At 70.4% G+C, this 56,470-nt stretch carries 52 protein-coding genes, 4 tRNA genes, 1 other RNA gene and 1 pseudogene (1 of these 58 cut by a window edge); 31 read left to right on the top strand and 27 right to left on the bottom strand.

The features are described 5' to 3' along the window. On the top strand, positions 1 to 875 hold the 3' portion of the coding sequence (locus HZF19_RS08130; protein ID WP_208028264.1) for an ArsA family ATPase. It extends 259 nt beyond the left edge of the window; only the last 875 of its 1,134 coding nucleotides appear in the window; its start codon lies off the left edge, out of view; its stop codon occupies positions 873 to 875. Positions 876 to 899: 24 nt separating this feature from the next. On the opposite strand, the gene HZF19_RS08125 is transcribed toward HZF19_RS08130, so the two are convergent. Continuing rightward, entirely contained in the window at positions 900 to 1,253 is a 354-nt protein-coding gene (locus tag HZF19_RS08125; RefSeq protein WP_208028263.1) for an STAS domain-containing protein, read from the bottom strand. A 67-nt stretch (positions 1,254 to 1,320) separates the two neighbouring features. Between HZF19_RS08125 and HZF19_RS08120 the strand changes: the two genes are divergently transcribed. The 3 genes from HZF19_RS08120 (at position 1,321) to HZF19_RS08110 (ending at position 2,243) form a co-directional block, all read left to right on the top strand. Beyond that, entirely contained in the window at positions 1,321 to 1,755 is a 435-nt protein-coding gene (locus HZF19_RS08120; protein ID WP_208028262.1) for a response regulator, read from the top strand. Between the two features lie 54 nt (positions 1,756 to 1,809). Next, positions 1,810 to 1,883 (top strand) — tRNA-Pro (locus HZF19_RS08115). A gap of 96 nt (positions 1,884 to 1,979) precedes the next feature. Next, entirely contained in the window at positions 1,980 to 2,243 is a 264-nt protein-coding gene (locus HZF19_RS08110; protein WP_208028261.1) for a MazG nucleotide pyrophosphohydrolase domain-containing protein, read from the top strand. A 266-nt stretch (positions 2,244 to 2,509) separates the two neighbouring features. Here HZF19_RS08110 and HZF19_RS08105 read toward each other — a convergent pair whose 3' ends face one another. Beyond that, complete coding sequence (locus tag HZF19_RS08105) at positions 2,510 to 3,535, bottom strand: aspartate-semialdehyde dehydrogenase (RefSeq protein ID WP_208028260.1); 1,026 nt, start codon at positions 3,533 to 3,535, stop codon at positions 2,510 to 2,512. 51 nt (positions 3,536 to 3,586) lie between these two features. Next, positions 3,587 to 4,819, bottom strand: coding sequence for an aspartate kinase (locus HZF19_RS08100; protein WP_208028259.1), 1,233 nt, complete (start codon positions 4,817 to 4,819; stop codon positions 3,587 to 3,589). Between the two features lie 119 nt (positions 4,820 to 4,938). On the opposite strand from HZF19_RS08100, the gene HZF19_RS08095 reads away from it, so the two are divergent. Next, positions 4,939 to 5,802 carry a peptidylprolyl isomerase gene (locus HZF19_RS08095; RefSeq protein ID WP_208028258.1) on the top strand — a complete coding sequence of 288 codons (864 nt, stop codon included), beginning with the start codon at positions 4,939 to 4,941 and terminating at the stop codon, positions 5,800 to 5,802. An 81-nt stretch (positions 5,803 to 5,883) separates the two neighbouring features. Further along, a complete protein-coding gene (locus HZF19_RS08090) occupies positions 5,884 to 6,558 on the top strand; it encodes an FKBP-type peptidyl-prolyl cis-trans isomerase (protein WP_208028257.1) in 675 nt (224 codons plus the stop codon). A 16-nt stretch (positions 6,559 to 6,574) separates the two neighbouring features. On the opposite strand, the gene HZF19_RS08085 is transcribed toward HZF19_RS08090, so the two are convergent. Further along, entirely contained in the window at positions 6,575 to 7,243 is a 669-nt protein-coding gene (locus HZF19_RS08085) for a Type 1 glutamine amidotransferase-like domain-containing protein (protein WP_208028256.1), read from the bottom strand. Next, positions 7,240 to 7,794 (bottom strand): hypothetical protein, encoded by a 555-nt coding sequence (locus HZF19_RS08080; RefSeq protein ID WP_208028255.1) that lies wholly within the window; start codon positions 7,792 to 7,794, stop codon positions 7,240 to 7,242. Before HZF19_RS08080 ends, HZF19_RS08085 begins: the two co-directional genes overlap by 4 nt. A 73-nt stretch (positions 7,795 to 7,867) precedes the next feature. Between HZF19_RS08080 and HZF19_RS08075 the strand changes: the two genes are divergently transcribed. From HZF19_RS08075 to HZF19_RS17110, 4 genes are all read left to right on the top strand, one after another. Then, the gene (locus tag HZF19_RS08075) at positions 7,868 to 8,719 is read left to right on the top strand and encodes a 3-hydroxyacyl-CoA dehydrogenase family protein (protein ID WP_208028254.1); all 852 of its coding nucleotides are present in this window, start codon (positions 7,868 to 7,870) and stop codon (positions 8,717 to 8,719) included. Further along, positions 8,676 to 9,371: a leucyl/phenylalanyl-tRNA--protein transferase gene (aat, locus tag HZF19_RS08070; RefSeq protein WP_208028362.1), complete on the top strand. Its 696-nt coding sequence runs from the start codon at positions 8,676 to 8,678 to the stop codon at positions 9,369 to 9,371. The genes HZF19_RS08075 and aat overlap by 44 nt, the downstream gene beginning before the upstream one ends. A gap of 82 nt (positions 9,372 to 9,453) precedes the next feature. Next, entirely contained in the window at positions 9,454 to 11,445 is a 1,992-nt protein-coding gene (locus tag HZF19_RS08065) for an ethylmalonyl-CoA mutase (RefSeq protein ID WP_208028253.1), read from the top strand. Between the two features lie 76 nt (positions 11,446 to 11,521). Then, positions 11,522 to 12,295: a GGDEF domain-containing protein gene (locus HZF19_RS17110; RefSeq protein WP_208028252.1), complete on the top strand. Its 774-nt coding sequence runs from the start codon at positions 11,522 to 11,524 to the stop codon at positions 12,293 to 12,295. Positions 12,296 to 12,311: 16 nt separating this feature from the next. On the opposite strand, the gene HZF19_RS08055 is transcribed toward HZF19_RS17110, so the two are convergent. From HZF19_RS08055 to HZF19_RS08045, 3 genes are read right to left on the bottom strand one after another with little or no spacing between them, the layout of a single operon-like run. Further along, complete coding sequence (locus tag HZF19_RS08055; RefSeq protein WP_208028251.1) at positions 12,312 to 13,310, bottom strand: metallophosphoesterase family protein; 999 nt, start codon at positions 13,308 to 13,310, stop codon at positions 12,312 to 12,314. A 31-nt stretch (positions 13,311 to 13,341) separates the two neighbouring features. Then, entirely contained in the window at positions 13,342 to 13,554 is a 213-nt protein-coding gene (locus HZF19_RS08050) for a hypothetical protein (protein WP_208028250.1), read from the bottom strand. Further along, complete coding sequence (locus HZF19_RS08045; protein ID WP_208028249.1) at positions 13,551 to 15,092, bottom strand: acyl-CoA carboxylase subunit beta; 1,542 nt, start codon at positions 15,090 to 15,092, stop codon at positions 13,551 to 13,553. The genes HZF19_RS08050 and HZF19_RS08045 overlap by 4 nt, the downstream gene beginning before the upstream one ends. 108 nt (positions 15,093 to 15,200) lie before the next feature. On the opposite strand from HZF19_RS08045, the gene HZF19_RS08040 reads away from it, so the two are divergent. Together HZF19_RS08040 and HZF19_RS08035 are read left to right on the top strand one after the other, a co-directional pair. After that, positions 15,201 to 15,797, top strand: coding sequence for an LOG family protein (locus tag HZF19_RS08040; protein WP_208028248.1), 597 nt, complete (start codon positions 15,201 to 15,203; stop codon positions 15,795 to 15,797). A gap of 12 nt (positions 15,798 to 15,809) precedes the next feature. After that, positions 15,810 to 16,898: an ATP-dependent DNA ligase gene (locus tag HZF19_RS08035; protein WP_208028247.1), complete on the top strand. Its 1,089-nt coding sequence runs from the start codon at positions 15,810 to 15,812 to the stop codon at positions 16,896 to 16,898. Positions 16,899 to 16,932: 34 nt separating this feature from the next. On the opposite strand, the gene HZF19_RS08030 is transcribed toward HZF19_RS08035, so the two are convergent. The 3 genes from HZF19_RS08030 to ccrA are packed head-to-tail and all read right to left on the bottom strand — an operon-like array spanning position 16,933 to position 19,685. Next, positions 16,933 to 17,814 (bottom strand): 5'-3' exonuclease, encoded by an 882-nt coding sequence (locus HZF19_RS08030; protein WP_208028246.1) that lies wholly within the window; start codon positions 17,812 to 17,814, stop codon positions 16,933 to 16,935. Between the two features lie 44 nt (positions 17,815 to 17,858). Next, positions 17,859 to 18,335 (bottom strand): methylmalonyl-CoA epimerase, encoded by a 477-nt coding sequence (gene mce / locus HZF19_RS08025; protein WP_208028245.1) that lies wholly within the window; start codon positions 18,333 to 18,335, stop codon positions 17,859 to 17,861. A gap of 9 nt (positions 18,336 to 18,344) precedes the next feature. Beyond that, positions 18,345 to 19,685 carry a crotonyl-CoA carboxylase/reductase gene (gene ccrA / locus HZF19_RS08020; RefSeq protein WP_208028244.1) on the bottom strand — a complete coding sequence of 447 codons (1,341 nt, stop codon included), beginning with the start codon at positions 19,683 to 19,685 and terminating at the stop codon, positions 18,345 to 18,347. Between the two features lie 218 nt (positions 19,686 to 19,903). Here ccrA and HZF19_RS08015 point away from each other — a divergent pair, with 218 nt between their 5' ends. Together HZF19_RS08015 and HZF19_RS08010 are read left to right on the top strand one after the other, a co-directional pair. Beyond that, on the top strand, positions 19,904 to 20,908 hold the full coding sequence (locus HZF19_RS08015) for a DivIVA domain-containing protein (RefSeq protein WP_208028243.1): 1,005 nt from the start codon (positions 19,904 to 19,906) through the stop codon (positions 20,906 to 20,908). A gap of 96 nt (positions 20,909 to 21,004) precedes the next feature. Beyond that, a complete protein-coding gene (locus HZF19_RS08010) occupies positions 21,005 to 22,186 on the top strand; it encodes an acetyl-CoA C-acetyltransferase (protein WP_208028242.1) in 1,182 nt (393 codons plus the stop codon). A gap of 118 nt (positions 22,187 to 22,304) precedes the next feature. Here HZF19_RS08010 and recR read toward each other — a convergent pair whose 3' ends face one another. The 4 genes from recR to ffs all read right to left on the bottom strand — a co-directional run bounded on the left by recR (position 22,305) and on the right by ffs (position 25,367). Next, the gene (recR, locus tag HZF19_RS08005; RefSeq protein ID WP_208028361.1) at positions 22,305 to 22,907 is read right to left on the bottom strand and encodes a recombination mediator RecR; all 603 of its coding nucleotides are present in this window, start codon (positions 22,905 to 22,907) and stop codon (positions 22,305 to 22,307) included. A gap of 14 nt (positions 22,908 to 22,921) precedes the next feature. Next, positions 22,922 to 23,350, bottom strand: coding sequence for a YbaB/EbfC family nucleoid-associated protein (locus tag HZF19_RS08000; RefSeq protein WP_208028241.1), 429 nt, complete (start codon positions 23,348 to 23,350; stop codon positions 22,922 to 22,924). Positions 23,351 to 23,373: 23 nt separating this feature from the next. After that, positions 23,374 to 25,215, bottom strand: coding sequence for a DNA polymerase III subunit gamma/tau (gene dnaX, locus HZF19_RS07995; protein ID WP_208028240.1), 1,842 nt, complete (start codon positions 25,213 to 25,215; stop codon positions 23,374 to 23,376). A 53-nt stretch (positions 25,216 to 25,268) separates the two neighbouring features. Then, an RNA gene (gene ffs / locus HZF19_RS07990) (signal recognition particle sRNA small type) lies at positions 25,269 to 25,367 on the bottom strand. Between the two features lie 71 nt (positions 25,368 to 25,438). Here ffs and HZF19_RS07985 point away from each other — a divergent pair. Then, positions 25,439 to 25,523: transfer RNA gene (locus HZF19_RS07985), tRNA-Ser, on the top strand. A gap of 29 nt (positions 25,524 to 25,552) precedes the next feature. On the opposite strand, the gene HZF19_RS07980 is transcribed toward HZF19_RS07985, so the two are convergent. Then, positions 25,553 to 27,916: a fused MFS/spermidine synthase gene (locus HZF19_RS07980; protein ID WP_208028239.1), complete on the bottom strand. Its 2,364-nt coding sequence runs from the start codon at positions 27,914 to 27,916 to the stop codon at positions 25,553 to 25,555. A 152-nt stretch (positions 27,917 to 28,068) separates the two neighbouring features. Here HZF19_RS07980 and tadA point away from each other — a divergent pair, with 152 nt between their 5' ends. From tadA to HZF19_RS07960, 4 genes are all read left to right on the top strand, one after another. Continuing rightward, the gene (tadA, locus tag HZF19_RS07975) at positions 28,069 to 28,497 is read left to right on the top strand and encodes a tRNA adenosine(34) deaminase TadA (protein ID WP_208028360.1); all 429 of its coding nucleotides are present in this window, start codon (positions 28,069 to 28,071) and stop codon (positions 28,495 to 28,497) included. A gap of 56 nt (positions 28,498 to 28,553) precedes the next feature. Beyond that, positions 28,554 to 28,643: transfer RNA gene (locus tag HZF19_RS07970), tRNA-Ser, on the top strand. A 59-nt stretch (positions 28,644 to 28,702) separates the two neighbouring features. Further along, positions 28,703 to 29,500: an META domain-containing protein gene (locus tag HZF19_RS07965; RefSeq protein ID WP_208028238.1), complete on the top strand. Its 798-nt coding sequence runs from the start codon at positions 28,703 to 28,705 to the stop codon at positions 29,498 to 29,500. A gap of 42 nt (positions 29,501 to 29,542) precedes the next feature. Then, positions 29,543 to 31,450: an ABC transporter ATP-binding protein gene (locus tag HZF19_RS07960; RefSeq protein WP_443706297.1), complete on the top strand. Its 1,908-nt coding sequence runs from the start codon at positions 29,543 to 29,545 to the stop codon at positions 31,448 to 31,450. A gap of 6 nt (positions 31,451 to 31,456) precedes the next feature. On the opposite strand, the gene HZF19_RS07955 is transcribed toward HZF19_RS07960, so the two are convergent. The 3 genes from HZF19_RS07955 to HZF19_RS07945 are packed head-to-tail and all read right to left on the bottom strand — an operon-like array spanning position 31,457 to position 34,818. Further along, on the bottom strand, positions 31,457 to 32,227 hold the full coding sequence (locus HZF19_RS07955; RefSeq protein ID WP_208028237.1) for an SDR family NAD(P)-dependent oxidoreductase: 771 nt from the start codon (positions 32,225 to 32,227) through the stop codon (positions 31,457 to 31,459). Between the two features lie 9 nt (positions 32,228 to 32,236). Continuing rightward, positions 32,237 to 33,007 carry a deoxyribonuclease IV gene (locus HZF19_RS07950; RefSeq protein ID WP_208028236.1) on the bottom strand — a complete coding sequence of 257 codons (771 nt, stop codon included), beginning with the start codon at positions 33,005 to 33,007 and terminating at the stop codon, positions 32,237 to 32,239. A gap of 47 nt (positions 33,008 to 33,054) precedes the next feature. Further along, positions 33,055 to 34,818 carry a glycoside hydrolase family 36 protein gene (locus HZF19_RS07945; protein WP_208028235.1) on the bottom strand — a complete coding sequence of 588 codons (1,764 nt, stop codon included), beginning with the start codon at positions 34,816 to 34,818 and terminating at the stop codon, positions 33,055 to 33,057. 100 nt (positions 34,819 to 34,918) lie between these two features. On the opposite strand from HZF19_RS07945, the gene xseA reads away from it, so the two are divergent. The 5 genes from xseA to HZF19_RS07920 all read left to right on the top strand — a co-directional run bounded on the left by xseA (position 34,919) and on the right by HZF19_RS07920 (position 41,839). Beyond that, positions 34,919 to 36,199 carry an exodeoxyribonuclease VII large subunit gene (gene xseA, locus HZF19_RS07940; RefSeq protein ID WP_208028234.1) on the top strand — a complete coding sequence of 427 codons (1,281 nt, stop codon included), beginning with the start codon at positions 34,919 to 34,921 and terminating at the stop codon, positions 36,197 to 36,199. After that, complete coding sequence (gene xseB / locus HZF19_RS07935) at positions 36,192 to 36,395, top strand: exodeoxyribonuclease VII small subunit (protein WP_208028233.1); 204 nt, start codon at positions 36,192 to 36,194, stop codon at positions 36,393 to 36,395. Before xseA ends, xseB begins: the two co-directional genes overlap by 8 nt. Beyond that, positions 36,392 to 37,507, top strand: coding sequence for a polyprenyl synthetase family protein (locus HZF19_RS07930; RefSeq protein WP_208028232.1), 1,116 nt, complete (start codon positions 36,392 to 36,394; stop codon positions 37,505 to 37,507). The genes xseB and HZF19_RS07930 overlap by 4 nt, the downstream gene beginning before the upstream one ends. A gap of 122 nt (positions 37,508 to 37,629) precedes the next feature. After that, entirely contained in the window at positions 37,630 to 41,190 is a 3,561-nt protein-coding gene (locus tag HZF19_RS07925; protein WP_208028231.1) for a PAS domain S-box protein, read from the top strand. A 70-nt stretch (positions 41,191 to 41,260) separates the two neighbouring features. After that, entirely contained in the window at positions 41,261 to 41,839 is a 579-nt protein-coding gene (locus HZF19_RS07920; protein ID WP_208028230.1) for a TetR/AcrR family transcriptional regulator, read from the top strand. Positions 41,840 to 41,852: 13 nt separating this feature from the next. Here HZF19_RS07920 and HZF19_RS07915 read toward each other — a convergent pair whose 3' ends face one another. Continuing rightward, positions 41,853 to 42,566: an alpha/beta fold hydrolase gene (locus HZF19_RS07915; protein WP_208028229.1), complete on the bottom strand. Its 714-nt coding sequence runs from the start codon at positions 42,564 to 42,566 to the stop codon at positions 41,853 to 41,855. After that, on the bottom strand, positions 42,563 to 43,516 hold the full coding sequence (locus HZF19_RS07910; RefSeq protein ID WP_208028228.1) for an alpha/beta fold hydrolase: 954 nt from the start codon (positions 43,514 to 43,516) through the stop codon (positions 42,563 to 42,565). The genes HZF19_RS07915 and HZF19_RS07910 overlap by 4 nt, the downstream gene beginning before the upstream one ends. Before the next feature lie 105 nt (positions 43,517 to 43,621). Between HZF19_RS07910 and HZF19_RS07905 the strand changes: the two genes are divergently transcribed. From HZF19_RS07905 to HZF19_RS07890, 4 genes are all read left to right on the top strand, one after another. Then, positions 43,622 to 44,098 carry a Fur family transcriptional regulator gene (locus HZF19_RS07905; protein ID WP_208028227.1) on the top strand — a complete coding sequence of 159 codons (477 nt, stop codon included), beginning with the start codon at positions 43,622 to 43,624 and terminating at the stop codon, positions 44,096 to 44,098. A gap of 83 nt (positions 44,099 to 44,181) precedes the next feature. Continuing rightward, positions 44,182 to 45,369 carry a serine hydrolase domain-containing protein gene (locus HZF19_RS07900; RefSeq protein WP_208028226.1) on the top strand — a complete coding sequence of 396 codons (1,188 nt, stop codon included), beginning with the start codon at positions 44,182 to 44,184 and terminating at the stop codon, positions 45,367 to 45,369. Positions 45,370 to 45,428: 59 nt separating this feature from the next. After that, a complete protein-coding gene (locus HZF19_RS07895; RefSeq protein ID WP_208028225.1) occupies positions 45,429 to 47,018 on the top strand; it encodes a peptide chain release factor 3 in 1,590 nt (529 codons plus the stop codon). A 4-nt stretch (positions 47,019 to 47,022) separates the two neighbouring features. After that, the gene (locus HZF19_RS07890; protein WP_208028224.1) at positions 47,023 to 48,699 is read left to right on the top strand and encodes an outer membrane protein assembly factor BamB family protein; all 1,677 of its coding nucleotides are present in this window, start codon (positions 47,023 to 47,025) and stop codon (positions 48,697 to 48,699) included. Between the two features lie 10 nt (positions 48,700 to 48,709). Here HZF19_RS07890 and HZF19_RS07885 read toward each other — a convergent pair whose 3' ends face one another. Continuing rightward, the gene (locus HZF19_RS07885; RefSeq protein ID WP_208028223.1) at positions 48,710 to 49,654 is read right to left on the bottom strand and encodes a cation diffusion facilitator family transporter; all 945 of its coding nucleotides are present in this window, start codon (positions 49,652 to 49,654) and stop codon (positions 48,710 to 48,712) included. A gap of 86 nt (positions 49,655 to 49,740) precedes the next feature. On the opposite strand from HZF19_RS07885, the gene HZF19_RS07880 reads away from it, so the two are divergent. Beyond that, positions 49,741 to 51,756, top strand: coding sequence for a hypothetical protein (locus HZF19_RS07880; RefSeq protein WP_208028222.1), 2,016 nt, complete (start codon positions 49,741 to 49,743; stop codon positions 51,754 to 51,756). 6 nt (positions 51,757 to 51,762) lie between these two features. Here the strand turns inward: HZF19_RS07880 and HZF19_RS07875 are convergent, their stop codons facing one another. From HZF19_RS07875 to HZF19_RS07860, 4 genes are all read right to left on the bottom strand, one after another. Further along, positions 51,763 to 52,038, bottom strand: coding sequence for a hypothetical protein (locus tag HZF19_RS07875; RefSeq protein ID WP_208028221.1), 276 nt, complete (start codon positions 52,036 to 52,038; stop codon positions 51,763 to 51,765). 339 nt (positions 52,039 to 52,377) lie between these two features. Beyond that, positions 52,378 to 53,166 carry an ABC transporter ATP-binding protein gene (locus HZF19_RS07870; RefSeq protein WP_208028220.1) on the bottom strand — a complete coding sequence of 263 codons (789 nt, stop codon included), beginning with the start codon at positions 53,164 to 53,166 and terminating at the stop codon, positions 52,378 to 52,380. After that, the gene (locus HZF19_RS07865; RefSeq protein WP_208028219.1) at positions 53,163 to 54,068 is read right to left on the bottom strand and encodes an ABC transporter permease; all 906 of its coding nucleotides are present in this window, start codon (positions 54,066 to 54,068) and stop codon (positions 53,163 to 53,165) included. The genes HZF19_RS07870 and HZF19_RS07865 overlap by 4 nt, the downstream gene beginning before the upstream one ends. Beyond that, the gene (locus HZF19_RS07860; RefSeq protein ID WP_208028218.1) at positions 54,065 to 55,339 is read right to left on the bottom strand and encodes a CmpA/NrtA family ABC transporter substrate-binding protein; all 1,275 of its coding nucleotides are present in this window, start codon (positions 55,337 to 55,339) and stop codon (positions 54,065 to 54,067) included. The genes HZF19_RS07865 and HZF19_RS07860 overlap by 4 nt, the downstream gene beginning before the upstream one ends. 163 nt (positions 55,340 to 55,502) lie before the next feature. Between HZF19_RS07860 and HZF19_RS07855 the strand changes: the two genes are divergently transcribed. Then, a tRNA-Ala gene (locus HZF19_RS07855) sits at positions 55,503 to 55,576 on the top strand. A 264-nt stretch (positions 55,577 to 55,840) separates the two neighbouring features. Further along, a pseudogene (locus HZF19_RS07850) lies at positions 55,841 to 56,030 on the top strand (IS3 family transposase); the annotation flags it as partial. Positions 56,031 to 56,141: 111 nt separating this feature from the next. Here HZF19_RS07850 and HZF19_RS16300 read toward each other — a convergent pair. Beyond that, entirely contained in the window at positions 56,142 to 56,363 is a 222-nt protein-coding gene (locus HZF19_RS16300; protein WP_307781175.1) for an integrase core domain-containing protein, read from the bottom strand. Positions 56,364 to 56,470: the final 107 nt, after the last annotated feature.

The following is a 56,470-nucleotide window of genomic DNA, read 5'->3' as shown; positions in this document are numbered from 1 at the left end:
GCGAGCTGTGGGCGCTGATGCTCGACACCAAGAGCACCTTCGACGCCCTGGTGCTCAAGCACGCCGAGTCGCCCGAGCAGGCGGAGAACATCCTCAACAACCGCTTCTACCGCAACATCTCCGGGGCCCTGTCCGGCACGCAGGAGTACATGGCCATGGAGAAGCTCTACGAGCTGCACGAGGACGGCCGCTTCGAGCTGATCGTCGTCGACACCCCACCGACCCGCAACGCGCTCGACTTCCTCGAAGCGCCGAGGCGGCTGACGCGCTTCCTCGACCATCGGCTCTACCGGGTGCTCATGGCACCCACCCGCGGCATCGTGAAGGCGGTCAACGTGGCCGCGCAGGCGTTCCTGCGGACCGTCTCGAAGGTGGTGGGCGGCGAAGTGGTTCGCGACGCCATCACCTTCTTCCAAGCCTTCGACGGCATGGAGAAGGGGTTCCGGGACCGGGCGGCGAGGGTGTTGGAGCTGCTCACGCACGAGGAGACCGCCTTCGTGCTGGTCACCGCGCCCCGCGCCGACGTGGTCGTGGAGGCCACGTTCTTCGCCGAGAAGCTCGGGGAAGCGGGCATCCCGGTGCGGGCGCTGATCGTGAACCGGATGCACCCCCGGTTCAGCGACGCGTCCCCCGAGGCGCTGCGCGAGCGGGCACGCACCTGGGAGGGCACGGCGCTCGGCGGGCTCTACGACAACCTCGCGGACTTCACCACGGTCGCGGCCCGCGAGGAGGCGCACCTGGCCGGTCTGGCCGAACGGGTGGCGCCGGCACCGGTGGTGCGGGTGCCGTTCCTGCGCTCGGACGTGCACGACCTCGACGGTCTGGCCGAGGTGGCTCGCCACCTATTCCCCCGGGAGGGCCGCCTGCGGGCCTGACCGGGGCGCACCCGGACAGCCAGCTCAGGTGGCGTCGGCGTCGGGGTTCAGCAACGCGTCGACGGCCTCGTCGACGGTCTCGGTGACGGGGACGATGCGATCGAAGCCGGTGGTGTGCAGCAGCCGAGTGAGGGTGGGGCGGCTGCACGCGACGGTCACCTCGCCGTCGGCCTCGCGGGCCCGGCGGATGCCACCGATGAGCGCGCCAAGGCCGGCGGAATCCATGAAGGGCACCTCGGAGAGGTCGATGAGCAGCCGAGGCACCGCTGCCAGTTCGGCCAGGGCCTCGCGGAACTGGCCGACGGTGTAGGCGTCGAGCTCGCCGATGGGGCGACAGATCGTGTAGCTGTTCGCGTCCTCGACGTGGATCTGGAGCACGGGGCGACTCTAGCCAAGCCCCCTGACGGTTATCGGTGCTCGGGGGTGTTCCGGTAACCTCGCCGCCGTGCCGACCGTATTGCTCGCCACCGACGCAGATTGGGTGTTCGACGAGGTCGACGCGGCCCTCGCCGACGACCAGACGACGGTGTACCGGGTGCGCCGTGGGGTCGACGTGATCCCCGCCATCCGCGAGCTGCAACCCGATCTGGTGGTGCTCGACCTGCAGATCGGCAACATGGGGGGCATGGCCACGTGCATGGCCATCCGCAACGAGGAGGGCGCCGACCGGCTGCCGATCACCGCGGTGCTCATGTTGCTCGACCGGGCGGCCGACGTGTTCCTCGCGCACCGGGCCGACGCGGACGGGTGGCTCATCAAGCCCCTCGACGCCTTTCGGCTGCGCAAGGCGGCCGAGGTGCTCCTCGACGGCTACAGCTACTTCGAGGGGGTCGACGCAGACACTGACCTGCGGGCCGATGTCGCCACCGTGGAGGCATGAGGCGGCCGATCGGGTTCGGAGGGGCGTGCCGGCTCGGGTACGCTCGTCTCCTTCCGGGGTGTAGCGCAGTTTGGCAGCGCGCTTCGTTCGGGACGAAGAGGTCGTGGGTTCAAATCCCGCCACCCCGACTACGGACACCGGCCACCGACGGTGGCTCCTGATAGTCGCCATGCCGGCGCTCTCGGCCGCCCGGGACGCCGGCGCCCGTCGCCTACGCTCGCCCGGTGGAGATCGAGGCGTTCCAGGACCTGATGGCCGAACTCTACGGCGAGGCCGACCGGGAACGGGGCATCCCCGCCACCGTCGCCTGGTTGTGCGAGGAGCTGGGCGAGCTGGCGCAGGCCGTGCGCAAGGGGTCGCGCCACGAGCAGCTCCACGAGCTCGGTGACGTGCTCGCCTGGTTGGCGTCGCTCGCCAACCAGCTCGACCTCGCACTGGCCGAGGCTGCGCAGCGCTACGTCACCGACCCGCCTCGTCCCCCGAGCTGACCATCGCTCGGTGCAGATCGAGCAGTCATGACCCACTGGGGGATCGCAGGGCCGACCCAACCGCCGCACTACGCCGCGTAGCCCACGAAAACCAGGACCCAACGCCACACCCGCCAACGCCGACCCTGCACCACCCACCCGACTCCCTCACCATGTCCACCATGGCGAGGGAGTATCCCCCACGGCGATTGGTCAAGGACCAGTAAGCACCTAACTCACTAGCCCAGGTTGACCCACCGGCCACCAAGCCCGTGGGACGTCCTGGGTCAGCCGCGGCGGGCGAGCAACGTCTCGGCGATCTGCACCGCGTTCAGCGCGGCGCCCTTGCGCAGGTTGTCGCCCGAGAGGAACAGCGCCAGTCCGTGTTCGACCGTCTCGTCCACGCGGATACGTCCCACGTAGGTCGGATCCGCGCCCGCGGCCCGCAACGGGGTGGGGATGTCGATGAGCTCCACCCCCGGGGCCTTCACGAGCACCCGCCGGGCGTCCTCGGGGGTGATGGGCCGGGCGAAGCTGGCCGTGATCGACAGCGAGTGCCCCGTGTAGACCGGCACCCGCACGCAGGTGGCGGTGACCTTCAGGTCGGGGAGCTCGAGGATCTTGCGGCTCTCGTTGCGCAGCTTCTGCTCCTCGTCGGTCTCCTCCGAGCCGTCGTCGACCAGGCTGCCGGCGAAGGGGATGACGTTGTAGGCGATCGACTGGGGGAACTTGTTGGGCTCGGGAAGCTCCACCGCCTTGCCCGACATGGCGAGCGCCGGGCCGGCCTCGCCGACCTTGCGGATCTGCTCGTCGAGCTCGGCGGTGCCGGCGAGCCCCGCTCCCGAGACCGCCTGGTAGGTGCTGACCACCATCGACTGCAAACCGGCCTCGAGGTCGAGCGGCTTGAGCACCGGCATCGCCACCATGGTCGTGCAGTTGGGGTTGGCGACGATGTTCTTGGGGATCGACTCGAGGGCGTGGGCGTTGACCTCGGGCACCACCAGCGGCACCTCCGGGTCCATCCGCCACGCGGACGAGTTGTCGATGACGATCGCCCCCGCGCCGGCCACCCGGGGTGCCAGCTCCCGCGAGGTGGCACCACCGGCGGAGAACAACACGATGTCTAAGCCCCGGTAGTCGGCGGTGGCCGCGTCCTCGACCTCCACCTCGCCGTCGGCCCACGGCAGTCGCCGGCCGGCCGACCGGCTGGAGGCGAAGAGGCGGAGTTGCTCAACGGGGAACTGGCGCTCGGCGAGCACCGAGCGCATCACCCCGCCGACCTGGCCCGTGGCTCCCACGATTCCGATCCGCATAAGGCGTCCAGGCTACCGGTGCCGGCACAGGGCCGGCGATCGAGATCGGCCTCAGTCCACCAGGGCCGGACCGTGCGAGAGGTCGAACGCGTCGTGGAGGAGCTGCACCGCCTGCTCCACCTGGTCCTCGCTGATGATGCAGCTGATGCGGATCGCCGAGGTGGAGATCATCTCGATGTTGATGCCCTCCTTCGCCAGGGTCTCGAACACCGTGGCCGCCACCCCGGGGTGGGACTTCATGCCGGCGCCGATCACGCTGACCCGGGCGATGTCGGGGTCGCCTTTCACGTCCTGGGCGCCGAGTGCGGGGGCCTGCTCACGGGCGATGGCGACCGCCCGCTCGTACTCCGAGCGCGGGACCGTGAAGGAGATGTCGGTCACCCCGTGCTCGGAGACGTTCTGCACGATCACGTCGACGTTGATGCTGTGGTCGGCCAAGGCCCTGAAGAGCTGGCCGGCGATGCCCGGCCGGTCGGGCACGCCGATGAGGGTGATCTTCGACTCGTCCACGTCGTGGGTGACCGCCGAGATGATCGCCTGCTCCATGTCCTGCTCCTCCTTGGTGACCAGCGTGCCCGGCTCCCAGGTGAACGCCGAGCGCACGTGCAGGTCGACGCCATGGGTGCGCGCGTACTCGACCGACCGCATCGCCGGCTTCGGGCAGCCGTTGGCGGTCATCTCCAGCAGCTCGTCGAACGAGATGCGATCCATCTTCCGGGCGTCCGGCACGACACGGGGGTCGCTGGTGAACACCCCCGGCACGTCCGTGTACAGCTCGCAGAGGTCGGCGCCGAGCGCATGGGCGAGGGCCACCGCGGTGGTGTCGGAGCCGCCGCGGCCCAGGAAGGTCACGTCACCGCTGCCCGACACACCCTGCGCGCCGCCCACGACCGGGACCCGCCCGCCCTCCAGCGCCTGGCGGACCCGCTCCGGGCGGACCTCCACGATCTTGGCGTTGGTGTGCGTGTCGTCGGTGATGAACCCCGCCTGGCTGCCGGTGAACGAATCGGCGGGCACCCCGGCGTCGTGCAGCGCCATGCAGAGCAGGGCCATCGCCTTGCGCTCTCCGGCGGTGATCAGCATGTCCATCTCCCGGCCGGGGCGGGTGCTGGACACCTCCGAGGCCAGGCGCAGCAGCTCGTCGGTCTCCTTGCCCATGGCGGAGATGACCACCACCACCTGGTTGCCACGCCGGACCGTGCGCGCCACATGGTCGGCCACGGCGCGCATCCGGTCGGGGTCGGCGACGGAGGTGCCACCGAACTTCTGGACGAGGAGGGCCACGGCGGCAGGCTAACGCTCGCCTGCGCGCCGCCACCATCCGCTGGGCCACCATCCGCTCGGCCACCCGACGACCGGGTGCGCGGACCGACCGGCAGGTGAACCGGTAGCGTCGGGGGACCATGCCCAGGACCTCCACCCGTACCGAGCGCGAGCGCGCCCGACAGGCCCGGGCCCGTGCCGGGGAGCAGCGCGCCGCGCTCGCCCGCCGCCAGCGGCGGACCCTGGGCTTGGTGGCGCTCGTGCTCCTGCTGGCCCTGCTCGCCGGCACCGCCGGCGCGCTCTTCGGGGACCGGAGCTCCTCGCGCACCGCCGCCACGACCTCCACCTCCACCACGGCGAGCACCACCACCGTGCCCGCCACCGGCTCCGCGGAGCTGACGTTCCCCGCCCCCGGCACCACCATGAGCGGACCCACCCCGTGCCCCGCCGAGGACGGCTCGTCGCCCAAAGTGACCAGGTTCGAGGGACCGCCGCCCCGCTGCATCGACCCCACCCGCTTCTACGAGGCCGTCCTGCACACCACCGTCGGCGACCTCAAGCTGCTCCTCAACCCCGAGCAGGCACCCAACGCGGTCAACAACTTCGTGGTGCTGGCCCGCTACCACTACTACGACGGCCAACCCTTCACCACGATCCTGCCCCGCAAGGCGGCCCAGATCCGCCCGCGCTTCGAACCACCCGAGACCGACAGCCCCGGCTACACCCTGCCCGGCGAAGCCCCCGAACGGGGCCAGATCTTCGTGCCGGGCACCATCGCGTTCGTACCGGCCACCCCCGACACCGACGACTACGCCGCCTCCTTCGTGCTGGCCACCTTCGAGCTGGCCGCCGACCTCCCGCAGAACTTCACCTCCTTCGGCCTGATGCTCGACGGGCAGCAGACCCTGATCGCCATCGACCGCTCCGGCAGCGAAGCGGGCTCCCCGGCCCGCGCGGTGGTCATCGACTCGATCACCATCACCGCGTCGAGCCCCATCGACTGAGTATCCCCACCGACCCGGCACCGCCCCGGGTGGGTGCCGATCCCCGAGGGTCATGGCGGGTTGCTAGCGTCCCCGGCCGATATGGGAACGGCGAAGCGTGAACGACAGAAGGCTGGCCGGCAAGCACGCATCGAGGCTGCCCGCACCGCGCAGCGCAAGGCTGAGACCCGCCGACGGATCGTGCTCAGCATCGGCATCGTGGTGTTCGTCGCCGCGGTGGCCGGCGTGCTCGCGCTGGTCAACCGTGACGACAAGAGCGAGACAGCCGCCACCAGCACCACCCTCGACCCGATCACCGACAGCACGCCAGCGACGCTGCCCCCCCAGGTCGAGTCCGCCCTCGGCAAGCCCTGCGTCGCCCTCTCGGAACCGCTCCCCAGCGGTGCGCCCGACGTGCCGATCGAGCCGGGCCCGCCGCCCACCGAGCTGGTGGTCGAGGACCTCGTCGAAGGCCAGGGCGAGCCGGTGCCCGAGAACGCCACGGTCACCATCAACTACATCGGGGTGTCCTGCTCGACCGGGCAGATCTTCGACTCGTCATGGTCCCGGGGCGCCCCGGCCACCTTCCCGCTCAACGGGCTCATCCAGGGATGGCAGCAGGGGATCCCCGGTATGAAGGCGGGAGGCCGACGGCTGCTGGTGATCCCCCCCGACCTCGGCTACGGCTCGAGCGGCAGCCCGCCCAAGATCGCACCGGACGAGACCCTGTTCTTCGTGATCGACCTGATCAGCTTCCAGCCCCCCACCACCGGCTGAGGCGGGTGCAGCCGGCTCAGGCTCCCGGCAGCACCGACAGGTCGGCGATCGCGCCGTCGCGGTACACGACGCAGTCGCCCACGCCACCTACCCGCCAGCCACCGTCCGGATCGCGGATCAGCGCGGTGGCCTCCGGCACCCCGACCAGCGGAAGACCGCGGGGCGCCAGCTCCACCGTGCGGTGGACCTTCTCCGGCGACCAGGTGTTGAACCGGGGGATGACCGCCAGGCCGGGCACCAGCCCGAGACCGACGGTGAACGCCCCGCCTCTGGTGTCGACCATGGGATCGCACAGCACGTCGGCACCCGCGCCGGAGCCGGCGAGAACCGCGCCGTCACGCCACGCCTCCACGATCGCCTCGTACAACGGGCTGTCCTTGAGCACCGCCCGCAGGTGCATCGGCGACGTGCCGGGCAAGTAGACGAACCGGGCGTTGCGCACCCGAGCCACGTGCTCCTCGACCAGCCCGTCGGCCCGGGTGAGCACCGGTACCTCCACCGCGGTGGCGCCGAGGTGCGCGAACCACGCCCGTGCCCGCTCGACGACCGCGCCCGGGTTCTCGAAAGCCGACCCGGCAGGCACCACGACGACCTCGTCCGCACCGGCGAGGCTCAGCAGCTCACGGTCGAAGGTGCAGCCGTCGGTCCACTCCCCGCCGCCGACGAGGGCCAGCGTGCCGGTCACGCCACCGCCCCCGCGCGCTCGTGCCCCATGTTGGCCATGGACGGCACGATACGCGCCCGGACGTGCACCAGCTGGCGCAACGGCCACACCACGGTGGGCACGTCGACGCGCTCGAGGTCACCGAGCGTCAGGCCCACCGCTCGCATCGCCGCGGGCACGTCGCGCTCCACGTGCAACGCCGCCACCGCCCGGTGCCGGGACCACAGCGTGGCCAGCAGCGTGTGCCCCCGACACACGTGGTTCACCGGCTCGACGACCTCCACCTGGCCACCGGGGGCCAGCACGGCGACGGCCGCCCGGAGCGCCGCGACCAGGTCCGGGAAGCGGGTGAGGTCCCCACCGGACACCACCGTGTCGTAGCGCTCGGTCGGGTCGGCGCCGTTGATCACCGCGGCCAGGCGGGCCCGTCCCGCGGGAGAGCCCAGGTCCAGCACCCGGCCCCGGGCCCGGCCCATGGCGCGCAGCCGGCGCTGCTCGATCTCCCGTTGCACCGCGTCGGGGAACGGATGCCCGCCCTCGACCGGTCGGCAAGCCAGCGTGGGGGGTCGCACCGCCGCGGACACTAGAACGGGTCCGGCCGGCGCGGTGGAACCAGCAACCTACCGATCGGTAACGTGGCCGTCCATGACGATCAAGCGCGTGGGAATCGTGGGTTCGGGGATCATGGGGTCGGGCATCGCGGAGGTGGCGGCCAAAGCCGGCTTCGACGTGGTACTCCGCTCCCGCCAGCAGCACACCGCCGACGCGATGATCGCCGCGCTGGAGAAGTCGCTCGCCAAGCAGGTCGACAAGGGCAAGCTGGAGGCCGCCGACCGCGACGCCACCCTGGCCCGGGTGAGCGCCACTTCCAGCTTGGGTGACCTGGCGGACTGCGACCTGGTGATCGAGTCCATCGTCGAGGACCTGGCCACCAAGAAGGAGCTGTTCGTCGAGCTCAACCACATCGTCAAGGACGAGGCCATCCTGGCCACCAACACCTCGACGCTGCCGGTGATCGAGCTGGCCATGGAGACCCACCGCCCGTCGCAGGTGTGCGGGGTCCACTTCTTCAACCCGGCTCCGATGATGTCGCTGGTGGAGATCGTCCGGCCCCTCACCGCCTCGGACGAGACGATCGAACAGGTGCGGGAGTTCGCCACCGCCTGCGGCAAGACCCCGGTGGAGGTGAAGGACCGGGCCGGCTTCATCGTCAACGCGCTGCTGTTCCCGTACCTGAATAACGCGGTGCGGATGCTCGAGAACGGCACGGCGTCACGCGACGACATCGACGCGGCGATGAAGGGCGGGTGCAACTTCCCGATGGGCCCGCTGGCCCTGCTGGATCTCGTCGGCCTGGACACCTCCCTCGCCATCCTCGACGCCCTCTACGACGAGTTCCGCGACCCCAACTACGCCCCCCAGCCGCTGCTGCGCCGGATGGTCTCGGCCGGCCATCTCGGTCGCAAGTCGGGCAAGGGCTTCTACGACTACGGCTGAGGAACCCCCTCCGAGCCGCTGGGCGTTCCCACCGGCGTCCGACGCGGACGACAACGGCGTCGTCGGCATCGGCGCCGACCTCGAACCCGGCACCCTCCTCGCCGCCTACCGGGCGGGCATCTTCCCCATGCCGATCGGACGAGGCCCGCGGATCGCCTGGTGGTCGCCCGACCCGCGAGGCATCCTGCCCCTCGACAGCCTGCGCGTCTCCCGCTCGCTTCGGGCCTCGCTGCGCCGCTTCGAAATCCGGATCGACACCGCCTTCGCCGAGGTGATCGAGGCCTGCGCGTCACCCGAGCGTGAGGGAGGATGGATCACCCCCGACATCATCCGGGCCTACACCCGGCTCCACCGGCTCGGGTGGGCCCACAGCGTGGAAGCGTGGGCCGACGGCACGCTCGCCGGGGGGCTGTACGGGGTGTCGATCGGCGGGCTGTTCGCCGGTGAGTCGATGTTCCACCGCCGGCGTGACGCGTCGAAGGTGGCCCTGGTGGCGCTGGTCGATCTGCTGGCCGGCAACGGAGCCAGCCTGCTCGACGTGCAGTGGACCACCCCGCACCTGCGGTCCCTCGGCGCCATCGACGTCAGCCGCGACCGGTACCTCGAGCTGCTCGCCGAGGCAATCGACCGGCCACCCGTCCCGTGGCCGTGACCCGCGCTCTCCGACCGGCCCCGCCCGGGTCGACCCCGCCCTCACCGTGACATCGGGCGCTCGCGTCGGCGACCATTGAGCCATGACCGACCCCGGCCGCCACCACCCCCGCCAGCCTCCCGCCCGCGAGCGGGACAAACCCTGGCTCATGCGCACCTACTCGGGGCACTCCACCGCCAAGGCGTCCAACGAGCTGTACCGCACCAACCTGGCGAAAGGACAGACCGGCCTGTCGATCGCCTTCGACCTGCCCACCCAGACCGGCTACGACCCCGACGACCCCCAGGCGCGAGGCGAGGTCGGCAAGGTCGGGGTCCCGGTCGCCCACCTCGGACACATGCGCCAGCTCCTCGACGGCATCCCGCCGGGCGAGATGAACACGTCGATGACCATCAACGCCACCGCCGCGTGGCTGCTCGGCCTCTACGTGGCCAACGCCGAGACCCAAGGGGTCGAGTCCCGCCAGCTCCGGGGCACCACCCAGAACGACATCGTGAAGGAGTACCTCTCTCGGGGCACCTACATCTTCCCGCCCGAGCCGTCCAAGAGGCTGATCGTGGACATGATCGCCTTCTGCTCGGAGTGGATCCCCAAGTGGAACCCGATGAACGTCTGCAGCTACCACCTGCAGGAGGCGGGCGCCACCCCCGTACAGGAGATCGCCTACAGCCTGGCCACCGCGATCGACGTGCTCGACGCGGTGCGGGCCAGCGACCAGGTGCCCCCGGAGCGGTTCCCGGCGGTGGTGGGCTCGATCTCGTTCTTCGTCAACGCCGGCATCCGCTTCGTCGAGGAGACCTGCAAGATGCGGGCGTTCACGCACCTCTGGGACCGCATCACCGCCGAGCGCTACGGCGTGGAAGACCCGAAGCTGCGCCGGTTCCGCTACGGCGTGCAGGTCAACTCACTCGGTCTCACCGAGGCACAGCCCGAGAACAACGTGCAGCGCATCGTGCTCGAGATGCTGGGGGTCACGCTCTCCAAGCGGGCTCGGGCCCGATCGATCCAGCTCCCGGCGTGGAACGAGGCCCTCGGCCTTCCCCGGCCGTGGGACCAGCAGTGGTCGTTGCGCATGCAGCAGGTACTGGCCTTCGAGACCGACCTGCTCGAGTACGATGACCTCTTCGACGGGTCCCGGGTCATCGAGGCCAAGACCGCCGAGCTGATCGAGGCCGCGCAGGCCGAGCTCGACGAGGTCCTCGCCCTCGGCGGCGCCTTCGAAGCCATCGAGGAACTGAAGGGGCGGCTGGTGGCCTCGAACACCGAGCGCACCCGCCGCATCGAGACCGGCGAGCAGGTGGTGGTGGGGGTCAACGCCTTCACCGAGACCGAGGCGTCCCCACTCGGCGGGGAGGAGAACATCCTCAAGGTCGACCCCGCGGTGCAGGAAGAGATGATCGCCGACGTGCAGGCCTGGCGATCGAATCGCGACAACGACGCCGTGAAGCGCTCCCTCGACGAGCTGCGCCGGGCCGCCGAGACCGGCGCGAACATCATGCCGGCCACCATCGACCTCGCCCATGCCGGCGGCACCACCGGCGAGTGGGCCGGTGCGCTGCGGGAGGTGTTCGGCGAGTACCGAGCGCCGACGGGTGTGGCCGCCGCCGTGGGCGTGGGCGGGTTGAGCACGACGCTTCGCGAGGTGGCCGAGCGGGTGAAGGCCCTGCCGGGCGGGCCCCCCCGATTCCTGGTGGCCAAGCCCGGTCTCGACGGGCACTCGAACGGGGCCGAGCAGATCGCGGTGGCCGCCCGCGACGCCGGCATGGAGGTCGTCTACCAGGGCATCCGTTTGACGCCCGAGCAGATCGCGGCGGTGGCCCGGGACGAAGACGTCGACCTCGTGGGACTGTCGATCCTCTCGGGCAGCCACCTCGACCTGGTGCCGGAGGTACTCCGCCTGCTGCGAGCCGAGGGCATCGACAGCCCCGTGGTGGTGGGCGGGATCATCCCCGAGGACGACCGCCCCCGGCTGCTCGAATCAGGAGTGGCCGCGGTCTACACCCCGAAGGACTTCGAGCTCGGCCGGTTGATGGGCGACATCGTCGACCTGGTGGTGGCCCACCGGTCACGCTGAACCCCCCTCGCGGACTCGCCTGACCAAAATCGGGGGGCCACCTTGATTCGGGTCGCGGTGTTCCGATGGAGAGAACGTGAACCGTCGGCCCCTCGCCGTGCTCGCCGTCGGCGCCCTCGGTCTGGCGGTCGGCGTCGCCGCCGCTATCTGGGACGCGATCACCCTGGCGGTCGTCGCCGGCTCGCTGGCGCTGGTGGCCGGTGTCGCCGGCTACCGCCTCGTGGGCCTGCTCTACCGGGCCCGCACCGAGATCGACGAGCTCCAGGAGAAGGTCCAGCAGCTCGAGCAGACCGTGGACCACGAGGCTCGGGCCCGGGCCGAGGTGGAGAAGAAGCTCGCCTCGCGCATCGAGCTCACGGCGATGCGCAAGAGCACCCAGGGCGACGCCTTGACCGACGGGCCGAGCGGGCTGTTCAGCGAGGGGTACTTCACGGTGGCGCTCGATGCCCGCATCGCCGCCGCCCGCCGCAACCTGCGCCCGGTGGCCGTGGTGCTCATGGAGGTCATCGAAGGGTTGGACTCGGGGCTGCCCCGTCCCGCCGAGCCGGTGCTGGTGGCCGAGACGATCCGCGAAACGGTCCGCGAAGCCGACACCGCCTGCCGCTTGCTCGACGGCGGCTACGCGCTGGTGCTGGAGGACACGACCGAGAACGGAGCCATCTGGACCGTCGAGCGGATCCGCCGGCGGCTGGTGAGCCGCTCGAGCGGCCTGACGGTATGGGCCGGGGTCGCCTGCTACCCGGCTCACGGGTTGTCCACCGAGGAGGTCCTGGACCGGGCCGACCTGGCACTCGACATGGCCCGGGAATGGCGCCAGGACCGCATCGAGGTCGCCTCCGCCGACTCCTGAACCTGGATCAGCCGGGTCAGGTGGTGATGACGAAGCAGCGGTCGGTGAGCTCGCCGAGCGCGTACTCGGCGTAGGTGCCGTTGAACATGTGCCGGGTCTTCTCCGTCCACACCAGGGCCTCGGGGGTGGAGATGCGGTGGAAGACCTGCAGGATCCCTCCCTCGTACACCCGGTACTCGGCCCAGGCCCCCGGATAGTCCTTCACGCAGGCCACCTCCACCCAGGGCACGTCATGGGTGAGGCCGAAGCGGCGCACCCGGTTGCGGTGGGTGTGCCCTGCGAAGTAGCCGCGCAGGTTCCGGTGGGCGGCGAAGATCTCGACCAGGCGCTCGCTGTCGTCGGGGTTGATGCCGAAGTAGCTCTCGGGCCGCTGCGCGGACTCCGGGCTCCAGACGTGGTGGTGACCGAACACCAGCACCGGGCCATCCGTGCTGGCCGCCAGGTCACGCAGCCACACCAGCGACTCATCCGAAAGGTAGCCGTTGGCTCGCCGAACCCGTGAGGTGTCGAGCACGGCCAACGTGACCCCGGGCAGCTCGACGACGAGAGGGGCGTCGGAGGCGAACGTCTCACCGTGATAGGCGTCGTGGTTGCCCCGGACGTGCACCAGGCGGTCGCCGAACGCCTCGCCGTAGTACTCGAGGAACAGCTCGTACTCCTCGCGGGTGCCGAGTGAGGTGAGATCACCTTTCACCACCACCACGCTGGGGTCGATCTGCTCGATCTCGTGGATGGCCCCCCGGTTCATGGTCTCCGGGTAGGGCTCCTCGCCGTCATCCACGCTGAAGATGGGGCCCATCTCGAGGCCCTCGATGATGCCGCACTCCGTCTCGCCGAAGTGCACGTCGTTGACGGTGGCGAACCGGCACAGCAGCTCACCTCCCGGGCGCTCGAGGGTACGGAAGGCGAAGCCGTCGTACTCATAGAGGTGATCGGGTTCGAGGTCCTCGTACCGGCGGACATCGAGACCGTCGTGGACGACCGCGCTGTCGTCGGCCACCGAGGTGAGCTCCATGTGCGGAGCATAGGTTGGCCGGGAGGGACGATCAGGGGCGGTCGCGGCGAGCGGGCAGTGGCTTGGACCACCACCGCCCGGAGAACCGCCACCGGGGCATCTCCTGCGACGGCTCGGCCAGCACGCCACGCGGCCAGGCCGCCTCGATCGCGGCGACGATGGCCGCCACCTCCTCCTCCGAGGGCACCGGGCGGACGTCGCCGATCCCGGCCGCAGCCGCCGCCTGGTGGTCGGCGCCGGTCACAGCGGGATGTTCCCGTGCTTGCGCTTTGGGAGCTCCTCACGCTTCGTGCGGAGCAGCTCCAGGCCGGCGATCAGCTTGATCCTGGTGTCGGCCGGGTCGATCACGTCGTCCACGAAGCCTCGCTCGGCGGCCACGTACGGGTTGGCGAAGCGCTCCGTGTACTCCTCCACCAGCTCGTTGCGGCGGGCGATCGGATCGGCGGCTGCCTGCAGCTCGCGCCGGTAGAGGATCTCGACCGCGCCTTGCGGGCCCATGACCGCCAGCTCGGCCGACGGCCAGGCGAACGCGAGATCAGCGCCGATCGACTTGGAGTTCATCACCACGTAGGCCCCGCCGTAGGCCTTGCGGGTGATGACCTGGATGCGGGGCACGGTCGCCTCGCAGTAGGCGTAGAGCAGCTTGGCGCCGTGGCGGATGATGCCGCCGTATTCCTGGTCCACCCCGGGCAGGAAACCGGGCACGTCCACGAACGTGACGAGCGGGATGTTGAACGCGTCGCAGGTCCGCACGAACCGGGCCGCCTTCTCCGACGACTCGATGTCCAGCACCCCCGCCAGCTGCATCGGCTGGTTGCCGACCACCCCCACCGGGTGGCCGTCGAGGCGGGCGAAGCCGCACACGATGCTCCCAGCCCAGCTCGGGAAGTACTCGAAGAAGTCACCGTCGTCGACGACCGCGGCGATGACCTGCTTCATGTCGTAGGGCATGTTCGGGCTGGCCGGCATGAGGTCGATCAGCTCCGGACAGCGGCGCTCGGGATCGTCGGTGGGTTCGTAGTACGGCGGCGGCTCGAGGTTGTTCGATGGCAGGAACGACAACAGGTAACGGACGTCGTCCAGGCAGGTCTTCTCGTCGGGGGCCACGAAGGTGGCCACACCCGACTTCGTGGCGTGGCTCCGGGCGCCGCCGAGCTCCTCGAGCGTCACTTCTTCGCCGGTGACCGTCTTCACCACGTCCGGCCCGGTGATGAACATGTGCGATGTCGATTCGACCATGAAGATGAAGTCGGTCATCGCCGGGCTGTACACCGCGCCGCCCGCGCACGGACCGAGGATCACCGAGATCTGGGGCGTGACCCCCGACGCCAGGACGTTGCGGTAAAAGATCCCGCCGTAGGAGGCGAGCGAGACCACACCTTCCTGGATTCGGGCGCCGGCACCGTCGTTCAGCCCGATCACCGGGGCACCCACCGACAGGGCCAGGTCCATCACCTTGTGGATCTTCTCCGCGAAGACCTCCCCCAGCGCGCCGCCGAAGACCGTGAAGTCCTGGGAGAACACGAAGACCTTGCGGCCGTCGATGGTGCCCCAGCCGGTGATCACCCCGTCGGTGTAGGGCCGCTCCTCGATGCCGCTGTTGAAAGCCCGGTGCCGGGCGAGCATGTCGAGCTCGTGGAACGAACCGGGGTCGAGCAGGTACTCGATGCGCTCGCGGGCGAGCATCTTGCCCTTCTCGTGCTGACGCTGGACGGCGCGCTCGGACCCCGGGTGGAGAGCCTCCTCCTTGCGCTTGGCCAGCTCCTCGAGCCGCTCGGTCATCGGATGATCGGACATAGAGGCCCGAATCTACCGGCGCCTCTCCTCCCTGACCGAATCGCTCCACGGGTGCCGCCGGGGGCCGCCGGCGGGTGCGTTAGCGTGCCCCGGATGCGGCCGATCGAGCGCCTCTGCGTGTATTGCGGGTCGAGCCTCGGGACGGACCCGGTGTTCGCCGAGGCCGCGGTGGCCCTCGGGGAGCTGATCGTGGCGGAGGGCCTCACCCTCGTCTACGGCGGCGCGAGCGTGGGGCTCATGGGCGTGCTCGCCGACACCGTGCTGGCGGCGGGGGGCGAGGTGATCGGGGTCATCCCGTCGTGGCTGGTGGAATCCGAGATCGCGCACCCGGGCCTCTCCGAGCTGCACGTGGTCGAGACCATGCAGGAGCGCAAGCTGCTGATGGCAGAGCTGTCGGACGCCTTCGTGGCCCTACCTGGGGGCTTCGGCACCCTCGAGGAGCTCTTCGAGGCGGTGACCGCCTCCCAGGTCGGTCTCCACACCAAGCCCACCGGCCTGCTCGAGGTGGGCGACTTCTTCGACTCGCTCCTCGCCTTCTTGGACCACGCGGTGGCCGTGGGCGTCCTGCGAGCGGAGAACCGGCGCCTCCTGCTCACCGCCTCGTCCCCCCGAGCGCTGCTCGACCAGCTCCGGGCCTGGCCGGGGCGGGTCGACCAGCTGACCCCGGGGACACCGGGACGCCGGGGATAGCCTCCGGTGGACATGGACCTGCCCGTCGCGCCGCCGGTCGCCCCGATGCTGGCCCGAGCGATCCACAGCCTGGACGAGCTTCCCGACGGCGACTACCTGTTCGAGCCCAAGTGGGACGGCTTCCGCTGCATCGTGTTCCGCGACGGCGACCAGATCGTGCTGGGCAGCCGCAACGACCGGCCGCTGACCCGCTACTTCCCCGAGCTGGTCGATCCCCTGCGAGCCCAGCTCCCGGCGCGATGCGTGCTCGACGGCGAGCTGGTCGTCGTGACCGGCCACGGGCTCGACTTCGACGCGCTCCAGCAGCGCATCCATCCCGCGGTGTCCCGCATCGAACGCCTCGCCCGGGAGACGCCGGCATCGTTCGTGGCCTTCGACGTGCTGGCGATCGGTGACCGCTCCCTGACCGAGGCCCCGTTCCGCGAGCGCCGCCACGCACTGGCCGAGCTGCTCGCCGCCGCAGTGTCACCGCTGTACCTCACGCCCGCCACCACCGACCGATCGGTCGCGCACGACTGGTTCGTCCGCTTCGAGGGCGCGGGATTCGACGGCGTGATGGCCAAGCCGCTCGACGGGCACTACGAGCAGGACCGGCGAGTCCAGTTCAAGGTGAAGCACCTGCGCACCGCCGACTGCGTGGTCGCCGGGTTCCGCACCCACAAGCATGGCGACGGCGTGGGATCGCTGCTGCTCGGCCTGTACGACGAGCGGGGAACGCTGCACCACGTGGGCGTGGCCACGTCGTTCACCGCGAAGCGGCGGGCCGAACTCGTGGGGGAGATCGAGCCCTACCGGGACCGCGCCCTGGACAGCCATCCCTGGCGTGCGTGGTACCTGGCGGAGGCCCGCGCCGACGGCACCGCCGGTCGGATGCCCGGTGCCCCCAGCCGCTGGAGTGGAGGCAAGGACCTGTCGTGGACGCCGCTCCGCCCCGAGCGGGTGTGCGAGGTCGCCTACGACCACCTCCAGGGTGACCGCTTCCGGCACGCCACCCGGCTGGTCCGCTGGCGTGACGACAAGGCCCCCGAGCAGTGCACCTACGCGCAGCTCGAGGAGGTGGCCCCTGCCGAGCTGAGCGCGCTGTTCGACCTCCGGCGCTAGCCCGCCCGGGCGCGCGGCCGCTGGAGGGGTGCCGTCAACCCCCGCGGGCCGCCGCGATCCGCAAGGCGCGGGCCACCAGTGACTCGGCATCGATGCGCCGAGCGACGGATGCGAACTCATCACGCGGACCGCGCCAACGAAGCGCCTCCACGTCGTCGACCGTGATGGCGTCGCGTTCCAGGGTGGCGATCCGGCGGAACAGCAGCGCGTCGGCCCAGCGTTCACGCAGGGTCGCCGCCAGCTTCGTGGCCCCGCGGACGTTCGCGTCCCAGGCCGCCCCGTCCGCTGGGATGGCCTCGAGGTGCCCCCAGCGGGCCAGCAGCGCGGCGGCCGACTTGGCCCCGAAGCCGGGCAGGCCAGGGAAGCCGTCGGCGCTGTCACCCACCAGCGCCAGGTAGTCGGGGATCGACGCCGGGGGCACACCGAACTTGGCCACCACCGCGGCCTCGTCGAGCACGATGCCCCGGCGGCGATCGAGCTGCACGACCCGCTGGCCCGAGACGCACTGGGCGAGGTCCTTGTCGGGAGTGCAGATGAGCACCTGCTCCACCCGGGGGTCTGCGGCGAGATCGGCTGCCGCCGCGGCCAGCGCGTCATCGGCCTCGAGCTCCACCATCGGCCAAACCACGAAGCCCGCGGCCTGCAAGGCTTCCTCCAGGATCGGGAATTGCGACAGCAGGTCGGCGGGCACCCCGGCGCTCGACTTGTAGCCCGGCCAGAGGTCGTTGCGATACGACTCGATCACGTGGTCGGTGGCCACCCCGACGTGCGTCGCGCCCTCTTCGAGCAGGCCGAGCAGCGAGCCGACCACCCCCCGCACCGCGGCCACTTCCTGAGCGGAGGCCGTGACGTGCGACGGCAGCGCGAAGTAGTAGCGGAACAGCTCGTAGGTGCCGTCGACGAGGTGGACGCGCACGGGGCCCTCACGCGCGCGATCAGCGGCAGGCCCGGCGACCGGGCCTACTCCTGGACGAGCTCGATGAGGGTGCCGAACGCGGTCTTGGGGTGCACGAACGCCACGGTCGTCCCCCTCGACCCGGGGCGAGGCGCCTCGTCGATGACCCTCCCGCCCTGATCCTTCACCGCCTGCAAGGCCGCCGCGCAGTCCTTCACCCGGTACCCGATGTGGTGCAACCCCTCACCCTTGCGCTCCAGGAACTTGGCGACGGGTGAGTCGTCCCGGGTGGGCGTCAGAAGCTGGATGTAGCTCTCCGCCACCTTCAACAGCGCCTCCTCGACGCCGTCGCTGTCGACGATCTCCCGATGGTCGACGACCGCCCCGAAGGTGTCGCGGTAGTAATCGATCGCCGCACCGAGGTCGTTGACCGCGATGGCCACGTGGTCGATCTCGGTCAGCAACGGGGAGACGGCGGCCGACTCGGCGGCCTCGTTCTCGTCGCCGTCTTGACCTGGGATGCGGGCACTCACCGGGCTCATGTCGTCCTCCTAAGCGCCGTGGCGGCGGAAGAGGGTGATCTTGTCCTCGCCGACCTCCTCGCGGAAGGCCGGATCGTCGATGCCGAGCCCCTCCTTCGGGGCGAGGCACAGCACGCCGATCTTGCCTTCGTGGAGGTTCTTGTGGACCTGGTACGCGGCTTCGCCGGTCTGGTCGAGCGGGTAGACCGCCGAGAGGATCGGTTGCACCTTGCCCTCGCAGATCAGCTGGTTCGCGGCCCAGGCCTCGGCGTAGTTCGCGAAATGGGAGCTTACGATCCGCTTCAGCTTCATCCAGAGGTGGCGGTTGTCGTACTCGATCATGTACCCGCTCGTGGCGGCGCAGGTCACGACGGTGCCACCCCGAGCGGCGACGAACACCGACGCCCCGAAGGTCTGGCGCCCGGGGTGCTCGAAGACGATGTCGACGTCCCGACCGATGAGCGCCCGGATGTCCTTGCCCAGGCGGCGCCACTCGCTCTCGTCCTGGGTGTGCTCGTCTTTCCAGAACCGGTAGCCGGCCGCCTTACGGTCGATGACCGCCTCGCAGCCCATGGCCTTGAGGATCTCGCCCTTCTCGGGTGAGGAGACCACCCCAACGGGCGTGCCACCGCCGTTGAGCACGTACTGGACCGCGTACCCGCCGAGGCCGCCGGTGGCTCCCCAGATGAGCACCGCGTCGCCCTGCTTCATGCCCGCAGCGTGGGGCGACACCAGCATCCGGTAGCTCGTGGAGTTGCACAGGGCGTTGACCGCGGCCTCTTCCCAGGTGAGGTGCGCCGGCTTGGGCATGAGCTGGTTGGCCTTGACCACCGACAGCTCCGCGAGGCCCCCGTAGTTGGTCTCGAAGCCCCAGATGCGCTGGTTCGCGGCCAGCATCGAGTCGTTGTGGGCCGAAGGGTCCTGATCGTCCACGTAGTTGCAGTGGACGGTCACCCGGTCGCCCGGGCGCCAGTTGCGCACCGCGGAGCCAACCCGGAGCACGACGCCGGACGCATCCGATCCGACGATGTGGAACGGTTGGTCGTGGCGAGCCCCCCACACGCTCTCCTTGCCGAGACGCTTCAGGAAGCCGAAGGTGGGGAGCGGCTCGAAGATGGACGTCCAGACGGTGTTGAAGTTGATGGAGCTGGCCATCACCGCGATCACCGCTTCATCAGGTGCCAGCTCGGGGAGGGTGACGTCCTGGATGTGGAGGGACTTGCGCGGGTCCTTGTCACCGGACTCGACGCCCTCCCACATATCCTGCTCCGCCTCGAGCACGACCGCGGCCCGGTAAGACTCCGGGAGCGGAAGGTTGGCGAGCTCCTCGCCCGGCGCGCCCGACTGGATGGCTTCGACGATCTCCTGCATGACACGAACGTACCCGGCTCCGAAAACCGCGACCAAACTAGTGCGATTCACGAATAATCAATCATCCTTCACGCCACCCTCCGCGGTTGCGTAGACTCGTAGGTCATACGACCTATCTGAGCTTCGACCGCTCTGGGACACCAGATCTCGGTGGAGCAACAGCAGGCGGGCACCCGTGACCAGGTGGGCCCGACACAGACGGACGGGGGACGAGAGCGGTGGCGCTCACGCCGGAGGAGATCGAAGGTCGCCGGTTCCCGCTGGTGGCCAGGGGCTACGACCCGAAACAGGTCGATCGCTTCCTCACCGAGGTGGCCGCGTCCTATCGGTATGCGATGCACCATCTGCTCCCGGGTGTGCACCGCCATGCCGACACCTCTACCTCCGGCGATGGCGGCCACGAGCTGCATCAGCGGGTGAGCGCCGAGGTTGCCGACATCCTGCGGGCGGCCGAGCGGGTCGGCGAGTCCCTGCGCTCGGAGGCCGATCAGGAGGCCGCCGAGATCCGCTCCGCGGCCGCCGCCGACGCGGCCCGCATCCGGGCCGAGGCCGACCAGCAGCGTCAGCAGGCCAAGAAAGCGTTGCTGCGGGCACAGCAGCAGGCCGAGACCCTCGTGCGGGAAGCCGAGCGCCAGGCGGAGGAGCGCCTGGCGCTAGTGGAGGCCGAAGCCGAGCAGCGCGCCCACCGAGTCCTCGCCGGGGTACGCCGCCGGGCCGAGCAGATGGTGCGCGCCGAGCAGGCCGCCGTCGAACGGTTGCGGGCCGTGCGCGACGAGATCGACACCGCGATCGTCCGGGTGGCGGGCTCGGAGACCGAGCCCGTGGTCGATCTCACCTCAGGCGAGCCGGTGGTCCGGATCGGGGACTTCCCGCCGGGCGCCCCGAGCGGCCGGGAGCCCGAGGACTCCGGCTCGGCCGCCGACACCGACTCGACGCCGGAACACCGCCATCCCTCCGCCGGTCGGGAACACCCACACCTCACGGCTGGGACGCCCTCGGATCGGGACGTCGACGAGGAACGAGAGCGGGATTCCCTGCGTCGGATGGTTCGAGCAGCGGTCCTGCGGGCCGCCGAGCACGCCGCCGCGGACGCCGATCATCCCGGCCCGCCCGCCAGGCAGACCGTCCGGGATCAGGACGGGGTTGTTGGCCGACAAGCAGTGGGTACGCCAACCGGCCACCCGAGTGCCTCGGACCCAGGGGACTCGCCGGGCAGCCACTGATCCCCTCCACCATGGGCCCGCCCCGGATTGCTCAGCCCGGCTCCGTGGTCCCTACACTGCACCCAGCCGTTTCCGGACACACACCTGGGGGATTCCATGGCTGGTTCCGTCATCGTCGCCGGCGCTCGCACACCGATCGGCAAGCTCTCGGGGGGCTTGTCATCGTTCGCCGCCACCGAGCTCGGTGGCTTCGCCATCAAGGCCGCGCTCGAGCGGGCGAGCGTCGCCCCCGACCAGGTCGACTACGTGTTCATGGGCCAGGTGCTGCTCGCCGGGGCCGGCCAGATCACTGCCCGCCAGGCAGCGGTCAACGCGGGCATCCCGATGAGCGTGCCCGCCACCACCGTCAACAAGGTGTGCCTGTCCGGCCTCAACAGCATCTACCTCGCCGACCTGATGATCAGCCAGGGTGATGCGGACATCGTGGTGGCCGGGGGTATGGAGTCCATGACCAACGCCCCCTACCTGCTGCCCGGAGCCCGCGCGGGTTACCGGATGGGTGATCAGACGGTCGTCGACTCGATGATGCACGACGGGCTGTTCTGCGCCTTCGACCAGTGCGCCATGGGCGCGGGCACCGAGAAGTACGCGGCGTCCGCCGGGATCGATCGTGCCTCGCAGGACGAGCTGGCTGCCCAGTCCCACGAGCGGGCGGCCACCGCCCAGAAGGACGGGCTCTTCGACGATGAGATCGTGCCTGTCGAGGTGCCGCAGCGGAAGGGCGATCCCATCGTCGTGCGCGAGGACGAAGGCGTGCGTCCCGGCACCACCGTGGAGTCGCTGGCGGCGTTGCGCCCGGCATTCGACAAGGCCGGCAACATCACGGCCGGCAATGCCTCACAGATCTCCGACGGCGCGGCGGCGGTGATCGTGATGTCCAAGGCCAAGGCCGAGGAGCTCGGCGTCGCCCCACTGGGCGAGATCGTCGGCTACGGGCAGGTGGCCGGCCCGGACCCGTCACTGCTCACCCAGCCGTCCAGGGCGATCAAAGTGGCCGCGGAGTCAGCCGGGATCAAGGTGACCGACATCGACCTGTTCGAGCTGAACGAGGCCTTCGCCGCGGTCGGGGTGGCATCGATGGCCGATCTCGGCATCACGGCGGAGGTCACCAACGTCAACGGGGGGGCCATCGCCCTCGGCCACCCGATCGGCATGTCAGGAACCCGGCTGGCACTCCATCTGCTCCTCGAGCTCAAGCGCCGCGGCGGCGGTCTCGGTGCTGCCGCCCTCTGCGGTGGCGGCGGACAGGGCGACGGCATCATCGTCAGGGCGCTGTGATGCACGCCTGATCGCACCAGGCGATCCGGTCCCGCCTCCGGGCGGTCTGCTGCGTAGGGGCCTCGGCTTCGGCCGGGGCCTCTGCGCGCCGGGACGCGCGCGCCCGGTGACAGCAGGCTCAGCCCGCGTCGACCTCCCGGCGACCCTCGAGAGCCCGGCCGAGCGTGAGCTCGTCGGCGTACTCCAGGTCACCGCCGACTGGCAGCCCGGAGGCGATGCGGGTCACCTTGACGCCGAGCGGCTTGAGCAACCGCCCCAGGTACATCGCGGTGGCCTCGCCCTCGATGTTGGGGTTGGTGCACAAGATCACCTCCTGCACCCCCTCCGGCTCGAGGCGGGCCAGCAGCTCCTTCACCCGGAGCTGGTCGGGACCGATGCCCTCGATGGGGCTGATCGCTCCCTGGAGGACGTGATAGCGACCACGGAACTCGCCCGTCTTCTCCACGGCCACGATGTCACGGGACTCCTCGACGACACAGATCAGCGACGGGTCCCGGCGGTCGTCGGTACAGATCGAGCACTCCTGGCCTTCGGCGAGGTTGAAGCAGCGGGTACAGAAGGTGACCCGCTCTTTGGCCTCGATGATCGCCCGCGACAGGCGCAGGGCGTCTTCCGCTGGCACCTTCAGCAGGTGGAAGGCAATGCGCTGGGCCGACTTGGGCCCCACACCGGGCAGCCGACCGAGCTCGTCGATCAGGTCCTGCACCGGCCCCGCGTACATGCTCATGCCGAGCATCAACCCCGCTCGGGCGGATGGGCCTCGCCGGGACCCTCACCCGAGTCCTCGTCGAGGTCCTCGCCGGCGGCGACGTCCATCACCGGACCACCCAGCACCCCACCGAGCCCCGACTCGGCGAGCAGCTCACCGAACCCGCCCAGAGATTCGGCCTGGAGTGCGTGGACCTTGGCCGTCGCGTCGTGCAGGGCTGCGAGTACGAGGTCCTCGAGCAAGTCGACGTCGTCGGGGTCGACCGCCTCCGGCGCGATGCGCACCGCGATGAACTCGAGCGCGCCGGTGACGTCGACCTCCACCGCGCCGCCCCCCGCCACCCCGGTGACCTGGCGTGCCGCCGCCTCGGCCTGGGCCGCCATCACCTGTTGTTGCATCTGCATCGCCTGCGACAACAAGGCGTCGAAGTCGGGCATGGAAGGCTGGTCGCTCACGTCGCTGCTCCTTCGGCGATCGTTCAGCTGTCCCCACCGTCGACGAGCTCGGCCCCGGGGAAGATCTCGGCGATCCGCTCCAGACCAGAGGTCGCGACGTCGGTGGCATCGGTCAACTCGCTCAACTCCTGCAGCGAGATCTCCTCATCGGGCTCGGGGTCGGGGACCGTCGCGGACCCACCCTGAACGGTGGCCCCACCCTCGTCGACCACCACCCGCAACGGGACCGGTCGAGCGAAGTGAGAGGCGAGTGCCTGCTCCACCTCCTCACGCACCTCTTCGCAACGCCGGGCGTGGTGCACGTTGGGCAGGCCGAACACGGCCGCGCCACCCTCCACGGTGATGAACCGCCCCCCGGCGAAACGCGACCGGGCCCGATTCGATAGTGACGCCAGGATCGTGTCCCCCCAGGCGAGAGTCAGCTCGTCGCGGGACGGCAGGTCGTCGGCTGCCCCTCCCGGTGAACCGGCTGCCGCTGGCGGGGTGGGCGTGCTCGGCGGAGCGGGCGCGGCGTCACGAAGCGCTCGAGCGGGCGAGGGGCGCGCCGAGGGCCCGGCGGCGGCCGGCGGCCGGGGTCGCTCCTGCGGTTGGGAGGCCCGTCGACGCTGCGCCAGCGCCTCCCGGGCACCGTCGGCGGGGCGGGGACCACGACGGCCGGTGCCCGCCGCAGCGCCAGCACCTTCGCTGGCCGCTCCTTCCACATCATTCCCGGGATCCGATCCCCCATCGATCCCTTCCGATCCAGCCCCGCCGGGCACCCGGGGAGCCGTACCCCCCCGCTCGAGGCGCGCCACCCGATCGGCGAGCGCGGCCAGGCTCAGCTCGGCGTCGTCGCGAGTGAGGCGCACCAGCGCGACCTCGAGGGGAATGCGAGGATCCGGGGCGTCCTGGATCCCCACGAACGCCTCACCGATGACCTCCAGGGCGCGCGTCGCACCCGGTGCGGTGAGTCGTGCCGCCTGGTCCGTGACCCGCTCGCGGGCCCGGTCGTCGAGGCGGGACAGGTCGGCTCCGACCGCGGCCAGGAACACGTCGCGCAACCGACCGACGAGCTGCTCGCCGACCACCCGTGGGCTGCGCCCCGCGGCGATCGCCTGGTCGACCGCCAGCAGCGCCCGCCCGGTGTCGCGCTCGCACAGCGCCTCCACCAACTCGTCGAGGGTGTCGCCGTCGTCGGGGATGCCCCCCGCGGCGACCACCTGGTCGAGGGCCGACTCCATGTCCCGGGCCGAGCCGGCACCGACCCGCACGACGTAGTCGATGGCCTCCGGGGAGACGTCGAGCCCGGCGTCCTTCACGATGTACTCGGCCAGGCTCCGCAGCTCGTCGGCCGACAGCAGCCGCACCTCGAAGGGCTGGCAGCGGCTCCGCACGGTCGGGAGGACCTTCTGCGGGTCGGTCGTGGCCAGCACGAACACCACGTGCTCGGGCGGCTCCTCGAGCGTCTTGAGGAGCGCGTTGGACGCGGCCTGCGTCAGCATGTGCACCTCGTCGAGGATGTAGACCTTCGTGCGCCCGGGAGTGCCGAGCGCGGCCTTGTTGACCAGCTCACGGATGTCCTCGACCTTGTTGTTCGAGGCGGCGTCGAGCTCGTGGACGTCGAACGAGGTTCCTTGCTCGATGGCGACGCAGGACTCGCAGGCGCAGCAGGGCTCGCCGTCGACGGGATGCTCGCAATTGAGGACCTTGGCCAGGATCCGCGCCGTGGAGGTCTTGCCGGTGCCGCGCGGGCCGCTGAAGAGGTAGGCGTGACCCACCCGGTTCTCCCGCACCGCGTTCTGCAGCGCCCGCACGAGGTGCTCCTGACCCCGGACCTCCGAGAAGCGCTGCGGCCGGTAGCGGCGGTAGAGGGACTGGTAGGCCACGAGCGGACTCTACCGGTCGCCTCACGGGGACGCCGCGGCCCGCTCTCCCACGTGGTGGTCAGGCGATCTGCGGCACACCGCAGGTCCCGCTGAGAGCTGCTGCCTCCCGGCCCTGACTCGGTTCACGGGCTCCGATTGCACAGGACCCGACCACCACGTGCGAGAGCGGGCCGGCCCACAGGATAGCCTCACCGGTTGCGTTCCCGTGCTGGGACGTCACCCTGGAGGGATGCGAGAGCGGCCGAATCGGCACGCTTGGAAAGCGTGTGTGGGGCAACCCACCGTGGGTTCGAATCCCACTCCCTCCGCCGAGCCTGCGGATCCGGTACCGAGCCGGTCATCCGGACCCGCAGGACGGCGCGCGCTCGGCCACCTGACCTGGATCGTTCACGAAGTACTCGTCGCGGGGTCGCAGGTCGCGGTTGATTGCCTCCGGCGCCACCGGGGGCAACGGTTCACCGTCGGCCAGGCACTCCACCACCGCTGAGGCGAGATAGGCCTCGAGGCTGGCCGCCTGGGTCGTCGAGAACGCGTCGCGCCCGGCACGGAAGCGCTCCACCAGCGCGCCGCGATCGATGGCGATCGGCGAGCGGCTGGCCACGATGAACGTGGAGTTCCCGTACTGGGGCACGGTCACCCGCACCGCGTGCGGGAACACCTCGGTGATGGTGTTGGTCACCCGCGGGCTCGGGGCCCACTGCGCCATGAGACCACCGCCGTCGAGGCGAGAGGCCACGAGCTCGTAGAACTCCTTGGAGTAGAGGCTGCCACTGAACGCGGCCTGCGGGCGGAGGGTGTCGACCACGATCACGTCGTAGCGCTTGCCGGTGCGCAGCAGATGATCCCGACCGTCGCCGACCACCAGATGCTGGCGGGGATCGGTGAAGAAGCGCTGCAGCTCGAACGCCCCACCGTCCGCTAGACCACGGAGCAGGTCGAGCTCCCCACCGCAGATCTCGACGGTGGTGATCCGCTCGAGGCGGGGGTCGACCGCCAGCCCGTAAGGGGTGGCGCCGATGCCGAGCCCCAGCGCCATGCCGGTGTCCGGCTCGGGGTGTACCAGGGTGGGCATCATCCCGATGAGCACGTGGTAGTCGTCGAAGGGATAGTTGTTCTGCGACGCGCTGTTCACGGTGAGCACCCACTGACCGTCGACCAGCTTGAGCGCGGTGGCGCAGGAGCGATCCTCGGCGAGCATGAGGTGATCACCCGGCACCCCGTTGAGCTGCGCCCACAGCCGCTGGTTGCTCGGAAACAGCACGAGCAGCGCCGACAGGGCCGTGATCACGCCCCCGGCGAGCAGCAGGCGCCGCCCGCCGGTGGTCAGCCAGGCAGCCGCCAGGCCGGGCACCAGGAGGGCGAGCGCCAGCACCCGGTAGGTGCCCGCGGTGCCCAGATGATCGATCGCCACGAACCCCACCAGCAACGTGCCCGCGACGTTGCCCACGATGTTCGAGAACTGGAGCAGGCCCGTGTGCCGGCCGAGCGTCTCCACACGCTGGCTCACCAGCGCTTGCGCGCACGGGAACGCCGCCCCCATGCAGGCCACGGGTGCGGCCATGATCAGCAGCGGCACGCCGAGCAGCACCGGGCCGAACGCCCGGTTGAGCGAGCCGTCGGGATGGCGGAACCCGGTGCTCAACCCGTCGCCGGTGAGATAGTCCGCGGCCCGGTCCCAGACGGGGGTGTGCGGGAGCACACGCACGAACGCGATGACCCCGGCGAGCGCGCACAACCCGACGAGGAACTGCAACCCGAGGAACCAGCGATCGGGGCGGGCGGTGCGCCTGACGATCACCGACCCGACGGCTACCCCGAGGCCGAAGAAGGTCAGGTAGCTGGCGAGCACGTGAGCGAACGTGTAGCTGTTCGATCGCATGATGCCGTCGACCAGCCGGAAGAAGACCAGCTCGAAGCCGAGGGCCACCGCGCCGGTGAGCCCGTAGATCACGTACCAGGGCCACACCGCTCGGCCGCCTTGGCCCGCCCCGCTCATCTCGGGGTCATCGCCTGCCCCGGTGCCGGGCAGGGACCGGGCCGGTCGGTCGATGCTCCGGAGAGGTGATCGAGCCGACAAGCCCACCAGGACCGCCGCGAGGAGGTTCAACACCCCGGCCAGGCGGACGGTGTCCACGAAACCCAGCGATCCCTGTAGCACCCATCCGCTCGTCGCCGCACCGGCGGCCGCGCCGAGGGTGTTGAGGGCGTACAGCCGCCCGACCAGCGAGCCTGCGTCCCGCACCCTGGCCACGACGCCCCGGGCGACCAGCGGAAGGGACAGCCCCATCAGGATGGTGGGGATGATCAACAGGATCACGTTGAACGCGAACTTGGCCCCCGGGGAGGTGAGATCACCGGCCCAGTCCTCGTAGACGTCGTAGAGCAACCAGATGCTCGCGAAGGCGTACCCGGCGATGGCCACGTTCGAGCAAGCGAACGCGACGAGCGAACGGGCCGGGCCCAGACGGTCAGCCAGCCAGCCACCGAGCAGGCTGCCCAGACCGAGCCCCGCGAGGAAGGCGGCGACCACCGTGGTGAACGAGACGAGATCCACCCCCGAATGCAGCGCGATCACCCGCTGCCACACCACCTGGAGGGTGAGCGCGGAGAACCCCGTGAGGGTGAAGACGGCGAAGAGCACGACCCGCCACCCCCGACGCCGGTGCCGGTCGTCGCCATGGCCGGTGACGGGAGCGTTCATGACCTCAGGGAGAGCGACCATCAGTTGCGCGGCCACTCCGCCAGGAGCGTCGACGAGCAGCCCACGCTCCCGACCGTAGACGGCCGGCCGGGTGATCCGGGGGACCGACCCGGCCGCCGCTAGGGTCCCGCTCCGTGGACGACGACGCAGCCATGGCCATCGCCCTCGACGAAGCGCGCCGTGCGCCGAACCATGGTGACGTGCCGATCGGCGCGGTGGTGGTCATCGGCGGGCGGGTGGTGGCGCGGCGGCACAACGAGCGGGAGAAGCTGGGGGACCCCACGGCGCACGCGGAGTTGCTCGCCCTGCGCGACGCCGCGGAGGCACTCGGCCGCTGGCGCCTCGACGGGGCGACGATGGTCGTGACGCTGGAGCCCTGCCCGATGTGCGCCGGCGCGCTCGTCAACGCCCGCATCGGGCGTCTGGTCTTCGGCGCCACCGACCCCAAGGCCGGAGCGTGCGGCTCGCTCTACAACCTCTCGTGCGACCCACGCCTGAACCACGAGTTCGAGCTCACCGGCGGGGTGCAAGCCGAGGCCTGTGGGGCGCTGCTCACGTCGTTCTTCCGGGACCGCCGCTGATCACCGCCGGCACGTGCCGGATCCGGGGGCAGGCCGCGACCGCTAGAGTCCACGCCGGAGGGTTGCCAGAGCGGACGAATGGGGCGGCCTCGAAAGCCGTTGTGGCCTCCGGGTCACCGTGGGTTCGAATCCCACACCCTCCGCCACCTGTGCAGCTCGCCCACCGGTCGGGAACCACCCGCGATCAAGCGACGTCGAACCAGCCATGAGAGCATTCCTCGCCGCGGTCGCCGTCACGCTGGCGGTCGCGGGCTGCGGCCGTGGGACGCCGTCGGGAACGGCGGTCACCTCCCCGTCCGAGCTGTCCGGAAGGAGTTTCCTCTCGGTCTCCGTGACGGAGAGCGGTGCCTCCCGCCAGCTCGCGGGGCTCCAGCCGATCCGGCTCTCGTTCGAGGACGGGCGACTCGCAGCCAGCCCCGGCTGCAACTCGCTCGGCGGCGACTTCCGTCTCGACGGTGACCGCCTTCTCGTCGAGGACCTCGCCATGACCGAGATGGCGTGCGAGGACCCGGCGCTCATGGATCAGGACCGCTGGTTCGCGGGCCTGCTCCTCGCCCGGCCGACGCTGCAGGTGACCGCCACCGAGCTCACCCTCACCGGCGGCGACACGACCATCGTGTTCACCGACCAACGGGTCGCGGAGCCCGACCGGCCACTCGCTGGCACGTGGACCCTCACCGGGCTTATCGAGGGCGAGACGGCGTCGAGCGCGCCCGCCGGGGTCACCGCGACGGTCCAGATCGGCAACGACGCCATCGAGTGGAGCGTGGGGTGCGACGGTGCCTCCGCGCCACTGCAGGTGACCGGCTCGACGCTCGTCATCGGGCCCGCCCGACCCCGCACCTTCGACTGCCAGCGACCGCCGCCCGAGACCGACGCTGCGGCGGCGAGTCTTGCTCGCACCCTGGACGAGATCCTCGAGGGGACGGTCAGCTACCGGATCGACGGCCCCACGCTCACCCTCACCAAGAGCCAGCGGGCCCTCCAGCTGCGCTCGTCGTAGCGGCTCATCGCCGGGTCACACCCGTAACCTGGCCTCATGCGCATGCCGCCGCACCTGGCCATGGGTGCCGACCCCGAGGCGATCAAGGGGGCCACGGTGGGCAAGGACGTGGTGCGTCGGGTGCTGCACCTGGCCAAGCCCTACCGCTGGATGCTCGCGGGCTTCGTCGCGGTCATCCTCGGCGCGGCTCTGGTGGCCCTCGCCCCGCCGTTGCTGTTCCGCCAGATCATCGACAGCGCAGTCCCCGAAGGCAACCGCGGCCAGCTTCATCTCCTCGCGGGCCTGGTGGTGGTGGCCGCGGTAGCTGATGCCGCGCTGGCGTTCGCGGAGCGCTGGTACTCCTCCCGGATAGGTGAAGGCCTCATCTTCGATCTCCGCAGGGCGCTGTTCGATCACGTGCAACGGATGCCCATCGCCTTCTTCACCCGTACCCAGACCGGCTCGCTGATCAGCCGGTTGAACAACGACGTCATCGGCGCCCAACGGGCCATGACCGCGACGCTGGGTTCGGTGGTGTCCAACGTGATCGTCCTGGCCACCACGCTCGGGGCGATGTTCGTCCTCGAATGGCGGCTCACGGTGCTCGCCCTGGTGCTGCTGCCGCTGTTCATCGTTCCCGCGAAGCGGGTCGGCCGCCGCCTACAGGCGATCACCCGGGAGAGCATGAACCTCAACGCGGCGATGAACACCCAGATGACCGAGCGGTTCAACGTGGCGGGCGCCCTGCTGGTGAAGCTGTTCGGGAATCCCGATCGCGAGTCCCGGGACTTCGCCCAGCGCGCCGGCAGCGTGCGCGACATCGGCATCAAGAGCGCCATGTACGGCCGCACCTTCTTCATCGCGCTCGGCCTCGTCGGCGCGGTGGGCACCGCAGCCGTCTACTGGGTCGGCGGCCAGCTGGTGATCTCCGGCGCCGTCAGCCTGGGCACCCTCGTGGCGATGGCGGCGTACGTGACCCGCATCTACACCCCGCTCACCAGCCTGACCAACGCCCGCGTCGACATCATGACCGCGTTCGTGTCGTTCGATCGGGTCTTCGAGGTGCTCGACGCGCCCAACCCGATCATCGACCGCCCCGGCGCGGTGGACCTGATCGAGCCGCGGGGTCACATCGAGCTGGACCGGGTGTGGTTCCGCTACCCGACCCCGGCGGAGGTGTCGGTCGCCTCGCTTGAGTCCGAGATCGGCGTCGCCCTGAACGCCGAGCCAGGTGAGCCAGTGCTCCGCGGCATCACCGCCACGATCGAGCCCGGCCAGCTCGTGGCCCTCGTGGGGCCATCGGGGGCGGGCAAGACCACGCTCACGTCGCTCATCCCCCGGCTCTACGACGTCACCTCGGGGGCGGTGAGGATCGACGGGCGCGACGTGCGCGACCTGACACAGGTGTCGCTGCGCGAGGCGATCGGCGTCGTCACCCAGGACCCCCACCTGTTCCACGACTCGGTCGTGGCCAACCTGCGCTACGCGCGGCCGTCGGCCACCGACGCAGAGATCGAAGCGGCCTGCCGAGCGGCGCAGATCCATGACGTCATCGCCGCGCTGCCCGACGGCTACCACACCATCGTCGGCGAGCGGGGCTACCGGCTCTCCGGCGGCGAGAAACAGCGCCTGGCCATCGCCCGGATGCTGTTGAAAGACCCGGCGATCGTGATCCTCGACGAGGCCACCAGCCATCTCGACTCGGAGAACGAAGCGCTGGTGCAGCAGGCCCTGGGCGCTGCGCTGGCCGGGCGGACCTCGATCGTCATCGCCCACCGCTTGTCGACCATCGTGGCAGCGGACCAGATCCTGGTGCTCGACGAGGGCCGGCTCGTCGAGCGGGGCACGCACACCACCTTGCTGGCGGCAGGTGGCCTGTACGCGGACCTGTACCGGGTCCTCGTGCGGTCGGCCGTCGAGGCTGCCGGATCCGACACGGCCGACACCTCCGGCGCCGCTGCGCCGGCGTGATCCGCGTCAGGCCATGATGCCGCCGTCGATCGGGAGCACCGATCCGGTCATGTACGACGAGGCGTCACTGGCGAGGAACAGGGCGGCCCCCACGATCTCCTCGGGGTCGGCGATGCGCTTCAGCAGGGTCGACGCCACGATGGCGTCGCGGAACTCGGGGACCTCGTAGGTCGCCGCCATCATGTCGGTGGCGAACGGCCCTGGCGCGAGGGCGTTCACCCGCACACCTCGCGGTGCCCACTCCTTGGCCATGACCTTCGTCAGGTTCCACAGCGCGGCCTTGCCCGAGCAGTACAGCCCGAGCGACTCGCCCGGGTTGAATGCTCCCGCCGTGATCACGTTCACGATCACCCCGTGTCCCGATGCGGCCAGGTGATCGACCGCTCGGGCCGAGAGGAACAGCGGGCCCTTGACGTTCACCGCGTAGCTCTTCTCGAAGGCCAGCTCGGTGACCTCGGTCAGCATCCCGCCCAGGGGGTTGGCCGCGTTGTTGACCAGGATGTCCAGCCGGCCGAAGGTGGCGACCGTGGTGTCGACCAGCCGCTCGATCTCCTCGACCTTGCCCACGTGGGTGGCGACGGGGAGGGCCTCACCACCCGCCGCTTCGATCTCCCGGGCCAGAGCCTCGCAGTTGGCCTGCTTGCGGCTGGCGATCACGACCTTCGCCCCGGCCGCTGCGTAGCCCAGACTGATGGCCCGGCCGAGCCCCCGGCTCCCACCGGTGACGATGGCCACCCGGCCATCGAGGTCGAACAGGGATCCCCCGTCGTTGCTCATGGCCGGAGACTAGGTGCTCGAGTCGACCTGGACCCGCTGGCGCAACCAGGCGATGTCGTCCTTGCGGGCGTCGTCCCCGGTCTCGCAGATGACCGGGGCTCCTGCCTCGCGCACGACCACCACCAGGGCGTCGGGGTCGATCATCCCCCGCCCGAGGTGCTCGTGGCGGTCGCGACCCGAGCCGTAGGCGTCCTTGGAGTCGTTGCAGTGGACCAGGTCGATGCGGCCGGTGATCGACCTGATCCGGTCGACGGCACTCAGGAGGTCCTCGCCGGCAGCGTGGGCATGGCAGGTGTCGAGGCAGAACCCCACGCCGAACTCCGCGATGTGATCCCACAGCCGGGCGATGGTGTCGAAGTGGCGAGCCATGGCGTGATCGCCACCCGCGGTGTTCTCGAGATAGACGGGCACGTCGGACTCGAGCTGCTCCATCGCCTTGCGCCACCGTTCGAAGCCCGCTCGCTCGTCGTCGTCCTCGGTGATGTGCCCGCCGTGCACGATCACGGCTCGGGCGCCGATGGCGGAGGCGGCGTCGCAGGTCTGTTGGAGGATCTTGCGGGAGGGGATCCGCACCCGGTTGTTCGGCGATGCCAGGTTCACCAGGTAGGGCGCGTGCACGTAGATCGGCACCGGCGAGGCCCGCAGGGCGTCCGCGTCGTCACGGGGCTTGGGTGCCTTCCAGCTCTGCGGGTTGCCGAGGAAGATCTGCACGCACTCGGCCCCCTCGGCGGCGGCCGTGCCGATGGGATCGTCCGGGCTGACGTGACCACCGATGAGCATCGTCCTCACCGTAGCGTCGCCTCCCGCCGCCCCTGGCGGCCCGATGCTCAAGCCGGGCGTGACAGCGTGGACGTGGCGGTGGCCGGATCGGCCGTGAGTGCGTAGCCGGCGGCGGTGAGGGTCGTGGGGACCGCTGCGTCCATCAGGTCCTCGCAGCGGGGTGCAGCACCTTCGATCGCGGCCCGATCGGCGGCGCGCCCGATCACCACCACGTCGTCGAGGAGCGATCGGGCACCGGCACCGAGCAGGGCGAGGTCATCGGACACGAGGGCCATGCCGCCGGACACCGCCACCGCGTGCGCCCATGTCGTGATCGCCTCGACGGTGAGATCCGTCTCGTCGGTGCGCAGCATCAGGCAGTCCGGATCGTTCAGCCACAGCCGCCGGTGCATGAAGCTCCGGGACAGGGTGCTCGCCCAGCTGTGCAGGGTGGCGGGCGCGGTGGCCTCGTAGCCCGGCAACGTGACCGCAGTGCCCGGCAACGACCACGACGGAGCGACATCAGGGCCGATGCGGTTGCCGTCGACCAGTCCGACCACGTGGCTGAGCGGAACCCCGCACCCCAGCAGGAACGTGCCGTCACCCGCCCCTCGCCTGACCGCCTCGTAGCCGGCGCGCACCCGCTGGGCAGGGGTGCACGACGGATCGGACCACACGCCGTCGAATGAGGGCGCGAAGGTGAAATCGAGCTTCAGGTAGGTGAAGCCCGCTTCCACGAGCGAGCGGCAGACCTCCTCGATGTGGGCGAGGACCTCGGGCCGGGTGGTGTCGAGCGCGTACATGACCCCACCGCGACCACCACCCCACTCCGGGTTGACCATGCCCCACAGCGGCTGGCCGTCGGCGAAGCGGGCCAACCACTCGGGATGGCGCCGGGCGATCTCCGAATCGGGGGCCACGATGAACGGCGCCAACCAGATCCCCGGCCGGCGTCCGGCCGCCGCGATCACGCCGGCCAGCGCGTCGAGTGACGAGGGGAACTTCTCGTTGGTGGTGAGCCAGTCGCCGATCGCGGACTGATAGCCGTCGTCGATCTGGAACACCTCGAAGGGCCAGTTCCCCGCCAGGGACAAGTTGTCGCGGACGTGCTGCTCGGTGACCCCGTGGAAGTAGTGGTACCAGGAGCACCAGCCGACCTGGTACGGCGCCGAGATCCGGGCCCCGCCCAGCGAGCCGACCCGGCGGGCCCAGCGATCGAGGGCCGCGCACACGTCACCGTCGGCGACCGGCTCGGTCACGAACGGGTGCAACGCTCGGGACTCGCCCGGCCCGAGCTGGGCATCACCGAGAAACGCCTCCGCCCACAGCTCGGGGGTGGCGCCCGGATCGCCGGACGGTCGTAGCCGCCACGTGCCGTCGTGCTCGACCCCCGCATCGAACCCGGCGAGCATCGAGCGCCCACCGGCGTCCCGGAGCACGGTGAGCCACTCGGAGCGCAGCTCGCCGTCCAACGCCCGGCGCTGGTCAGCGTGGTGGATGCCCTGCATCATCTCGACCGAGCCCGGGGTGGTGGACGGATCCCGGTCGACCCCGAAGACCGCGACGTCGGTGCGGGACCACGACTGGTACCCGTGGCGCAGCATCCGTAGGGGCCCGGTGATCCCGGGAAGCCGGAACACGACCGCGACCGACCGCACCCGCACCGGCGCGTCCCCGGCATTGGTCAGGGACCACGCCACGGGGGTGCCCGGCCGTACCTCGCCCAACGCGACGTCGAGGCCGCCCACGTGCACAGTGCCCGGGCCCGTGACCGGCGATGAACAGGACACATCCCCGATCGTTGCCACGATGCGCTCGACCACCGGCTCCACGAGCGGGGATCCTACGACGGCCCCACGACCAGGATCCCCCGTCGGCCAGGGAGCTCGACACGGGATGGGGGTGAGGGCCGGCCCGGGGTAGGTTCGGGCGATGGAGTCCGGCACCTTCACGGTCCGCGAGCTCACGTCCGGCATCCACACCGCGCTGAACGCCTGGTTCCCTCGCGAGGTGTGGGTGCAGGGCCAGATCGCCAACTTGTCGCGCTCGCCAGCCGGTCACGTCTACTTCCACCTCGTCGATCCCGGTCCGCCGGGCGAGCCGCCCGACGCCTCGATCGGGGTGGTGTTGTTCGCCGCCGCGCGGCAGTACGTCAACACGGTGCTCCGGCAGGCGGGGGGTGTACGCATGGCCGACGGGATGAGCATCCGCATCCGGGGGCGGATCGAGCTGTTCACCCAGCAGGGACGGCTGCAGCTCCGCATGTCGGGGATCGACCCGGACTACACACTCGGTCTGATCGCCACCGACCGCCAGCGGGTGCTCGAGATCCTGACCCGTGAAGGGCTGGCGGAACGCAACCGGAACCTGACGTTGCCTCCCGGGCCGCTACGGGTCGGGCTGGTCACCAGCCCGGGCAGTGCCGCGATGGCCGACTTCGTGCACGAGCTGGAAGCGAGCGGGCTGGCATGGCGGGTCGTGCTGGCACCGGCGCGGATGCAAGGCCAGGGGGCGGAGCACACGCTGGTGGCGGCCCTCGAGCACCTCCGTGACGCACCGGTCGACGTGGTGGCGATCATCCGGGGCGGCGGCGCCAAGACCGACCTGGCGCTGTTCGACCACGAGATCGTGGCCCGCGCGGTGGCGATGATGCCGGTGCCCGTGACGACCGGCATCGGGCACGAGACCGACACATCGGTCACCGATGCCGTGGCGCACTCCTCCTGCAAGACGCCCACCGCCTGCGCGGCGCGGCTAGTGGAACACGTCCGGCGCTCGATCGAACGGGTGGACACGCTGTGGCACGCGATCGGCTCCCGGTCCTCCGTGCTCGTCCAGCGCTACGAGCGGCGCCTCGACGCATCGCTCGCCTCGCTCGTCCGTTTGTCGAGCGCGACCCTCGAGCGCCAGCACCAACGCACGATCGACGCCGAGCGGCGCGCCGCACGAGCCGCGCTCGCCGCGCTGGAGAGGGCCGAGCTGCGGCTCGACCGGGACACGGCCCGGGTGGCTGCGGTCGACCCCGAACGGGCGATGGCCCGGGGCTGGTCGATCACCACGGATCCGTCCGGTCGGGTGGTTCGCACGGCTCGGGACCTCACCGAGGGCCAGCAGCTCGTGACCGTGCTCGTCGACGGGACGGTGGTGAGCCGGGTAGAGCGGGTCGAGCTCGACCGACGCGGGGCAGTGGGAACGATGGCTAGCGATGGCTGAGGACGAGGAGCTCACGTACGCGGCGGCCGTCGCCGAGCTGGAGGCGATCCTCGCCGAGCTCGAGGGCGACGACGTGGACGTGGACCGGCTCGCGGCCCAGGTCCGCCGAGCGGCGGCCCTCGTCCGCTTCTGCCGGGGCCGGATCCTCGATGCCCGGGTGGAGATCGAGCAGATCCTCGAGGAACCTGCCGAATGACCGCCTGGTCCGGGTCGATGGAGGGCGAGCGGGCTGCCGAGCGAGCCGATCGAGCTGACCCGCCCGACCTGCCCGGTGAGGTGGAGGTCATCGGAGCACCGGTGCGGGAGCGTCTCGCCGCCGTGGTCGATCAGGCGATCGCCGAGTGGGTGCCGATCGATCCGGAACTGGAGCGACCGCTGGCGTCGATCCGGCGACTGGTGCTGTCCGGCGGCAAGCGGCTCCGGCCAGCATTCTGCTACTGGGCGTTCGTCGGCGCGGGCGGAAGGCCTGACGATCCCGTCGTCGTCGACGCTGGTGCTGCGCTCGAGCTGCTGCACGCCTTCGCGCTGATCCACGACGACGTGATGGACGAGTCCGTCCGGCGGCGCGGCGCGCCGACGGTCCACGTCGAATACGCGGCGATCCACCGGGCAGAGGGCTGGGTCGGCGACCCGGGGCGGTTCGGGGAGGGGGTGGCGATCCTGGTGGGCGACCTGGCCCACGTCCTGGCGAACGAGCTGGTCGTGGGGTTGGGCGAGCGAGCAGCCCGGATGTGGAACCAGCTCGCGATCGAGGTCAACATCGGCCAGTACCTCGATGTGGTCGGCACCGCCCGGGGGTCGGTCGATCTGCCCACCGCGCGGCGGATTTCGCGCTACAAGTCGGGGAAGTACACGATCGAGCGGCCCCTGCACCTGGGCGCGGCACTGGCCGGCCTCCTCGACGAGCTGGCCGGTCCGCTCTCCGCCTACGGCGAGCCGCTGGGTGAAGCCTTCCAGCTCCGCGACGACCTGCTCGGCGTGTTCGGCGACCCGGCTCGGATGGGCAAGCCGGTCGGTGAGGACCTCCTCGAAGGCAAGCCCACCCCGCTGCTGGCGGTGGCCCGGCAGCGCTGCACCGGCGACGAGGCGGCGCTGCTCGAGCGAGTGGGCGACCCGATGCTCGACGAGAATGGCATCGCCGCCCTCCAAGCGTTGCTCGAGTCCTGCGGAGCTCGTAGGGAGATCGAGCGGTCGATCACCGCGCTCACCGACCAGGCGATCGACGCGGCACGACGAGCGCCGTTGCGGGACGAGGCTCGCGCTGCGCTCGTCGCCTTGGCCGGCTACGTCGCTACTCGTGACCGCTGAGGAGGTCGACCCCCGGCACGGCACCTGACCGACCCGTAGCATGGTCCCACCAACCCGTGGGGCGTTGCCCGCGGCCGGGCGTGCCGGTCAGCTGGGGGGAGCGGACGAGCTCGATGGAACCGATGACCACCATCGAAGAGCGGCTCTCGATGCTCTCCCGGTTGCCCGGAGACGTCGTGAGCCTGCTCGGCCCGGACGGGCGGGTCCGGTACGTGTCGCCCTCCGTGGAGCGCACGCTGGGCTACACGGTGGAGCAATACCTGGCTTTGGACCCCACCACGATCCTGCACCCTGAGGATCGCCAGACCTCCCGAACTCACTGGGAGCGAGTGATCACGGGGACCGGCGAGCCCCTTCGATGGGAACTTCGCATGCGCCATGCCGACGGTTCCTGGCGCTGGATCGAGATCGTCGCCAGCAACCATCTGGACGACCCGTCCATCGGTGCGATCTTCGCCAACTACCGAGACGTGACTGAGCGGCGCCACGCCGAGGACGCCCTCAGAGCGAGCGAGGACCGACTCCGTGCGGTGCTGCAGAACAGTCGTGATCTCATTGCCGTTATCTCCGAGCATGGCCAGATCGTCTGGGTCAGTCCCGGGGTGACCGAGATGCTCGGGTGGTCGACCGACGAGCTCACAGGCACCAACGCCTTCGATCTCGTCCACCCCGAGGACCGTTCCCCCGCCTTCGACCGATTGGCCGAAGCGGTGACGTCGGACCGACCGGCGGATCCGATCGTGGTGCGCATCCGCCGATCGACCGGGGAGTGGCTCCCGGCCGAGGTGGTGGGCAGCGCGTGGCGCACCGACGATCGGCTGGAGGGTGTGGTGATCAACGTCCGCGACGTGCGCTGGCGGCTCACCGCGGAACAGGTGCGCAAGCAGAGCGAGGAACGCTTCGAAGCACTGGTGCGCAACAGCCACGACGGCATCCTCCTGCTCGATGGTCAGGCGGTGATCACCTACGCCACCCCGTCGATCGAAAAGCTCTTCGGCCGGCCCTTCGAGGAGGTGCAGAGGAGCAGACGCTTCGAATGGGTGCATCCCGACGACGTCGAACGGGTAGCCACCGCGCTGGCCGAGGTGATGAGCGAACCTCAGTCCAGAGCCAGCCTGCAGGCAAGGGTGCTGCACGCGGATGGCACCTACCGGTGGGCCGAAGCGGTCGCGGTCAACCTCCTCGACCACGATGCGGTGCGCGCCGTGGTGATCAACATCCGCGACGTGACCGACCAGAAGCGGGCCGAGGAGGCCCTGCGGGCGAGCGAAGAGCGGTTCCGGTCACTGGTGCGCTTCTCCGGTTCGGTCGTCCAGATCCTCGACGACGACGCCAGGGTGCGATGGTGCAGCCCTTCGGCGGTCGAGGTGATCGGCTACACAGACGACGAACTGCTCGGTGCCTGGGTCGGTGACTACGCGCACCCTGATGACCTCAAAGCGGCGACCGAGGCCTTCCTGACCGCGCTCCGCAAGCCGGGGTCGACGTCCAGCATCGTGTGCCGGGTTCGGCACCGTGACGGTAGCTGGCGATGGCTTGAGTGCACCTTCACCAACCGGCGCAAGGACCGCACCATCGCCGGGATGGTGGCCAATTACCGCGACGTCACCGACCAGCGCCAGGCGGAGCAGGCTCTGCGAGAGAGTGAACGCCTCTTCCGGTCACTGGCCCGATCCTCGCCTACGGGGATCTTCCAGCAGAACGCGCTCGGCGAGTGCATCTACGTCAACCATCGCTGGCAGGAGATCACCGGTTTCGCCATCGAGCACGCGCTCGGCCACGGCTGGCGGCGCATCATCCACCCCGACGACCGCGCCCGCTTGGACGCCGGGCAGGCCGGGGCACGGCGGGCAGCTGCGAAAGAAGAGTTCCGGGTGGTGCGGCCCGACGGCGACATCCGCTGGGTGGCGGTGCAGACGGCGCCCCTCTACGACGACGACGGCACCTTCGCAGGGACGGTCGGCGCGATCGAAGACATCACCGAGCGGATCGCTGCCCAACAGGACTCGCAACGGCTCATCGACATCTTCGAGGCCACTAACGACCTCGTGGCGATGGCCGACGCGAGCGGGCGGCTGCTGTACCTCAACCGAGCGAGCCGACAGTTCTTCGGTTTGTCCGAGCATGCCGAACTCGAAGGGTTCGATGTGTTCGAACACCTTCCCGGAGAGCTGATCGAGCGATTGGCGCTGGACGCCGCCCCCGCGCTCGACGCCCACGACGTCTGGAGCGGCGAGATCCCTCTGGTGCGCCACGATGGCAGCGAAGTGCCGCACCTCGCGCAGTTGCTCGTCCATCGCGACCACCGTGGTCGTGCCGAGTACTACTCGGCGGTGCTGCGAGACATCTCCGAACTCAAGGCCTTCGAGCACCGGCTCGCGCACCAGGCCACCCACGACCCGCTCACGGGCCTCCCCAACCGCACCCTGTTGATCGATCGGCTCACGATGGCGCTCGCTCGATCCCGGCGACACCAGCGCCCGCTGGCCGTGCTTTTCCTGGACCTCGATCACTTCAAGGTCGTGAACGACAGCCTGGGGCACGGGCTGGGGGACCGGCTGCTGGTCGCCATCTCCGAACGGCTCCAGGCTGCCGTTCGCCCGGGCGACACGATCGCCCGTTTCGGTGGAGACGAGTTCGTGGTGCTCTGCGAGGACCTGGTCGATCGCAAGGACGCGATCGCCATCGCGGAACGGTTGATCGCCGCGCTCGACAGCCCGTTCCCGGCAGATGAAAACGAGGTCTTCGTCGGGGCCAGCATCGGCCTCGCCTTCCCGGAGGATCCGACTGCCGAACCCGAAGCTCTCATCCGGGACGCGGACGCTGCGATGTACCGAGCCAAGGAGCGAGGCCGCGGCCGGTGGGTGGTGTTCGACAGCACGATGCGGGCCCACGCCATCGACCGGCTCGACATCGAGAGCGCCCTGCGCCGAGCACTCGAGCGACGGGAGCTGCGGGTCTTCTACCAACCGGTCGTCTGCCTCGCGAGCGGCGACATCTCCGGGGTCGAAGCGCTGCTGCGATGGGAACACCCCGAGCGAGGAATGCTCAACCCCGGCGATTTCATCCGGGTGGCGGAAGAGACCGGGCTCATCGTGCCCATCGGGGCATGGGTGCTCGAGCAGGCGTGCCGCCAAGTGCAGCGCTGGCGGGCCCAGACACCGTCGCTCGACCAGCTCGTGGTCTCGGTCAACCTCTCCGGGCGCCAGCTCGGCCATCCGGACGTGGTGGACGAGGTGGCGACGGTGCTCACCTCGACCGGCGTCGACCCGGCCCTGGTGGAGATCGAAATCACCGAGAGCGTGCTCATGGACGACGTCGAGATGTCCCACGAGACCCTGGGTCGACTCAAGCACCTGGGCGTCAAGCTGGCGGTCGACGACTTCGGGACCGGCTACTCGTCGCTCAGCTACCTGCGCCGCTTCCCGGTCGATCTGTTGAAGGTCGACCGATCGTTCGTGCACGGGCTGGGGCGCGATCCGGGTGACTCGGCGATCGTCACCGCGATCATCACCCTCGCGCACACGCTCGGCCTGGAAGCCGTGGCCGAGGGGGTCGAGACCGCGCAACAGCTCGCCGAGCTGCGCCAGTTGGGTTGTGACAAGGCACAGGGGTTCCACATCGCCCGGCCGGCACCCGAAGGGGTGATCGAACAGCTACTGACCAGCGGGGGCCGATGGTGACGGCCGGCCGGCCCGGTCGCGCCGACCCGACCACGATGAGCCCGGCGACGGGACGTGCGAAGCTGGGGACATGGCCGGATCCCTGAGCCGCGAGTCGATCGTGGCCGTCACCCGCGAGCTGATCAAGCGGGAAGGCCTCGAGTCGGTCTCGTTGCGGCGCATCGCCGGCCTGCTCGGGGTCACCGCACCAGCGCTGTACGCCCACGTCAACGACAAGCGGGACCTGCTCCGCGCGGTGGCGGAAGGCGAGTTCGAGCGCCTGATCGACCTGCTCGAACGGGTCGACGACCCAGACCCGCTGGCACGCATCCGGCAGTTCAGCCGGGCCTACATCGAGCACGCGGTGAGCAATCCGGGGCTGTTCCGTACGATGTTCCTCTTCCCGCCCCGCCTGAGCGTGGCCGACGCCACCGGCCAGGAGCTGCCGGCGGCGACCAAGGCGTTCGAGATCGCGCACGATGCGGCCGTCGAGGCCGTCGACCAGGGACTGCTGCGCTCTGATGACCCGCTCCTGGTGGCGCTGACCCTCTGGACGGGCGTGCACGGCGCAGCCGAGGTGTTGCTCCTCGGCTTCGGGTTCGATCAGGACACCACCGCAGCGCTCATCGACTCGCTCATCGAGACGCTCATCGCCGGCTTGCGGCGCTGATCGCCGACTGCGGTCAGCGCGTCGGGATCGACAGCGATGCCGGGCTCCCCTCGCCCCCCGGACCGGCGAACCACCTGAGTGCCTCAACGATCGAGCCCTCGACCACCCCCGGCTCGGCCACCACTGCTGCCAGCCACTCGGGTCGGGTCACCGCCGCCACCACGAAGGGGCGTTCGAGGCCGGACCACTGCACGGCTTGGCGGACGTACTCCGAGGCGTAGTCCGGCGGGCGCACGTCGCGCGACAGCTCGAACAGCGCCCAGGGGTCGGGGGCCGACGGTTTCGCCTCCGCGCCCGATCCCAGCCGGCTGAGCCGCGGGACGTACGCCGTGCCGGGCCGGACCCCTCCGCCCGCCAACCCTGGGCCGTCGGCCAGGATCGCCCCTCGCACCAGCTCGGGCCGCCCACCCGCGATCAGTAGCGCGACATAGGCACCCAGCCCCCGGCCGAGTACGGTCGACGGGCCCAGCTCCGCCAGGGCAGCGTCGGCGTCGGCCATGAGCATCTCAGCCGTGTAGCCCCCTCCGGTGGGGACGGTGGAGGCGCCGTGCCCGGTGAAATCCAGCCCCCAGATCGGCCCGGGCCACGCCTCTGCCCACGGCGGCGGCGCTGACGGTGTCCGCTCGCCCAGCCCGTGGAGGAGCAGCAGCGGCCGGTCGAGCCCCGCGATGGCGTCGCGCAGCGGATGCAGGGCGAGCTGGGCCCGGTTGTGGATCACGAACCTCATCGTGGTGGGCTCCCCAGGAACTCGAGCACCAGGTCGGCCACCAGCCGGGGCTGCTCGATGTGCACGAAGTGCCCCACGCCGTCGAGGGCCTCCAGCCGACCACCGGGGGGCAGGTAGGGCTCCACGTCGGCGGGACGGGTCCCCCAACCCATGACCTCGACCTCGAGCCCCAACACACCGAGCACGGGAACGGACAGGCCCGGCATGCGCTCCATGGACCACTCCGGACGCCACGGCCCGAAACCACCCAGGCGGAGGGTGGGGTCGATCTTCCAGCGCCAGCCGTCCTCGTCGTGCCGGGCGCCGACCGTGACGAGGTACCGGAGCCACTCGATCGGCAACCGCGGGTTCATCCGGGCCCGACGCTCGGCCAGCTCCTCCAGCGTGCCTGCTCGCCGTACCGCAGTGGCACAGCGCCGGCGGTGGTCGAGCCAGCCCGACAGCTCGTCGTGGAGCATCCGGGTGCGCTCATGGTCCGAGACGTCGGGCCAGTTGTTCTTCGACGGGAGACCGTCGAGATTGACGAGGTGGGAGACCCGGTGGGGCAGCGCATCCGCCAGCTCCAGCATGAGCCCGCCGCCCTTGGAGTGACCGAGGAACACCATCGGCTCCTCGCCCACGCTGTCGAGCACGGCGAGGGCGTCTCGCAGGTCGGCACCCCAGTTGTAGAGCACTGCGTGCTCGGAGTCACCGTGACCGCGAGCATCCCAGGCCACGACCCTCCAGCCGCCCTCGACGAGCATCGGGGCGAAGACGTCGAATGTCCCGGCGAAGTCGAAGCCCCCGTGGGCGGCGAGGATCGGGGGCGCGTCCCGCGGGCCCCACTCGTAGGTGGCGATGGCGACACCGCTGGTGGTGACCCAGCGGGATCGGTCGGGGCGCCGGGCCCCGGGGAATCCCGGCAGGTCTGTCGGGCGGTCGATCGGGGGGACAACCGGCGCCGTGGTCATGGCCCCGGAGCCTACGCAGCCGCCAGCCCAGGACCGACCTGACCCACAGGCGAGTGCCCCGCCGGCTCTTCTCACCGATTCTCATCACCTGGATAGGCTTCGGTGGTGGGATCGAATCCCGAAACCGACGCCGCCGCCGAGCCGGTGGACGTCCACCGCACCGCCGCCGAACGCCTCCGCCACGACGGCCAGCGCTACACCGCTGGCCGCCGGGCCATCGTGGCCGCCCTGGCCGAAGCTCCCCGGCCGCTGACCATCGCCGAGTTGCTGGCGCGGGTGCCGACGCTCGCCCAGAGCTCGACTTACCGGAACCTGGCGGTCCTCGAGCAGGCCCGGATCGTGCACCGGGTCATCGGCACCGACGAGTTCGCCCGGTTCGAGCTGACCGAGGAGCTCGCCGGCCACCACCATCACCTCATCTGCTCCTCCTGCGGTGACGTGGCCGACTTCACGGTCGACCCGGCACTGGAGGTGCTGCTGGCGGAGGCCGCGCAGCGAGTGGGGGCCGACACCGGCTTCCGGACCGCGCACCACCGCCTCGACCTGGTCGGCACCTGCGCCGGCTGCCGCGACGCTCGCTGACCGCGCGGGCGAGAACGGCTACCGTCGCAGCGCAGGCACCCGGCTCCCGGACCGGTGCGGACCAGCGGATCACAGGAGGGCACATGGCCGACATCGAGGGGGAGGTGGCACCGGGCTTCGAAGCCGTACGCGCCGCCTTCGAGCAGAACTTCTCCGAGGGCCTCGAGATCGGCGCGGCGTTCAGCGCCTACCACCGGGGCGAGAAGGTGGTCGACCTGTGGGGTGGGACCGCCGACGTGGAGACCGGCGCTCCCTGGCGCGAGGACACCATCATCCTGGTGTTCTCCACCACCAAGGGAGCCACCGCCATGTGCGCCAACAAGCTGGCCCAGGAGGGCCGGCTCGATGTCGAGGCCCCGGTGGCGACCTACTGGCCGGAGTTCGCCAAGAACGGCAAGGACGACATCACCGTCGCCCACCTGCTCTCCCACCAGGCGGGGCTGGCCTGGGTCGACGGCGACATGACCGCCGAGGAAGCCCTCTCGTGGGAACCGGTGATCGAGGCCCTCGAGAACCAGCACCCCGCCTGGGTGCCGGGATCCCAGCACGGCTATCACGCCACCACCTACGGGTGGCTGGTCGGCGAGGTGGTACGCCGGATCGCGGGCCGCAGCGTGGGCACCTACTTCCGGGAGGAGATCGCCGAGCCCCTCGGGGCGGACTTCTGGATCGGGCTGCCGGAATCCGAGGAGCACCGGGTGGCGCGGCTGCAGTCGATGATCCCCGCCAGCATCTCGGTCGACATGCTCGCCAACCCGGGGGACGACCCGGTGGCGCAGATGATCGCCACCTTCCTCGGTCCCGACACCCCGCTCGGCAAGGCCCTGTTCGCCCCCGGCGGCGCGCTCACCGACCAGGACGTGTGGAACTCACGCGCCATGCGGGCTGCGGAGGTCCCGGCGGCCAACGGGGTCACCGACGCCCGATCGGTTGCCCGCCTCTACGCGGCGTGCATCGGCGAGGTCGACGGCGTCCGCATCCTCACCGAGGAGCAGGTGAAGCGGGCCACCGAGCAGCGCACCACCGGCCCGAACACCGTGCTCATGGACATGGACATCCAGTTCGGGCTGGGCTTCATGCTCCATTCGAGCATGGTCGCGCTGGGCGGCCCCCGCAGCTTCGGGCACTTCGGTGCCGGTGGCTCGATGGGCTGGGCCGATCCCGACGCGGAGCTCGCCTTCGGCTACGTCATGAACCGCATGGATATGGGCCTGGCGGGCGACCCCCGCAGCTTCCGGCTGGTCACGGCCTGCTACGACGCCATCGCCTGATCCTCGAGCCGGTGGAGCGCGCTCGAAGGACGGGGTGCGGCCGCCGGTAGCCTGGTCCGGTGACTCCCACACCGACCGCGGAAGCGGCGCGCCGGCGCACGTTCGCGATCATCTCGCACCCCGACGCGGGCAAGACCACCCTCACCGAGAAGTTCCTGCTCTACGGCGGTGCGCTCACCGCCGAAGCCGGAGCGGTCAAGGCCCGAGCCGGTCGCCGGGCCGCCACCTCGGACTGGATGGAGCTCGAGCGCCAGCGGGGCATCTCCATCACCTCCACCGTCCTGCAGTTCCCCTACCGGGACCACGTGGTCAACCTGCTCGACACCCCCGGGCACCGTGACTTCTCGGAGGACACCTACCGGGTGCTCGCCGCGGCCGACGCCGCGGTGATGGTCCTCGACGCGGCCAAGGGCATCGAGCCCCAGACCCTCAAGCTGTTCGACGTCTGCCGCCAACGCGGCCTGCCGCTGCTCACGTTCGTCAACAAGTGGGATCGACCCGGTCGTGACCCGCTGGAGCTGCTCGACGAAATCGAACAGCAGATCGGCCTGGTGGCCACCCCCGTCACCTGGCCAGTGGGTATCGCCGGTGACTTCCGGGGGGTGATCGACCGGCGCGACGGCCTCTACACCCGCTTCACCCGAGTCAGCCGGGGCGCGACCGAAGCACCCGAAGAGCTCGTGGAGGCGGAACGGGCTGCCGGCGAGGAGGGCGAAGCCTGGGACCGAGCCCGAGAGGAGCTGGAGCTGCTCGACTCCGTGGCCGCGGACCTCGACCCGAAGACCTTCCTCGCTGCCGAGTCCACCCCGACGTTCTTCGGCTCGGCGCTCACCAACTTCGGGGTGCGCAAGCTGCTCGACGCGGTGGTGGACCTGGTCCCCGCCCCGGCGCCCAGACTCGACGCGGACGGCACGCCGCGCCCGTTGGACGCGCCGTTCTCCGGCTTCGTGTTCAAGGTGCAAGCAAACATGGACCCCTCGCACCGGGACCGCATCGCCTTCGTGCGGGTCTGCTCGGGCCGCTTCGAGCGGGGGATGGTCGTCACCCACGGCCCCACCGGCAAGCCCTTCGCCACCAAGTACGCCCACCAGGTCTTCGGCCAGGAGCGCGAGACCATCGACGAGGCGTACCCGGGAGACGTGGTGGGTCTGGTGAACGCCACCGAGGTACGGGTCGGCGACAGCCTGTTCCTCGACGAGCCGGTGACCTTCCCTGCGATCCCGAGCTTCGCCCCCGAGCACTTCTCCGTGGCCCGGGTACGCGACACCGGCCGGTTCAAGCAGTTCCGCCGCGGCATCGCGCAGCTCGACGAGGAGGGCGTGGTGCAGGTGCTGCGCGACCCCGACCTGGGCGACCAGGAACCGGTGCTCGCCGCGGTCGGCCCCATGCAGTTCGACGTGGCCCTGCACCGCCTTGAGCATGAGTTCGGCGCGCCGGCCGAGCTGAGCCCGACCAGCTTCCGACTGGCCCGCCGCACCAACCGCTCGAGCGCGGACTCGCTGCGAGGCATGCGCGGTGTCCGGATCCTGGAGCGGGCCGACGGTACCCTTCTGGCGCTGTTCGAGAGCCAGTACTGGGTGGAGCGCCTGGAACAAGAGCACCCCGAGCTGCTGCTCGAACGTCTCGTGGCGGAGGGAAGCGTGGGGTGAACCCATGACCGATCGGGAACCGGGCTACCGAGGCGGGCCGGTGCGCCTGGCCGATCTCGGCCTGACCCCACCGACGCGGCGCTCACCCGAACGGGGGCGTCCCTGGCTGGTCCCGGTGATCATCCTCGCCGCCCTGGTCGCCGCCTGGGGTGTGGTGGCGGTGGTGGACTCGGGCGGCGGTGGTGACCAGGACCTCGCCGCCCGACCGTCGGGAGACGCCACCGAGGCCGGGGACGATCCGTCGCCCGCGAGCACTGAGCCCACACTCGCGCCGCTGCCCCCCTTCGACGGCTGGGTCAACCCCGCGTCGTCCGGTCGCCCGTGGAGCGAGACCGTGCCGGGCATCCTGACCTTCCGCGGCAACCCGACCCGCAGCTTCTACGGCGTGGGCCCCGTGCCCACCAACCCCGTGGTGCTGTGGAGCTTCCCCGCCGAGGGCGGCATGTGCGGGACATCCACCGACGGGAGCGGCACGCAGACCTGGTGCGGCACCGGCTGGACCGGCCAACCCTCGGTCTGGGAGCACCGGGACGGCAGGACCTGGGTGGCGTTCGGCGGGTACGACTACGCGGTCCACTGGCTCGACTACGAGTCGGGGGCCCGGCTGCTGCCCGACTTCCGCACCGGCGACATCATCAAGGGCTCGGTGACCGTCGACCCGGACGGCTACCCGCTCCTCTACACCGGCTCGCGCGACAACTACTACCGGATCATCGCCATGGACCGCGAGCAGCCCGTCGAACTATGGAAGATCCACGCCAAGGCGGTCAGCCCCACACTGTGGAACGACGACTGGGACGGTTCCGGGCTGATCATCGACGACTACCTCTTCGAGGGCGGCGAGAACAGCCAGTTCCACATCGTCAAGCTGAACCGGGGCTACGGCCCCGACGGCAAGGTGACCGTCGACCCGAAGCTCGTGTTCAACACCCCGGGCTGGGACTCCCAGCTCCTCAGCGACCTGGGCGACAACCAGGTGTCGATCGAGAACTCGGTGGCCATCTCCGGCAACACCGTCTACTTCGCCAACAGCGGCGGCCTGGTCCAGGGATGGGACATCTCGGGGCTGAAGAACGGCGAGCGCCCCGCCCGGGTCTTCCGCTACTGGACCGGTGACGACGTGGACGCCTCGATCGTGGTCGACGCCGAGGGGTTCCTCTACGTGGGGGCGGAGTTCGAGCGGGGCAACGCGCGGGCCCGGGAGGTGGGCCAGATCCTCAAGCTCGATCCCCGCAAGCCCGACGACCCGCTGGTGTGGTCGGTCAAGGACCAGAAGCCGGGCAAGAGCGGGGTCTGGGGGACCCCCGCGATCTGGAAGGACATGGTCTACGTGCCGACCAACGCCGGGGAGTTGCTCGGCATCGACCGCGTGACCGGCCAGGTGGTGTGGCGCAAGGACCTAGGCAGCCAGACCTGGCAGTCCCCGGTGGTCGTCGACGACGTGCTCATCGAGGGGGATTGCGACGGCAACCTCCACGCCTACGACGTGCGAGACACCCGCCGGGACCCACCCGAGCTGTGGTCGGTGAAGCTCGACGGCTGCATCGAGTCGACCCCCGCGGTGTGGAAGGGCCGGATCTTCGTCGGAGCCCGGGGCGGGAAGTTCTACGCCATCGGCGACCCGCCGGCCGACCGCCGGAGCCCGGCCACCGAGGCCGCAGCGGGCCGCTCCGACCGCTGAGCCGGCCCGCTCACCAGGTCACCTCGTCGCAGCCGGTGTGCGACTCGGGCTCGACCTGCAGGGTGGCGTGATCGATGCCGAAGCGACCCGCGAGCACCGCCCGGGCCTGGTCGAGTACCGCGTGGCTGTCGGCCCCGTCGGTGATCATCAGGTGGGCGGACGCCACCTCCATGTCGGAGGTGAGGGTCCACAGGTGCAGGTCGTGGACGTCCACCACCGTGGGCAGCGCGGCGAGCTGGGCCCGCACCTCCTCGACGTCGATGCCCGGCGGCGCAGCCTGCACCAGCACGCGGAGGGCCTGGCCGCCGAGACGGAAGGTGCGGGGGAAGATGAACAGCCCGATGGCGGCGGCGATCAGCGGGTCGGCGTAGGTCCAGCCGGTCGATCCCACGATCACCGCTGCGACGATCACGCCGACGGAGCTGAGCAGGTCGGCGAGCACCTCGAGGTACGCACCCCGCACGTTCAAGCTCTCCTTCGAGCCCGGCCGCAACCAGGCCATGGCGACCACGTTGACCACCAGTCCCACGACCGCGATCACGAGCATCTCGACGCCGAGGACCTCCTCAGGATGCTGCACCCGCTGGATCGCCTCGACGAGCACGTACACCCCGACCCCGAGGAGCAGCACCGCGTTGGCCAGCGCGGCCAGGATCTCCAGCCGGTAGAGACCGAAGGTGTGCTGGGCCCGCTGGATGGGTCGGTTGGCGACGTGGATGGCGGCGAGGGCCATGCCGAGGCCCAGCAGGTCGGTGAGCATGTGGGCTGCGTCGGAGAGCAGGGCCAGGGAGTTCGTCAGCAGGCCACCGACGGCTTCGACCACGAAGAACACGGCGATCAGCGCGAACGCCATCCACAACCGCCGCAGGTGACGCGCCCCCGACCTCACCGCGGCCCCGTGAGCGTGCGCATGGGCGTGCCCCGAACGCTCGGCCGGGTCGCCGCCGGACTCCATGGCCGACATCGTGGCACCACCGCCGAGCGCCGGACCACGACCGACGAGGACGGTACGCTTCGGCCATCCGGACGAGGGGGGGTCCTGTGAAGACAGAGCGCCGGCATCGACGTGTCCTCCCCGCCGCCGTGGTGGGAGCGGCGCTCTTCGTGGCGGCCTGCACCTCGAACGAGACCGCCGGTACGCGACCCACGACCCCCACGACGGTCGCCGCCGTCTACCCGCCGACCCGGGACTGCGAGCTGTTCGACGCCGGCCATTGCCTGTTCCCGTTCCCGAGCAACACCTTCACCCGCCCCGACCCGGCGACACCCACGGGCCGGCGGGTGGCCTTCGCTCGCGGCTCGATGCCGGTGAACACCTCGGGGGTGGCGATCGACCCCACCGAGTGGAACCGCAACGACGGGTTCAGCCCCGGCGGGCCGATCGTGCTCTATGTGCGGGACCTCGACCTGGCGGTGACCGGCGCGCCGGGACTGACCGATCTCGCCCGCTCCCTGGCCAGCGACTCACCAATCGTCATCGTCGACGCCGAGACCGGCGACCGCCACCCGTTCTGGGCAGAGCTCGACGCCAACGCGCCGCCCGGGCAGGGTGCGCTGCTGATCCGCCCGGCGGTGAACTTCCAGGAGGGTCACCGCTACGTGGTGGCCCTCCGCAACCTGAGACGAGCCGACGGCTCCACCGTCGACCCGTCACCGGCGTTCGCCGCGCTGCGCGACGGCACCTCGAGCACGGACCCCGCGGTCGAGGATCGCCGGCCGGCCATGGAAGCGGTGCTCGCCACCCTGGAGGCGGCGGGCGTCGGCCGTGACGACCTGTACCTGGCTTGGGACTTCACGGTCGCCTCCACTCAGAACCTGACCGGCCGGGTGCTGGCCATGCGCGACGCGGCGGTGCCGCCGGGTGACACGACCTCACCACCGTTCACGGTCACCTCGGTGACACCGGGTGAGCCCGGATCGGGAGTGCTGCGGGTGGTCGAGGGATCGGTGCAGGTACCCAACTTCCTCACCGACGGCGGTGCGCCGGGGTCGGTGCTCAACAACGGCGACAACCCCGATGGGGTGCCTACCGTCGACGGGACCCTCGACGCGCCGTTCGTGTGCGTGATCCCCACCACCGCGGAGCAGGCCGAGCCGATCGACGTGCTCTACGGGCACGGGCTGCTCGGCAGCCGCTTCGAAGGGCGCGGCGTCGGCCAGGCCGTCGGCGACGAGCTGAACGCGGTGGTCTGCGCCACCGACTGGATCGGCATGTCCGCCCAGGACGTCGGACCGATCGCCGGGATGCTGTCCGACCTGAGCGGCTTCCGCATGATCCCGGACCGCCTGCAGCAGGCGATGATGAACATGCTGGCGCTCGGTCGGGCCATGCAGAGCCCAGGCGGTCTGCGTACCGACCCCGCGTTCCAGCGGGCGGACGGCTCGCCGCTGCTCGGCCGGGATCTGGCCTACGTGGGCAACAGCCAGGGAGGGATCATCGGCGGTGCCCTGAGCGCGGTGGCCTCGGACTGGGACACCGTATTCCTCGGGGTCCCGGCCATGAACTACTCGACGCTGCTGCAGCGGAGCATCGACTTCGACGACTTCGCCCCCCTGTTCAACGCCCCCTATCCCGACCCGCTCGTTCAGCAGCTGAACTTCGCGCTGGTGCAGATGCTGTGGGACCGGGGCGAGAACAACGGGTACGCCGCGCACCTGACTGCTGATCCCCTGCCCGGTTCCCCGGCCAAGAAGGTGCTGGTGTTCGCGGCGTTCGGCGACCATCAGGTGACGAACTGGGCCACCGACGTGATGGCACGCACCATGGGGCTACGACTGCGGGCCCCGGGGCTCGCGGACGGGCGGTCGCCGGGGAACCCACCGTTCTGGGGCATCGACACGATCGACTCGTTCCCCTATGCGGGCTCGGCGTACGTGATGTGGGACTTCGGCACCCCAGCCCCGCCGGTGGCGAACGTGCCGAACCGGGCAGGAAGGGACCCCCACGGCCAGGGGCGGGACGATCCGGCGGTGCTGCGGATGGTCTCGCACTTCCTCACCACCGGCGAGCTGATCGACGTCTGCGAGACCGGCCGACCCTGCCGCAGCGTTCCCTGATCGCCGCTACTCCCGCCGCCGTCCTCCTCCGAGGATCGTGGCCCAGCGGCTCCGGGCGCGGCCGGCCCCGGTGGTCGAGCGATCACCGGGCCCATGAGCGGGGCTGACGCCGGGCATGCTCTCGATCATGGCGAAACCGGCCTCCATGCAGATCACCAACGCGGCGCCGATGACGATCCAGGTGAGATTGGCCGTCTGCGTGAGCGTGGCGACGTGCTCGCTGACCGTCTCCATGGTGACCGGCCCCTCGTCCTGGGCCAAGGCCGCGCCGACGAAGAGCACCGATGAGGATCACGCCTGCTGCGACCGCGGCCGCCAATCGTCTGGGAGCGAAGGCGGCTCGCACGAACGACCTCTGACGAGTCGGTCGGCAAGGGTCCCGCTGAGAACCAGGATCTACTCGCACAGCACTTCCTTCCTTTCGTGTCACTCGCGGTACGGGTCGAATGGCTGCCCCGGCTGGCCCGTCCGATGGGAAACGCATGCGGGACGCCCGTCGCCCGTCGCGCGCCCCGGCGCGCGAGGGTGAACCTACGGAAAGGGTGTCTCCGGGTGTCTTGAGCCGATGACACCCACTCGTCCGACTCCTTCCCCGTATCTGACGGGCGGGTCGTGGCCTCCTCAGGCAGCGTCCCAGCCGGTGTCGCGCTCGAGGAGCGCGAGCAACCGGGCCTGGGCGGCCCGAAAGCCCGGGTCGTCGACGATCGTCACCCGGTTGCGGGGTCGGGGGATGTCGACGTCGATGACGTCGATGATGCTCGGGCCGGGGGGCCCGGACATGACGACCACTCGATCCGCGAGCAGGATCGCCTCGTCCACCCCGTGGGTCACCATCGCCACCAACTCGGTGTCGCTCTCGGAGCTCCACAAGTCGACGAGCAGGCCTTGCAGACGCGCGCGGGTCAGCGCGTCGAGGGCACCGAACGGCTCATCCAGGAGCAGAGCTCGAGGTTCCACGGCGAAGGCCCGAGCGACCGCGCACCGCTGCTGCATCCCACCGGAGACCTGGTGTGGCTTCTTGTCCCGGTGCTCCCAGAGCCCGACGGCTCGCAACGTCCGCTCTACCGCCTCGTCGACCTTGGCCTTCGACCAACTCCGCCGCGAGGAGCGCACGGCCACTGCCACGTTCCGAGCCAGCGAGAGCCGGGGCAGAAGGGAGTATCGCTGGAAGACGATCGCCCGGTCCGGGCCCGGAGCGCGCACCTCCTCCCCATCGAGGGCGATCCGTCCCGCGTCGACCGGGAGCAACCCACCGAGCGCGCTCAGCAGCGTCGACTTCCCACAGCCAGAATGCCCGATCAGCGCGATGAACTCTCCGGGTTCGATCGTGAGGGATACGTCGCGCAGCACCCACTGGGTCCCGGAACGGGTCGCGAACCCCTTCCAGACACCGTCGACGACCAAACTCACGACCGCACCTCCTCGTGAGCGACCCGCCGTCCCAGCGCCTGGAACCCCAGGTCGAGCACGAGGCCCGTGGCGCCGATGAGCAGTACCGCGGAGATGACATGCGTCAGACCTGGACCGTTGTAGGACTGCCAGACGTAGAACCCGATGCCCGACGCAGCGGAGAGCATCTCCGCGGCGACGATCACCATCCACGCCACCCCCATGGAGAGGCGCAGCCCCGTCACCACCGACGGCAAGGCGTGGGGGATCACCACCTCGCGAAGCTGCGTGGCTCGGGAGAACCGGAACACCCTCGCCACCTCGAGCTGGTCGAGTGGGACGCTCACCGCACCCGCAGCGGTGTTGAGGATCGTCGGCCACACGGCGGACACGAAGATCACCCACACCGCAGCCGGGTCGGCCTTGACCATGATCGTGAGCCAGATGGGGAACCACGCCAGAGGCGACACCGGCCGTAGTACCTGCACGATCGGGTTGAGCATCCGGCGGATCGGCGGCACCACCCCCATCGCGAAGCCGACCGGGACACCGATGGCCGCCGCGAGGAGGAACCCCTTGAGCACCCGCACCAGCGAGTCTCGCAACTGCAACCCGATACCTTGACCGGCCGGTCCGTCCGCCTCGAACGCTCGGGTGAGCAGTTGGATGAGGGTGCTCGACGTCTGGAGAGGCCCCGGAAGCTGGCCCGACCGAGCACTCACGACCGCCCACGCCACGCCGAACAACACGACGCCGAGCAGGCCGAATACTACTGACCTGATGCCTTCGGCCAGCCGGCCGGGACCCCGCCGGAGCGGTGGCGGCTCGCCCACCACGCGAGGCTCGGTAGCCGCGTTCGGTACTGTGCCGTCCGGTTCGACGACGGTGGGCTCGGGTATGACGAGGCCGCTGGGGACGCTCATCGCCGGTTCACCTCCTCCTCGGGCTTGGTCGGATCGAACGTCGCTCGGTCGAGCGCGACGGTGAACGGTGCGAGGTCGTCGTCGGGTACCGGTACCCCTTCTTTCGCCGCCACCTCCGCGTAGAGGTCCGTCAGCAGGATCTCGTCGACGATGCGGCGGGATTCGGCGGGCATCTGTGGGATCAGCCCGAAACGGGCGTATTGGGCGAGGAACCACAGCGCGTGCGCCTTGCGGGGGAACGGGGTGAGACCGTCGCGGTAGAAGCGCATCCGCGTGTCGGGGTAGCTCCTGGTCCCCAGGCCCTCACCCAGCTCGTAGTCGCCGGCGAGGCGGCTGCGGATCTCGTCGACCGTGGCGTTCACGTACTTCTCGACGCCGATCAGCTCCGCGACCTCTCCGACGTTGGCCGGGTCGTCCGCCCAGCGCTGCGCGGCGAGGATCGCCCCCATGAGGTCGGTGAGCGTGTCGCGCTGCTCCTCGGCGAACGCGGCGTTGACCACCAGGGCCTTCTCCGGGTGGTGCTCCCAGATGTCCTGGGAGGTCATGGTGGTGAAGCCCTTCTGCTTCAGCACCGCTCGCGCATTCCACGGCTCCCCGACGCAGTAGCCGCGAACGTTCTCCTGGTTGAGGTTGTTGAACATCTCCGGCGGCGGGATCGGTTTGAGCTCGAGGCTGTCCATCTTCGGATCGAGACCGCCAGCGGTGATCCAGTAGCGGAGCCACGTGTCGTGAGTCCCCCCGGGGAAGGTCATGCCGAACTGGCGGGCGCCGGAGGAACGGATCACCTCTGCAGCACGCGCCGGGTCGCCGTAGCCCGCGGCGGCGAGATCGCTCGCGAGGGTGATGCCCTGTCCGTTGTTGCTGAGCACCATCGCGATGCGGAACGGCTGCGCCGGCACCCCACCGATCTCGACCTTCGAGACGCCCGCGGCGACCGACAGCGGGAGGCTGAACAGCGCGTGCGCCGCGTGGAACTCCCCCGAGGCGAGCTTGTCGCGCACTCCTGGCCAGCTCTTGCCGTTCTCGAGCGTGACGTCGAGCCCGCGTTCCGCGAAAAAGCCCTTCTCCTTGGCGACGACGAGCGGCGCGCAGTCGGTCAGCGAGATGAACCCGAGCGTGACCTTTCGTGCCTGGCCCCTACCCGTTCCCGCGGACCCGCCGGAGGCTGAGGTGGACGCGGTGCTCTCACCGCTGCACGCGGTGAGAACCTTGGCCGCGGGCATGGCGAGCGCGGCGGTGGCGGCAGTACGTAGGAAGTGTCTTCGATCCATGCGGGGGACGGTACGGATCCTGCAGGTCGAAACCGTTGCCCCCGTGTTGCCAGGTCCGCACAGGTCGCGCACAGCGGCGGCGATGCTCGGTGAGCAGCGGCGGGGGCCTACCGGGTCAGCGGTCGGTGAGGGGCGCCGCCACCACTACGATTGGATCTCTCTCGGGGCTGTAGCTCAGCTGGCTAGAGCACCTGCTTTGCAAGCAGGGGGTCGTGGGTTCGAGTCCCATCAGCTCCACTTCAACGTCGGTAATCGGAAGATGAGCCGCAGATCCCGGCTACGTCATCGGAGGCCGCGCTGGCACGGCGATCCACCGTTGGGTGGAACGAGAGCAGGCAGCGGTGGGCGCCCTGGGTGCGCCTCCCCCACGGGTCACGGCACAAGATGGAGCGCGTCGAGAGGGCCGACACCCAGGCCGACCTCGACAAGCAAGTCACGCTGCGGTCCTGAACCGCCCTGGGTTCGTTGGAGGCTCCTGACCTTGGAAACGAGGGTGGTGTCATGCCACGAGAGAAGTCGCCAGGGAAGCCGACGACGCGTCGCTGCAGCGAGGCGGAGAAGGATCAGGCTGTTCGGCTGGTGCGCCAGCTCCGTGCGGAGCTCGGCACCGAGCACGGCACGGTGCAGCGGGTCGCTGCCCAGTTGGGCTACGGCGTTGAGTCGGTTCGCAAGTGGGTCCGTGAACGCGATGTCGTCGACGGACTGGCCGGGCCGGAAGCGTTGAGGGTCCGCGAGTTGGAGGCCGAGAAGAAGGCGCTCGAGCAGGAGCTGTGAGGTTCCCCCCGTTGACCGGTCACGTTGGTTACGCGGCCAGGGTGGCCTGGGGTTGACGGTACTGGTTCTCCCACTCGATGGGCGGGAGGTAGCCGAGGCTGGAGTGGGGCCGGCGGTGGTTGTAGCGGTTGATCCAGGCGAAGATCGCCCGGCGGGCGTCGGCTCGGGTCGAGAACCGGTAGCGGTGCACGACCTCACGTTTGAGCGATGACCAGAACGATTCCGCGACGGCGTTGAAGCTCCTATAGATGTCAAGCGCGTCTACGCGGCTGACGCGAGTTCTGCGGTCGAGCAGGGTTCGGGCAGCAGCCGGTAGACCTCGCGGATGAGGTAGCGCTTGAGGCAGCGGATGATCTC

The sequence above is a fragment of the Rhabdothermincola sediminis genome (assembly GCF_014805525.1).
Taxonomy (GTDB): domain Bacteria; phylum Actinomycetota; class Acidimicrobiia; order Acidimicrobiales; family Acidimicrobilacustridaceae; genus Rhabdothermincola; species Rhabdothermincola sediminis.
The sequence above is the reverse complement of the archived record's forward strand: the minus strand, read 5'-3'. Positions and strand labels throughout refer to the sequence as shown.

Excerpts from the sequence above, each read along its gene's own strand:
- HZF19_RS08105 (WP_208028260.1), bottom strand. The coding sequence starts at position 3,535 with ATGCGGATCGGAATCGTGGGAGCCACGGGCCAGGTCGGCGGGGTGATG.
- HZF19_RS08095 (WP_208028258.1), top strand. The coding sequence starts at position 4,939 with ATGCCCAGGACCTCCACCCGTACCGAGCGCGAGCGCGCCCGACAGGCC.
- HZF19_RS08090 (WP_208028257.1), top strand. The coding sequence starts at position 5,884 with ATGGGAACGGCGAAGCGTGAACGACAGAAGGCTGGCCGGCAAGCACGC.
- HZF19_RS08075 (WP_208028254.1), top strand. The coding sequence starts at position 7,868 with ATGACGATCAAGCGCGTGGGAATCGTGGGTTCGGGGATCATGGGGTCG.
- HZF19_RS08065 (WP_208028253.1), top strand. The coding sequence starts at position 9,454 with ATGACCGACCCCGGCCGCCACCACCCCCGCCAGCCTCCCGCCCGCGAG.
- HZF19_RS08055 (WP_208028251.1), bottom strand. The coding sequence starts at position 13,310 with ATGGAGCTCACCTCGGTGGCCGACGACAGCGCGGTCGTCCACGACGGT.
- HZF19_RS08045 (WP_208028249.1), bottom strand. The coding sequence starts at position 15,092 with ATGACCGAGCGGCTCGAGGAGCTGGCCAAGCGCAAGGAGGAGGCTCTC.
- HZF19_RS08040 (WP_208028248.1), top strand. The coding sequence starts at position 15,201 with ATGCGGCCGATCGAGCGCCTCTGCGTGTATTGCGGGTCGAGCCTCGGG.
- HZF19_RS08035 (WP_208028247.1), top strand. The coding sequence starts at position 15,810 with ATGGACCTGCCCGTCGCGCCGCCGGTCGCCCCGATGCTGGCCCGAGCG.
- mce (WP_208028245.1), bottom strand. The coding sequence starts at position 18,335 with ATGAGCCCGGTGAGTGCCCGCATCCCAGGTCAAGACGGCGACGAGAAC.
- ccrA (WP_208028244.1), bottom strand. The coding sequence starts at position 19,685 with ATGCAGGAGATCGTCGAAGCCATCCAGTCGGGCGCGCCGGGCGAGGAG.
- HZF19_RS08010 (WP_208028242.1), top strand. The coding sequence starts at position 21,005 with ATGGCTGGTTCCGTCATCGTCGCCGGCGCTCGCACACCGATCGGCAAG.
- recR (WP_208028361.1), bottom strand. The coding sequence starts at position 22,907 with ATGTACGCGGGGCCGGTGCAGGACCTGATCGACGAGCTCGGTCGGCTG.
- HZF19_RS07980 (WP_208028239.1), bottom strand. The coding sequence starts at position 27,916 with ATGAACGCTCCCGTCACCGGCCATGGCGACGACCGGCACCGGCGTCGG.
- tadA (WP_208028360.1), top strand. The coding sequence starts at position 28,069 with ATGGCCATCGCCCTCGACGAAGCGCGCCGTGCGCCGAACCATGGTGAC.
- HZF19_RS07965 (WP_208028238.1), top strand. The coding sequence starts at position 28,703 with ATGAGAGCATTCCTCGCCGCGGTCGCCGTCACGCTGGCGGTCGCGGGC.
- HZF19_RS07960 (WP_443706297.1), top strand. The coding sequence starts at position 29,543 with ATGCCGCCGCACCTGGCCATGGGTGCCGACCCCGAGGCGATCAAGGGG.
- HZF19_RS07955 (WP_208028237.1), bottom strand. The coding sequence starts at position 32,227 with ATGAGCAACGACGGGGGATCCCTGTTCGACCTCGATGGCCGGGTGGCC.
- HZF19_RS07950 (WP_208028236.1), bottom strand. The coding sequence starts at position 33,007 with ATGCTCATCGGTGGTCACGTCAGCCCGGACGATCCCATCGGCACGGCC.
- xseA (WP_208028234.1), top strand. The coding sequence starts at position 34,919 with ATGGAGTCCGGCACCTTCACGGTCCGCGAGCTCACGTCCGGCATCCAC.
- xseB (WP_208028233.1), top strand. The coding sequence starts at position 36,192 with ATGGCTGAGGACGAGGAGCTCACGTACGCGGCGGCCGTCGCCGAGCTG.
- HZF19_RS07930 (WP_208028232.1), top strand. The coding sequence starts at position 36,392 with ATGACCGCCTGGTCCGGGTCGATGGAGGGCGAGCGGGCTGCCGAGCGA.
- HZF19_RS07925 (WP_208028231.1), top strand. The coding sequence starts at position 37,630 with ATGACCACCATCGAAGAGCGGCTCTCGATGCTCTCCCGGTTGCCCGGA.
- HZF19_RS07920 (WP_208028230.1), top strand. The coding sequence starts at position 41,261 with ATGGCCGGATCCCTGAGCCGCGAGTCGATCGTGGCCGTCACCCGCGAG.
- HZF19_RS07915 (WP_208028229.1), bottom strand. The coding sequence starts at position 42,566 with ATGAGGTTCGTGATCCACAACCGGGCCCAGCTCGCCCTGCATCCGCTG.
- HZF19_RS07910 (WP_208028228.1), bottom strand. The coding sequence starts at position 43,516 with ATGACCACGGCGCCGGTTGTCCCCCCGATCGACCGCCCGACAGACCTG.
- HZF19_RS07900 (WP_208028226.1), top strand. The coding sequence starts at position 44,182 with ATGGCCGACATCGAGGGGGAGGTGGCACCGGGCTTCGAAGCCGTACGC.
- HZF19_RS07890 (WP_208028224.1), top strand. The coding sequence starts at position 47,023 with ATGACCGATCGGGAACCGGGCTACCGAGGCGGGCCGGTGCGCCTGGCC.
- HZF19_RS07885 (WP_208028223.1), bottom strand. The coding sequence starts at position 49,654 with ATGGAGTCCGGCGGCGACCCGGCCGAGCGTTCGGGGCACGCCCATGCG.
- HZF19_RS07865 (WP_208028219.1), bottom strand. The coding sequence starts at position 54,068 with ATGAGCGTCCCCAGCGGCCTCGTCATACCCGAGCCCACCGTCGTCGAA.
- HZF19_RS07860 (WP_208028218.1), bottom strand. The coding sequence starts at position 55,339 with ATGGATCGAAGACACTTCCTACGTACTGCCGCCACCGCCGCGCTCGCC.